Below are 43,255 nucleotides of genomic sequence, written 5' to 3'. Positions count from 1 at the left end.
GGGTGACTGGTAGACCCTTGCTCGACGCCGAGGCCCGCGCGCGCATCGAGCGCGCGGTCGGCCACGCCGAGGCCGGCACCGCCGGCGAGATCGTCGTGATGGTGGCGGCGCGCGCCGGGCAATACCGATCGTTCGCGACCGTGGCGGCGCTCGTCGGCGGCTTGATCCTGCCCTGGCCCCTGCTCGCCCTGACCGCCTGGAGCACCGGGACCATCCTGCTGGCGCAGGCCGCCCTGGTGGCGGCCATCCTCGCGGCGGGACTGTCGGAGCGGCTACGCCTCGGCCTGACGCCGCGTCGCGTCCGCCGGGCGCGCGCCCGCGACGCCGCGCGCCGCGCGTTCCGGGCGCGGGGGCTGGGGCGCACCCGCGGGCGGACCGGCATCCTGCTCCACCTGTCGCTCGCCGAGCAGCATGCCGAGATCGTCGCCGACACGGGCATCCTGGAGCGGGTCGGCGACGCGCGATGGACCACGACGCTGGCCGACCTCACGGCCGCGCTCCGCGCGGGCGAGGCGGAAGCCGGGCTCCTGCGCGCGATCGAACGCATCGGCGCGGAGCTGGCGCGTCACGTCCCGGCCGGTCCCGAAAACCCCGACGAACTGCCGAACCACGTCATCGTCGTCGAGTGAGGCCGAGGATCGGATCGGGCCTTCGTCCAACCAAGTGATTCCGAAAACCGAGGGCTACCGGCTTCGGGCATCCGTACTCCTGCCGGTCGTACACTTGGCTGCTCGCCGCACGCGCATCACCTCGCCCCGCGTGCGGGGAGAGGGCTTTGTCGACCTCGTCGTCGGCAAAGCGAGGCGGCAGCCGACGGTGAGGGGGCTGAGCCGGAGGAGCCTCGTCCGTTGGCGCCCCCTCACCGTCGCTTCGGCTCCGCCTTCGCTTCCCGCACGGACGACGAGGTCCGTGCGGGCCTCTCCCCGCCTGCGGGAAGAGGGGGACCCGCGCGTGATCCGAGACCGTAACGCAATGGGGCGATATCGGTGGACCCGAGGAAGAATCACCGGCGTAAAAGCGCCGGGCGGGTCTCAGCCGCCGGTCACGCTCATGTGGCGGGGCACCGCGGCGGGGCGCTGGCGCTCGATGACGAAATCGTGGCCCTTCGGCTTGCGCGAGATCGCCTCAACCACGGCCGCGGTGACGAGCGCGTCGTCCGGCGAGGCGCGCAGCGCCGAGCGGAGGTCGGCGGCGTCCTCCTGGCCGAGGCACATGTAGAGCTTGCCGGTACAGGTCAGGCGGACGCGGTTGCAGCTCTCGCAGAAATTGTGGGTCAGCGGCGTGATGAAGCCGAGGCGCCCGCCGGTCTCCTCGACGCGGACGTAGCGGGCCGGGCCGCCGGTGTGGTCTGGAAGCGGCGTCATCGTGTAACGATGCTCCAGGCGGGCGCGGGCGACCGAGAGCGGCAGGAACTGGTCGGTGCGGTCGCCGTCGACCTCACCCAGCGGCATCACCTCGATCAGCGTCATGTCCATGCCGAGGCCGTGGGCCCAGGCGATCATGTCGGCGATCTCGTCCTCGTTCACGCCCTTCAGCGCCACGGCGTTGATCTTGACCTTGATGCCGGCGGCGCGCGCGGCTGCGATGCCGTCGAGTACCACCGGCAGGTCGCCGCGGCGGGTGATCGCGCGGAACTTGTCGGGGTCGAGGGTGTCGAGCGAGACGTTGACGCGGCGGATCCCGAGCTCGGCCAGCTCGGCCGCGAAGCGCCCGAGCTGGGTGCCGTTGGTGGTAAGCGTCAGCTCGTCCAGCGCGCCGGTGCCGAGATGGCGCGACAGGCGGCGGAACAGGTGCATGATGTCGCGCCGCACCAGCGGCTCGCCGCCGGTGATGCGGAGCTTGCGCACGCCGCGGTCGATGAACACCCCACAGAGCCGGTCCAGCTCCTCCAGCGTGAGCAGGTCGCGCTTGGGCAGGAAGTTCATCTCCTCGGACATGCAGTACACGCAGCGCAGGTCGCAGCGATCGGTCACGGAGATGCGCAGGTACGTGATCGCCCGCTGGAACGGATCGATCAGCGGTGCCGGCTGAGGGTGGCTCTGATGACCCATGCGGGACTCTGAACGCGACGACGCGGTTTCCGCGCGGGGATCGGATGACGAACCTAGCATGGATGCGCATATGATGGGACGCAGGCCCGCGGGCAAGCGCGTGCAGGGCCGCAGAGGCGCCGCCCGCCTCAGAAGTTGCAAGAGACGTCGCAAGAGACGTTACAAGGGAGTCCGACCGTGACCGAGGAACGCTGGCCGACCGAGATCCGGCTGTCGGGGGACAAGCGCGTGCTCAACGTCGCCTTCGACGACGGCGGGCGCTACGCGCTGCCGGCCGAATATCTCCGGGTGTCGAGCCCGTCGGCGGAGGTGCAGGGCCACTCGCCGGCCGAGCGCAAGGTGATCGGCGGCAAGCGCGCGGTGGCGATCCTGGAGATCCAGCCGGTCGGCAACTACGCGGTGAAGCTCGGCTTCGACGACATGCACGACACCGGCATCTTCGGCTGGAACTACCTGCACGAGCTCGGCCGCGAATACGATTCTCGCTGGGCGACCTACCTCGACGAACTCGCCGAGCGCGGGCTGGACCGCGAGACCGCGAAGGTCGCCCCGATCAAGGGCGGAACCGCGGCGAAGGGCGGATGCGGGAGCGGAGGCGGCGGGTGCGGCTGCCACTGAGGGCAGGCGGGGCAGCAAAAAAGGCCGGCGTCTCGGCCGGCCTTCTTTGCTCGTGGTCCGGGATCGACGCGATCAGCGCTGGACGATGACCTTCGTGCCGACCTTGGCGCGGGTGTAGAGGTCGATCACGTCCTCGTTGGCCATGCGGATGCAGCCCGAGGAGACGGCGGTACCGATGGTCTCCGGCTCGTTCGAGCCGTGGATGCGGTAGATCGAGCCGCCGAGATACATGGCGCGGGCGCCGAGCGGGTTCTCGATGCCGCCCTTCATGAAGCGCGGCAGGTCGGGGCGGCGGCGCAGCATGGTCGACGGCGGGCGCCAATCCGGCCATTCCTTCTTCATGGTGATGTTCTGGACGCCGCCCCAGGTGAAGCCGGGACGGCCGACGCCGACGCCGTAGCGCAGGGCCTCGCCGTTGCCGAGAATGTAGTACAGGCGGCGCTCGGCGGTGGAGACCACGATCGTGCCGGCCGAGTACGGGCCGCTATAGGCCACGGTCTCGCGCGGCACCGCCGACATCTGCGGGACGGTGGAGGCCATCGGGTCGGCGGCGTTCAGCGAGGCGTTGGCCGTCGGGACCGCGACGACCTGGACCGCCTGCGGGCGCACGCGCACGGACAGGGCGTTGTCCAGCGGCTGACGGGTCAGCGGGTCGATCTCGTAGGCGAGTGCGGGAGCCGCCCAGGCGGCAGCCGCGCAGACGAGCCCGATCAGGGCGAAGTTACGACGCATCAAGGCCTCTCAGAAGGCAGGCGAAAGCTGTGGAGAACGCGGTGGACGACGCTTCGGCACGTTGGCGTACCAAGTCTCGCCAAGGGGTAAACGAGCGCGGCCCAAAGCCAAGCCTGAAACCGCGCCGCACCATGGTTGGCGCCGCGCCGTGACACGGTGGCAACACTGTGGCAGCGTTGCCGTATCGTGGCGAAATCGCGCTCTGGCGGCGCCGTTCGAACGGGGATCGATCCGCCATTGTTTGCCGGCAGCGATCGAATACCGCGACGCCGCATCGAAGCCGGGATTTCCATGTCCTCGCGTCCCGCCGGGGACGGAACATCGCGCTGCCTTTGTAGTCTATTCGGCTCTGAACCCCGGTACGGATGCTGCGGCGGCAAGCTAGGAGAACTGCGCCCGTATCCTGAGACCACGGGCCACCTTCGGAAGCGCGTTCCTCATGATCGAGGACGCGCTTTTTCCTTGTCCGGTCCTGCGCTCGGGATCAGCGCGGCTCGACCAGGACGGGCAGGCCGCCCTTCGGCTGCAGGCTGATGGCACCGAACGGCACCACGGGCGCATCCGAGGCGAGGCGGAACCGGAAGCGGCGTCCGAGCACGGCGATCACCACCAGCATCTGCGTCATCGCGAAGGACGCCCCGACGCAGACCCGCGGGCCGGTCGCGAAGGGCAGGTACGCGAGCCGCGGCCGGCCGACGCCGTTGGCTTCTGTGAAGCGTTCGGGATCGAACAGGTCGGGGTCGCGCCACAGCTTCCGGTGCCGGTGCACGATCCACGGCATGACCGCGATGATCGCGCCGCGGCGAACCCGGTGGCCGGCGACCACGTCGCGCGCCGAGGCCTGCCGCAGGATGGCGGGGATCGGCGGATAGAGCCGCATCACCTCCTCGAGCACGCGGCGGGTGTAGGGGAGCCGGTCGAGGGCCTCGGGCGTCGCCACGCCGTCGGGCATGGCCGCATCGAGCTCGGCATGGAACCGCGCCTCGACAGCGGGATGCAGGGCGAGCAGATACCAGATCCAGGTCAGCGCCCGGACGGAGGCCGCGCCGCCGGCGATCAGGCTCGCCGCCTCGTCCCGGACCTCCGAATCCGGGAGTTCCTGCCCGGTCTGCCGGTCGCGGCCGTGGGCGAGGCGCCAGAGCAGGTCGTGCGCCCCGGCATAGTCCGGCTGGCGCCTGGCGGCGATCATCGCGTGCAGCTCGGCGTCGAGGAGCGGCAGCGCCGGGTCGCGGCGGTGGTGGACGAGGCGGTCCGCGAGCCAGGTCGGCTTCGGGATCAGGTCGATCATCCGCGGCTTGTGCGGCACCTTCGAGAGCCAGCGCAGGATCGGCAGGCCCGCCGGGTCGCCGCCGGTCACCACCTGGTTCCACAGCAGGGTCGAGAGACTTCCGACCGACCGCTCGATGTCCACCGGCGCAGTCGAGCCCGCCGACGCGACCTCGTCGGCGATGCGCCCGGCGAGGTCGAGCATCGCCGGCACGTCGGGGCGGATCGAGCGCGGATCGATCGTCGGCGTCGCGACGCGGCGGTGCCGGCGCCAGACCTCGCCCTCGCTCGCCAGCGTCCCCGTCCGCAGGTCGGTCTCGAACAGGCGGCGGATCGAGGTCACGCGCGGGTAGTTGTCGAACCGGTCGATCAGCACGTGCCGGATCGCCTCAGGATCGCTGACGAACAGGACCTGCTGGCTCCAGTAGTTGCGCGGGACCACAAGGGTCTCGAACAGCTCGGCGTCGCAGGCCGCCAGCGAGTTGGTGGCGGCGGTCTTGAGGAAGGTCCAGGTCGGCAGCCGGCGGGCCGGGCGCGGCGGCATTCCGGGAATCGGCGGCTGTTCGGGCGTAGCCGCCCCCTCCGTCACGTCGTCCTCCACGCCGACCGCCATGAGACCCCGTCCCGACATCCGCCCGGGCCGAAGGATGCCGGACCGCTTCGCCTCGCGCCCGAGGCGACGGAGCCATGCGGCGTCGGAGGCCTCGGCACAAGGCCGTCGCCGCGAGGGCCCGGCCCGCCGCGGATGCGATCAGGCGGCGTCGAGGCCGAGATCGATGATCGCGGCGCTGTGCGTGATCCAGCCGCAGGAGATCAGGTCGACCCCGGAGGCCGCCACGGCGCCGACCGTGGACGCGTTGATCCGGCCGGAGGCCTCCGACAGCGCGCGCCCGTCGATCATCGCGACCGCGCGGGCGAGCTGCTCAGGGCTCATGTTGTCGAGGAGCACGGCGTCGGCGCCGACCGACAACGCCTCCTGCAGCTGGTCGAGGGTGTCGACCTCGACCTCGATCTTGACGAGGTGCCCGGCCCTGGCGCGCGCCCGCTCGATCGCCGGGACGATGCCGCCGGCGACCGCCACGTGGTTGTCCTTGATCAGCACCGCGTCGTCGAGGCCGAAGCGGTGGTTGGAGCCGCCGCCGGCGCGCACCGCGTGCTTCTCCAGGGCGCGCAGGCCCGGCGTGGTCTTGCGGGTGCAGACGATCGAGGCCTTGCCGTGCGGCCGCGCCGCCTCGACGAGGCCGGACGTGGCGGTGGCGACGCCCGACATCCGGCAGAGCAGGTTCAGCGCCACGCGCTCGGCGGTGAGGATCGCGCGCGCCGGCCCCGACAGGCGGATCACCACGTCGCCGGGGGCGACCCGCGCCCCGTCGCCGCGCTCGATCACCGCCTGGACGGCCGGGTCGACCAGCGCGAAGGCGATCACCGCGGCGTCGACGCCGGAGATCACGCCGTGCTGGCGCGCGGCGATGACGCCGTCGAGGCGGGCATCCGCCGGCACGATCGCGTCGGTGGTGATGTCGCCGGCGCGGCCGAGGTCCTCCAGCAGGGCTGCGCGGACGATCGGCTCCACGAGGAGCCGCGGCAGGGGCAGGATATCGCTCATCGGGCCATCGCCTCGTCGGTGCGCTCGGGTTCGGGCATCACGGCGTGCAACGTCGTCTCGCTGTGCCGTGCCGGCGCGGCGTGGGGGAAGTCGCTGCGCCAGTGGCCGCCGCGGCTCTCGCGCCGGTCGAGGGCGGCCTGCGCGATCATCACGGCGGTGAGCGCGGCATCGCAGCCCGCCTCCGCCAGCGGCGTCAGGGCGTCGACGGCGGCCCGAAGCCCGGCCTCGTCGCGCACCACGCCGACGTGGCGCTCCATGGTCTGCCGGATCGCCGGCAGGTCGCCCGCCGGGCGCTCGGTGCGGATGTCCGGCACGGCCGGCCCCGGCGGCATCGCGTCCAAGGCGTCGGCGATGAAGCCCGAATAGGCCAGCGCCTCGAGGAGCGAGTTGCTGGCGAGGCGGTTGGCGCCGTGAAGGCCGGTGGAGGCGACCTCCCCGTTCGCGTAGAGGCCAGGGACGCTCGACGCGCCCGCGCCGTCCACGCGGATGCCGCCCATGTGGTAGTGCGCGGCCGGCCGCACCGGGATCGCCTGCCGCGCCGGGTCGATGCCGGCTTGGGCGCACAGGCCGGCGACCGTCGGAAACCGCGTCGCCATCGCAGCGCCGAGCGCCCCGCGCGTGTCGAGGGAGACGGTTCGGCCGCGCGCCAGCGCCTGGAAGATGCCGCGGGCGACGACGTCGCGCGGGGCGAGGTCGCCGCCGGCGATGCCCGCCATCACGGCGGCGCCGGTCTCGTCGACGAGGCGCGCGCCCTCCCCCCGCAGCGCCTCGGTGGCGAGGGGCATCGGGTCGGCCCCGACGGCGATCGCCGTCGGGTGGAACTGCACGAACTCGAGGTCGCGCATCACCGCGCCGGCGCGTGCCGCCAGCGCCAGGCCCTGACCCGTGGCGCCGCGCGGGTTCGTGGTCGAGGCGTAGAGCGCGCCGACGCCGCCGGTGGCGAGCACCACCGCCCGGGCGGGGATGCGGAAGCGGGCGCCGTCGCGCTCGCACACCACGCCGGCCACCGCCCCGTGCTCGTCGCGCAGCAGGTCGTGGACCGAGGCCGTCACCAGCTCGATCGAGGGCGTGGCGAACACCGCCCGGACCAGAGTCTCGAGGACGCGGGCCCCGGTGGAATCGCCGCCGGCCCGCACGATCCGGCGGCGGCCGTGGGCCGCCTCCAGGCCGAGGGCCAGCGCGCCGGCGGCGTCGCGGTCGAACGGCGCGCCGAGGGAGACCAGCCAGTCGATCAGCCGCGGGCCTTCCGCGGCGACCCGCAGGGCGACCGCGGGATCGGTGAGGCCTGCGCCGGCGGCCTCGGTGTCGGCGGCATGAAGCGACGGCGCGTCGTCGGCGCCGATCGCGGCGGCGATGCCGCCCTGGGCCCAGCCGGTGGCGGTGCCGAGCCCGAGCGGCGCGGCGCTGACGAGCGTCACCGGTCGCGGCGCGAGCCGCAGGGCGACGCTCAAGCCGGCGACGCCGGCGCCGACGACGACGACGCGGTCGGCGGGGTTGCGCGAGAACGCGTTCATCGCGCACCCACCGCGAGCATGCGCTCCACGGCGGCCCGCGCCCGGTCGGCCAGCGCGGGATCGACGACGACCTCGTGGGTCATGGTCTCCAGGGCGTGCCGGATGTTCGACAGGCTCATGCGCTTCATGTGCGGGCACATGTTGCAGGGCTTGATGAACTCGATGTCCGGGTTGGCGGCGGCGATGTTGTCGGCCATCGAACACTCGGTGACGAGCACGACCTGGGCCGGGCGCTTCTCCAGGACGAAGTTCATCATCATCGCGGTCGAGCCCGAGAAGTCGGATTCGGCCACCACGTCCGGCGGGCATTCGGGGTGAGCGATGACGGTGACGCCGGGATAGCTCTCGCGCACGTCGCGGATGTCGGCGGGCGTGAAGCGCTCGTGCACCTCGCAGTGGCCGGCCCAGGTCAGGATCTCGATCTCGGGCAGCACCGCCTGGACGTTCTGCGCCAGGAACTCGTCCGGGATCATCAGCACGCGCTTCACGCCGAGCGAGCGGATCACCTCCACCGCGTTGCCAGAGGTGCAGCACAGGTCGGACTCGGCCTTCACCGCGGCCGAGGTGTTGACGTAGGTCACGATCGGCACGCCGGGGTACTTCGCGCGCAGGCCGCGCACGTCCGCGGCGGTGATCGAGTCGGCGAGCGAGCAGCCGGCGGCGAGGTCCGGGATCAGCACGGTCTTGCCCGGATTGAGGAGCTTGGCGGTCTCGGCCATGAAGTGCACGCCGGCGAGCACGATCACGTCGGCCTTCACCGTCACCGCCTCGCGGGCGAGCGCCAGGCTGTCGCCGACGATGTCGGCCACCGTGTGGAAGATTTCCGGCGCCTGGTAGTTGTGCGCCAGGATCACGGCGTTGCGCTCGCGCTTGAGGCGGAGGATCGCCTCGATGTCGGGCACGAGGGCCGGCCACTCGATCGCCGGGATGTGCCGGCTGACGCGGGCGTAGATGTCGGGCAGCGGCATCCCGGCGGGGACGGCGCGGGGGGCGGAGACAGGAAACGCGGTCGACGCCATGGCGCCCTCCATTATGCTCAGTTTGAGCATTGTGCCGCCTAAGTTAGGCGCGCCGCATCGCCCTGTCTAGATATGCTGAGACTGAGCATAACGGTTTTGCGACGCACCCGCCCGCATGCGTCGCGACACGCCGCCCGTCCACACGAGCCGCGTCGGCGCCGACCCAGATCGCCGCAGGCCGAAATCGCTCGAAGATAACCTATGTTGCTGCGGTGCCCGAACGATTGCGCGAAATCCCGATTGGGTGCCGAGGCGCCATCGGAACTCCAGCTGCGCGGGGCACGATGCTCATCACCACGGAAGACTGTAACGGCACCTCGGAATCCCTGTCCGTCGAGGCGCCGAAACTGTCCGATGCTATCCGCATCCACCTGGGTGAGCATCTAAGAACCACCTATGCCGCCTCGATGCAGGCCTCGCCGCCGCCGCATCTCGGCGACCTGCTGGCGCGGCTCGAGGCCCTGCTCGCCGACGCGAAGGGGCGCGACGACTCGGCGTTCCGCGCCGGCCTCCTCGAAGCGGCGACCAGCCTGCACAGCTTCGCCATCTCGCTGACGCGCAACCCGTCGGCAGCCGACGACCTGGTGCAGGACACGATGCTGCGCGCCTGGCGCAGCCGCGGCAGCTTCAAGGTCGGCACCAACCTCGGTGCGTGGCTGTTCACGATCATGCGGAACGCTTTCTACAGCGTGCACCGCAAGCACGCCCGCGAGGTCGCCGACAGCGACGGCGACCACGCCGCACGCCTGACGAGCCTGCCCGAGCAGGGCGGCCATCTCGACCTGCAGGACGTGCAGGCCGCGCTCGGGCGGCTGTCGCCGCCGATGCGCGAGGCGCTGATCCTGGTGGCGGTCGAGAACGTGTCCTACGAGGAGGCGGCCGCGATCCTCAAATGCCGGATCGGCACGGTGAAGAGCCGGGTCTGGCGCGCCCGCGACCAGCTCGCCCACATGCTCGGCTACACCGGTGCCGAGGTCGGGGCGGACCACCTCACCCTGTCGGCGATCGGCGAAAGCGCCGTCGGCGTCGGAGCCTGACCGAAGCGGCGGCGCGCCTGCGAGCCTCCACGACGCCGCCTGCGCGACGCCCGGTTGCTTTCTGCCGATCGCATTCTTCATCCAGTTGCGCCGATACGGCGCAGTTTGGAACGGATCGAATCAATCCGTCTGGCGTTCCCGTTGCGACACCGCCCTGCGGGCACGCCCTTCGCCCGCACCACAGCGCCCGGCATGCCGGCCGCACGGGACAGCGAGCATGACGGACAAGACACGAGACGGCGCCTTCGCGCTGACCCGGCGGACGCTGGTGGAAAGCTGTGCGGCCGCCGCGGCGGCCACGGGCTTCGGCGTTTCGGCAAGGCCTGCCTTCGCCACGGAGCCCGGCGACCCGGCCCCGCAGATGCTGCCGGTCCGCCTGACCGTGAACGGCACGGCGCACGACCTCACCCTCGACACCCGCACGACGCTCCTCGACGCGTTGCGCGAGCATCTCGACCTCAACGGCTCGAAGAAGGGTTGCGACCACGGCCAGTGCGGCGCCTGCACGGTTCTGATCGACGGGCGCCGGATCAATTCCTGCCTGACGCTGGCCGCGATGCACGAGGGCGACGCGATCACCACCATCGAGGGCCTCGGCACCGAAGAGCAGCTTCACCCGCTTCAGGCCGCCTTCCTCCACCATGACGGCTTCCAGTGCGGATACTGCACGCCGGGCCAGATCTGCTCCAGTGTCGGCATGCTGTCGGAGGCCAAGGCCGGCTGGCCGAGCCACGTCACCGAGGACCTCGTCGGCAAGGCCGACTTCACCGATGCCGAGATCCGCGAGCGGATGAGCGGCAACCTCTGTCGCTGCAGCGCCTACCCGAACATCGTCGCCGCGATCCGCGAAGTGGCGGATTCCTCCGCCGGCACCGAACTCTAAAGGGCGCGCGCGATGAAAGCCTTCACCTACGAGCGCCCCGCCACCGTGCGCGACGCCGCCCGCCTCGCGGCCGAGCGGCCGAACGCCAAGTTCATCGCCGGCGGCACCAACCTGCTCGACCTGATGAAGCTGCAGGTCGAGACGCCGACGACCTTGATCGACATCAACCGCCTACCGCTCGACAAGGTGGAAGCCACCGCCGACGGCGGCCTGCGCATCGGCGCACTTGTGCGCAACTCGGACCTCGCCGCCGACCCTCGGGTGCGCAAGGATTACGCGGTGCTGGCCAAGGCCCTGCTCGCGGGCGCCTCAGGGCAGCTGCGCAATAAGGCGACCACCGCTGGAAACCTGCTTCAGCGCACCCGATGCTACTACTTCTACGACACGTCGAAACCCTGCAACAAACGCGAGCCCGGCTCGGGCTGCTCAGCGATCGGCGGGTTCAACCGCATCATGGCGGTGCTCGACACCAGCGACGCCTGCATCGCCACCAACCCGTCCGACATGAACGTCGCGATGCGCGTCCTCGATGCCGGCGTCGAGACCCTGTCGCCGAACGGCGCGACCCGCACGATCCCGATGGCGCAGTTCCACCGCCTGCCGGGCGACACCCCGCAGATCGAGACCGCTCTGCAACCCGGCGAGATCATCACCGCGGTGACGCTGCCGAAGCCGGTCGAGGGCCTGCACGTCTACCGCAAGGTCCGCGACCGCGCCTCCTACGCCTTCGCTACCGTCTCGATCGCCGCGGTGATCGGGAAGGCGGACGGCAAGATCACCCAGGCGCGGATGGCGTTCGGCGGGCTCGCGCACAAGCCGTGGCGGGTCGAGGCGGCCGAGGCCACGCTCGCGAAGGGCGGCAGCGCGGACGACGCCGCCGACGCGGTGCTCGCCGGCGCCCGCGGCTACGGCACCAACGACTTCAAGATCCCGCTGACCCGGCGGACGCTCCGCGCGGTGGTGACCGACGCCACCCGGACCTGACCGTCCCAAGCTTCCAGGATGAACGCCATGGAGATGAACCAGCCGGTCGGCAAGACGCCGCTCGACGACAAGGCCGACGGCCTCGTCGGGCGGCCGATCGACCGCATCGACGGCCGCCTCAAGGTGATGGGGCGCGCGCCCTACGCCTACGAGACCCGCGAGGTGAAGAACCCGGCCTATGGCTTCATCGTCGGCGCGACGATCGCCGCCGGCACGATCCGCTCGATCGACACGGCCGCAGCCGTGAAGGCGCCGGGCGTCATCCATGTGATGACCCACGAGAACGTGCCCGCGCAGGGCGAGAAGAAGGAGCAGGTCTGGCCCCAGCTCACCGGGACGAATGTCGCGTTCTTCGACCAGCCGGTGGCCTTCGTCGTCGCCGAGACCTTCGAGCAGGCCCGTGCCGCGGCCAAGCTCGTCAAGGTCGCCTACGACGTCCGGACGCCCAAGGCATCGCTTCGGGCGGCCCTGCCGCAGGCGATCGAGCCGAAGAAGGTCCAGACCGACCCGGACTCGAAGCTCGGCGACTTCGACGGCGCGTTCGCGTCCGCCCCGGTCAAGCTCGATGTCGAGTACACCACCCCGACGCAGATCCACGCCCAGATGGAGCCGCATGCCACCATCGCCTCCTGGGAGGGCGACAAGGTCGTGCTCTATACGGCGAACCAGATGCTCAACCGAGGGCAGAAGTCGTTGGCCTCGGTGCTGAAGCTGCCGGTCGAGAACGTCCGGCTGGTGAGCCACTACATCGGCGGCGGCTTCGGTTCGAAGCTCCAGCCGATGCCGGAGGCGACGCTGGCGGCGCTGGCCTCCAAGGCGACCGGGCGCCCGGTGAAGGTCGCGCTGACCCGGCAGCAGGAATTCCACGTCGCGACCCACCGCACCGACACGATCCAGCGCATTCGGCTGGCCTCGGATCGCGATGGCAAGCTGACGGCTCTGTCGCACGAATCGTGGTCCGACACCGCGCAGGGCGACGAGTTCTACGAAACCTCGGCCAACGTCACGCGCTCGCTCTACGCCGCGCCGAACCGCATCACCCGCCACCGCCTGGCCAAGCTCGACCTACCGATCGCCTCGTCGATGCGCGCGCCCGGCGAGGCCGTCGGCATGTTGGCCTTCGAGTGCGCCATGGACGAGCTGGCCGAGCAGATCGGCCTCGATCCGATCGAGTTGCGCGTCCGCAACGAGCCGACGCAGGACCCCGAGAAGCAGGTGCCGTTCACGGTGCGCCAGCTCGTACCGTGCATGCGGGAAGGGGCCAAGCTCTTCGGCTGGGACCGGCGTAAGCCCGCCGGCACGACGCATGACGGCAACTGGATGGTCGGCATGGGCATGTCGGCGGCGGCCCGCCTCAACCCGCTGATGCCCTCTTCGGCTTCGGTGAAGCTCGGTGCCGACGGATACCTCACCGTGCGGATGGCGATGACCGACATCGGGACGGGCACCTACACCATCCTCGCTCAGATCGCCGGGGAGATGATGGGCCTACCAATCGAGCGCATCCGCGTCGAGATCGGCGACACCGCCTACCCGGCGGCCTCCGGCTCCGGCGGATCGTTCGGGGCGGGCTCGGCCGGCTCAGCGCTCTACGTCGCCTGCGCGGCTTTGCGCGACAAGCTCGTGGCGGCGACCGACCTGCACCCGGATGGCGTCGTCTTCGCCGACGGGCGCGTCACCTCCGGCAACCGCTCGGAGGCGCTGGTGGACCTCGCCGGCGCCGACGGCGTCTCGGCGGAGGGCGAGATCAAGCCGGGCGCCTTGAAGGAGAAGTACTCGCACTACTCGTTCGGCGCGCACTTCGCCGAGGTCGGCGTCGATCGCGACACCGGCGAGATCCGGCTCCGCCGGATGCTCGGCGTCTTCACCGGTGGGCGCATCCTCAATGCGAAGACCGCCCGAAGCCAGGCGATCGGCGGGATGACCTTCGGCGTCGGCGCAGCATTGATGGAGGATGCGGTGATCGACGAACGCACCGCCACCTACGTCAACCACGACCTCGCCGAGTACCATGTCCCGGTGCACGCCGACATTCCGGCGATGGATGCGGTGTTCCTCCCCGAGGTCGACGACAAGGCCAACCCGCTCAAGAGCAAGGGCCTCGGCGAGCTGGGCATCTGCGGCGCCGGCGCGGCTCTGGCCAACGCCGTCTACAACGCCACCGGCATCCGCATCCGCGACTACCCGCTGACGCTGGACAAGGTGCTGAAGGGTTTCGAGGAGCAGGACGGACGGGCCCCGCGCCGGGCATGATCGACACCGCAGGTTGACGGCGGCACGTTCGGTGGACATCCCGCGATGAGCCAACATCCGGGAGCCACACCATGGTGTCCGCCGACCGCCATCCCCCGCCCCGCTTCAACGCGACGCGCTACTGCCTCGGGGTGAACGCCGAGGCGCGGTCGGAGAAGACTGCGCTGATCCTGGTCGGCGCGGACGACGCGGTCGAGAGCCTGACCTTCGCCGAGGCCGACCGGGCCGTGCGCGGAATCGCGGCCGGGCTCCTCGCCCGTGGGCTGCGCCGCGGCGACCGGGTGATGATCCGGATGGGCAACGAGGCCGACTACGTCCTCGTCTACTTCGCTGCGCTCGCCGCCGGGCTCGTCGCCCTGCCCTCCTCGCCGCAGCTGACGCCGGCCGAGGCGGCGTTCCTCATGGAGAATTCCGGCGCGGCCGCGGTCGCCGTCGGCGGAGGCTGCGTGATCGAGCCGGCCGACCTCGGCGACCGCATCCTCCTCGACGGCGCCGCGATCGCCGCGATGAAGGCCGGAGACCCGATCCCCGACTACGCCGACACGGCCGCCGACGACCCGGCGACCCTGGTCTACACCTCCGGCACCACGAGCCGGCCGAAGGGCGTGCTGCACGCCCACCGCACGATCTACGGGCGGCGCCCGATGCTCGACCACTGGCTCGGACTGTCGGAAGCCGACACGATGCTGCATGCCGGCACGATGAACTGGACCTATACGCTCGGCGTCGGCATCACCGATCCGTGGTCGGTCGGGGCGACGGCGGTGCTCTACAACGGCCCGCGCGACCCGGTCGTCTGGCCGCGGCTGATCGCGCGCCATCGCGCCACGATCTTCGCCGCCGTCCCGAGCCTCTACCGCCAGATCCTCAAATACGGCGACCCGGCCGCCTTCGACCTGTCGAGCCTGCGCCACGGCTGCACCGCGGGCGAGGCGCTCCCCGGGGACGTGCTCGACGCCTGGACCCAAGCCACGGGAAAGCCGCTCTACGAGGCGCTGGGCATGAGCGAGATCTCGACCTACGTCTCGACCGGGCCGACGATCCCGCAGCGCCGCGGCTCGCCCGGCAAGCCGCAGCCGGGCCGTCACGTGGCGATCCTCCCCGTCGCCGGACCGCCCGAGCCGCTGCCGCCCGGCGAGACCGGCCTCCTCGCCGTCCACCGCTCGGAGCCTGGCCTGATGCTCGGCTACTGGAACCGCCCCGACGAGGAGGCGCAGGTGATGCGCGGCGACTGGTTCGCCGGGGGCGACCTCGCCTGCCTCGATGCGGAGGGCTACCTCTGGTTCGAGGGCCGCAACGACGACCTGATGAATGCGATGGGCTACCGCGTCTCGCCCAACGAGGTCGAGGGCGCGCTGATCGCCCATCCGAGCGTCGCCGAGGCCGGTGTCGCCGAGTTGCCGGTGCGGGCCGACGTGTCGGTGATCTGCGGCTTCGTTGTGCTGCAGCCGGGCGCGGAGCCGGATGCCGACGCGCTGATCGCGTGGTGTGCCGAGCGGCTGGCCGCCTACAAGCGCCCGCGCGAGATCCGCTTCCTCGACGCCCTCCCCCGCACCGCCAACGGCAAGGTGCAGCGCAAGCGGCTCGCCGCCGCGGCCGGAGCTCGTAGCACGTGACCGCGAACCCGCCGAACGGCACGATCGCCCTGCCGATCTCCGTCTTCATCATCGCCCGCAACGAGGCGGACCGCATCGGCGCGACGATCCGCGCGGTGCGAGACCTCACCGACGACCTCGTCGTGGTCGATTCCGGCTCGACCGACGGGACTCAGGCGCTGGCCGCCTCGCTCGGCGCCCGGGTGATCCACAACGACTGGCCGGGCTACGGCCCGCAGAAGCGCTTCGCCGAGGACCGGTGCCGCCACGACTGGCTCCTGAACCTCGACGCCGACGAGGTGGTGCCCCCCGACCTCGCGAGTGACATCCGCGCCCTGTTCGCCGAGGGCGAGCCCGGCAAGGCCGCCTGGCGCATCGCCATCGCCGAGGTCTTCCCCGGCGAGAGCCGCCCCCACCGCTGGGCCTACGCGCTGACGCCGGTGCGGCTCTACCGGAAGGACCGCGGGCGCTATTCGCCCTCCCCCGTCCACGACCGCGTGGCGCTCGAGCCCGGCGTCGAGCCCGGGCGGCTGAAGGGGGTGATCCACCATTTCTCGGTGCGCTCGCTCGGCGACCAGCTCGACAAGCTCAACCGCTATTCCGACCAGCAGGCCGACGACCTCGAGGCGCGCGGCGTCGCGATCCCGACCTGGCGAGTGTTCGTCGAGCTGCCCGGCAACTTCCTGAAGGCGTATCTCGGCCGCCGCCACTGCATGCGCGGCGTCTACGGCTTCCTCACCGCGATGAACTACGCGATCTCGCGCCACCTGCGCATCGCGAAACACTACGAGCGCCGAAGGGCCTCCGCGGCCTCTCCGCCCCGAGATTCGCTTGACCGCCCCGGTCCGACCTCTTAGAGCCGACGACGCTGGAGACGTGGCCGAGCGGCTGAAGGCACTCGTTTGCTAAATGAGCATACCCAGAAATGGGTATCGAGGGTTCGAATCCCTCCGTCTCCGCCATCTACGACTGCCCATCATAACTCTTTGTTTTGACTGGGCTTTCGGCTGGCTACAAAACCCATTTGTCCCCGATTTGTCCCCGAACGAGTTGCCTGTGGAAAGCCTGGGCCCATACGTCCGTTCCTGACTGCTCGCTTTGCCCATTGGCGGCCAATGACCGGGGTTCGAAGCAAAGATTTTCGCTCACCAAGCCCCATTGTCAGCCATGACCCAGCCGTCGCGACGCCTAGTCCTGGTCCGGCATGGCCAGAGCGAAGCCAACGCGGACGGCCTTTTCACGGGTAGGCTCGATCCTGCCCTAACCGAACAGGGCCGGCGGGAAGCGTGCGCGGTCGGGACGATCCTGAGAGATGAAGGGCATCGCTTCGAGGCAGCCTTCACGTCGACCATGACGCGGGCCGTCACGACCTCGGCGCTGGCACTCGGTGTCCTTGGACAGGCGGAACTCGTCCCCCATCAGGACGCAGCGCTGGACGAGCGCGATTACGGCGACCTCGGTGGCCTCGACAAGGTGACCGCCTACCGACGTTTCGGGGCTGAACGGGTCGAGGACTGGCGTCGGTCGTACGAGGGGCGGCCGCCGAACGGCGAAAGCCTCAGGGACACCGTCGCACGGATCGTACCGTTCCACCTGAGGCACATCCAGCCGGCGGCGATGCGCGGTCCGACGCTGGTCGTCGGCCACGGCAACGCGCTGCGGGCCCTGGTGATGGCAATCGAAGGCCTTAGCGCGGGCGATGTCGAGTCCCTTGAACTCGCGACGGGGGCGATACGGATCTACGGGTTCGCCCAGGACACCACCATTGTATCGCGAAGGCTCATCGGGTGATGTCGTTCAGTACCCCGCGTAGCGGGGTTCGGCGGCGGACAGAGGCGATCGAACCGTACGAAAATCCGTTCGATCATTGCACGCCCAGATCACAGACTATAATCATTCCAAGGTAAGGAATGCAGCGCGCTGACGGCGACGCCAGCCCCATGGAAGCGATGCCGAGAAAGAGACCGCAACCCATCCTGCAGCTGTGGCGCTACGCCGGCTCCAGGCTGTAAGACCCCGTCAGCAAGGCCTACGTCTCCGCAGAGGACCTGGAACGGTTCAGGAGGGAGGGGCATCGCATTTCCGTCCGGGACGTCGAGACCGGACAGGACGTCACCGAAGCGTGCATGGCCTATCGTATCCACTGACCGGGCATCGACCCCATGCTTCAGGCTTGATGAGCGGGTCTATGGACGCAGCGCTCGGGCGGCCCATCCGACAAAGGTGGCCTATGCCGGAGGGGACTGCCATCGCCGCAGCGCCTCAGAAGGCGACCCGCGCGGTCGCGTGGACCGGCAGCTCCCCCGGCCAAGGCCCCGGGCGCTCAGAACACGGCCAGGAATAACAGCGAGGAACCAAGGTCCACTCAGGCCGGGCTGGGTCTTTCAGTCCGGTCGCCCGTCGCGAGGGAAGGCCGCCCAAAACGCCTGGAGGTCGGCCGCCACATGGCGTCCGACCTCCAGCTTGATCACAACGTTAAATCAGCGACTGCGGCGAACGGGCAATCACATCCGGTGGCCGCGGTGGTGCCCCATCATGTGGCCGCGCATGTGGTGGCGATGCATCATGCGGTGGCCGCGGTGATGGCGCATCATGTGGCCACGCATGTGGTGGTGGCCTATCATGCGGCCATGGCCACGATGACCGTGCATGCCGTCCATCCGGACCTCGGTCACGGCGGTGGGAGTGTCGACCGCGCCGATCATGCCGGGAGCGGCGGAAGCCGGTGCCACGGTGGCGGCGCCCAGGGTGGCCAGGATGGCGGCGGCGAACAGAGACTTCCTCATGGGCTTCCTCGCATCGTTGTTGCCGGCCGGCCGTCGGGGTCGACGTCGTCCGGGAACAGGGAACGGCTCAGCTTCGCTCCCCGTTCCGCGAGGTACGCTGTCCTCCCTGCTCGCCGCAGAGGGGAAATGCCTTTCCCGAAGGTCGGCTACTTCGCCTTGGCGGCGAGACCCTTCAGGCCAGCGTCGTAGACGCCCGCGATGGCCTCCTTGGCTTTGTCGTCAGGAGCGCCCTTCGCCTTGAACGTGCCGGTCCAGGTGACCTTGGAGCCGCCAACGTCCTTCTCGACCATGATCGTGGACTTGTAGTCCTCCACCGGCAGCGGTCCGGAGAGGATGGTGTAGGTGTAGCTCATCTTCTTATCGTCGCGAGCCTGCTCTTGTTCGACGATGGTGCCGCCGCCCTTCAACGACAGTGTCCGCTCCTCCTTGCCCCCCTTCTTCGAGAGGGCGCACTTCTCGATGACGGGGTGCCAATCGCCGATGCCGCAGAACCCTCCGACGGTTTTCCAAACCGCCTCGGGCGACGCGGCGACCATTGTGGTTTTTGTCACTTCCAAAGCGAAGGCAGGCGTAAAGGCGACCGTGGCTAGGGCCACGGCGGGAACGATGATCTTGAACATTTGGCGTTTCCTCAAACAAGTTCTTGAGCGCGTTCAAGCGCGCCATGAAAACAGCTAGAGCGTGATCAAAGCCAAGCCATCCCGCTTGCGTGTCCATCAACCGCTAAATCATCAGGCAAATGGCAAATTGGCAGTTGCCTGCTCGGCCGACGCCCTCTTCGTCCAAGGCAGGGCCAAGAACGTCACTAACGCGGTTCCTCGCAGGCTCGCGCAATGGCAGCGGGGCTCTCCCGGCACGTCGCCCTTATCGCACGCCTCTCGTGCTTCCTTCGCCGGTTAAGACATCGCCTAGTCTTTGGCGTGTGACGGCCTCACCCCGGCGCAACAAGTTCCTCTCGACTAAGGCTGACGACCCTTCGTCCGGTGCCCTCGACGAGCCCTGACCGTCGACACCAGACTCCCGCTCCCTGGTACCCGGACCTCAAACCGGGGCGCTCGTTCTCAAGCGTAGCGGATCAGCCCGGCAAAGCCCTCGTCCATGTGGTCCTGATGGTGGCAGTGGAAGAAAGTCGTGCCGGGCTGATCCGCCACGAAGTCGATCTCCGCCTTCGAGAACCTGGGCATACTGATCGTATCCTTCATCAGACCGGACATGGACTGGTCCCCTACCTTGGTCACCTCGAACGTGTGCCGATGGAGATGCACCGGGTGCTCATCGCCGCTATGGTTGTCCATAACCAGTCGATAGCGTTTCCCCTCCCGGACCGTGAACAGCGGGTTGGTGTCGGGCCAGGACTTGCCGTTGATCACCCAGCGGTTGTACCCCCCGCGCCCCCCGAGGACCTTTTCGAACTTCAGGGCGATGGTCTCATCCGGCGCGGACGCCGCCTCGGTCCGGGCGAACGCGGCATAGCGCCAATCGTCCCTCTGCGGCTGGACCCATTGCGCCTCGCCCTGCCGGTTCGCGTATTCGACGACCACGCCCAGGCCCATCTGGCGTTCGTCATCCTTGGTCGAGCCGAGCACCCAAACGCCCGGGTTGTTCATTTCCACGATGACGTCGGCCCGCTCCGCCACGTCGAGCTTCAGCACCTCGACGGCGGCCTGAACCGGCACAGTGTTGCCGTCGAGGGCGATCACCTGGAAGCGGTGACCGGGCAGCGACAGCGATATGCCCATGCTGGCGTTCGCGTTGAGGATGCGGAAGAGCACCCGCTCGCCCTCTCGGACCCGCACCGGCTCGCCGTATCCCAGCATCCGTTCGCCCAGCGTCGCCGAGCGATACATCGCCTCCAGGCCGTTGTCCGGCGGCGGCCCCTTCTTCATGTCCTGCATGCTGACCCAGTGGCCCTCCCAGGTGTGGGAGGCCAGCAGCACCTCGCGGTCGTATCGTCCCGGGTCGCCCGCAGCCGGCTCGACGATCAGGAAACCGAACTCGCCGGAGTAGGTGCTCTTGGTCAGGTCATCCATGGCCATGGCGTGGCTATGGTACCAGCGGGTGCCCGCCGGCTTCGGCGTGAACGCGTACTCCAACGACTGGCCCGGCTGGATGATGGGCGAGCCCTCCTCGTTCGCACCGTCCTCTTTCGGCGGGATATGCAGCCCGTGCCAATGGACGAGGTTGGGATAGCCGCTGTCATTGACGACGTTGATGCGGACCGACCTGCCCTCCTTCAGGCGCAAAGCCGGCCCGGGCACAGTTCCGTTGTAGGCCGTCGTCCGGATGACCTTGCCAGGCGCGATCTCGTGCGACACCGGCGCGATCCGGATCGTGTGATCGGCCGGAAGTGCGGCGCGGGCGCGAGCGGCCGGGAGTGCGAGTCCAACGGTGGCGGCACCGGCCATCAGCAATTGGCGACGGTCGGGATGGGCGAGCGGGTTCGACATTCGAGCGTCCTGGGTGCTGCGCGGCGGACACTTAAGCTACGTGCGGAAGCAAGCGCCGGTTCGGGTTCGACGGGTCGTTGCGGGTTGAGTGCCGCTCGCGGAACGACGGGACCGCTACCTCGTGGTCAAACCACCTTGCCGACGAGGTGTCCGATGCCCGCGGTCGCGGCCATCGCGAGGGCGCCCCAGAACGCCACTCGGGCTGTCGGTCGTAGGATCTCGGCCCCGCCGACCTTTGCCCCGAGGGCTCCGAGCATGGCCAGGAAGACCAGGGACGCTCCCGAAACGAGGTACACCACAAGGTTGGCCGGCGAGACTGCCGCCACCGCCAGGGGCAGCGCCGCTCCGGACGAGAAGGTCGCCGCGGATGTCAGCGCTGCCTGAACCGGACGCGCGGTCGTGAACTCGGAGATCCCGAGCTCGTCCCGCGCGTGGGCGCCCAGCGCATCCTTCGCCATGAGTTGCTGGGCCACCTTAAGGGCCAGGTCCCGGTCGAGGCCACGGGTGACGTAGATGGCGGCGAGTTCGTCGCGCTCGGCTTCGGGGTCCTGTTCGAGTTCGCGGGTCTCCCGGGCCAGGTCGGCCCGTTCGGTGTCCGATTGGGAGCTGACCGAGACGTATTCGCCCGCCGCCATCGACATCGCGCCGGCCACGAGGCCCGCGCAGCCCGCCACCAGGATCTCCCCGGTGGACGCGGTGGACGCGGCGACGCCCACGATCAGGCTGGCCGTCGAGACGAGCCCATCGTTGGCGCCGAGCACTGCTGCCCGTAGCCATCCGATGCGGTCGATAAGGTGGTTTTCTGCGTGGGGTGCGCGCACTGCGTTCAACGTCTTTCCGAGGTGAGCCGTGCGGCACGGCTCGGAAGGATGCGCCGCAGGATGTTGTCGTGCCAAAGGTAGTGGTGGACCAGCGCGGCGGCGGCATGGAACAGCGCCAGCGCCATCAGGATGTTGGCGGCGACCCCGTGCCAGTGGGTCAACGGCCGGCGCCATTCCGGGTCGCCGATGGCCGGTAACGCCAGCGGCCCAGCGAGGGTGACGCCGCGCACGAGGGCGTTCGCGATGCCGAGCCCTGCGATCATGAAGAGCAGCGTGTACAGGGCGGCATGGGTCGTCTTGGCCAAGATGTGCAGGGCGCCCGGATCCTCTACGGGAAGCCGGCGGCCGCCGAACCATCTCCAGAGCGGCAACGCGACGATGACGGCGGTGAGGACGAAGCCTAGGTCGAAGTGAGCCGACCAGATCCCGGAGCGCACGGCCCCCTTTGGCAGGATGTCTTCGAGGAAGGTGCCGATCAGCCAAAGGACCAACACGAGGCTGGCAGTCAGCCAGTGCAGGGCGATGGTGCCCCGGTCGTAGGCCGACGCGCCTGGATTTCCGGCGACGGTGGCGCGTCTCGTGCTCGAACTCATCGCTGCATGTCCGCTACGGCCGTTGAGGCATGGGATGGGACGACATGGCTCGATGCCAAAGCCGCTTCGGACGACCGGCGCGGCAGGAGGCGACGCCCCTTGGCGCTGAGAGACCAAAGGCCCGGAGCGTTGCCACGGCGCGGTCCCGGCTTGATGAACCCGCGTTCGAACAGGGAGCGCACCGTGCGCATCTCCCACGGTCCGGGGAAACGAAGCGACCCTTCACGCTCCAGGCGACGCAGCATGGTCCGCTGCACCGGAGTGAGGGAACGCCAGATCCGTGATGCGTCGAGGCAACCCATAATCAGATTAGAGCTATTCCAATCTTTAGAGAAAGCGCAAGCGGTCGATGGCCCTGTCCGGAAACGGGCAGGGCCATCGCCACGCCTCAGGGCTTGGTCGAACTACCGCTCGCGTTCGGCGCTTGTTGACCCTGCAGGTCGACCGGCTTGTTGTCGTTGAGGTCCCAGCCCGTGTTCGGGTCGGTCTTGGTGCGCTGGAGTTGGGCGCGCATCTGCCACTGGTACTTGGCAACGCCGTGCTCGACCTCTTGCAGGAGGTTGGAGGTGGTCGGGTCGACCTCTTCCGTCGCCTTGATGGCCGCGTTCACCTCCTCGCCGACCCGCTTGTAGGCGTTGGTGAACCAGACCAGGATCTGGGCGTCGTCGAGGAAGCCACCGGGAATCTCGGGGACACCGGAGGTCTTGGCGATGGTGTTGGCGCGGCCGTCGGCCGAGGACCCGACGGCGAGCAGGCGCTCGGCGATGGTGTCGGCGTACTTGGACAAGCCCTCGTAGTGCTCCTGCAGGAGCAGGTGCAGCGGGTAGTACAGGGTGCCGGAGGCGTTCCAGTGCGCCTGCTTGGTTTGGAGCTGAAGCTGCTGCAACTCGGTCAGGGTCTGCTGGAGGGCGGCGACGTCCTTCTTGATCGCGTCCGCGCCGCCGTCGAGGCCGATGACCGGAAGCGTCGTCATCTCGTTGGTCGGGAAGGCACCGACCGGCTGCGCGCTGGTGGTCTTGGTCTGCGAGGCGCCGCGGACATCGTCGGTGCTCTTGGCGGTCGGCTGGTCGGCCTGGGCGAGGTCGATCCGCGAGAGGACCTTCATCGCGCTCGGGGCCGGCGGCGCGACGGTTGGCGTTCCGTTGGCGAGGACGGGAAGCGGCAGGGCCGTCCCGAGGAGGAGCATGGCTGAGAGGAAACGGGCGTTCTTCATGAGGTGCTGATGGGACCTTGGAGGAGGCACCGCCCTGGGCGGGCGATGAGTAAATGGAAAACGAACGCAGTTTGGAAGCGTTCGAAAATGACACCGAATTTAAGGTCGGCCTGGTCATGGCCTGAGATGCGATGGACGTGGCATCCGGCATGGAAGCCTCGGCCTTCGCTCATCACGCGAGACCTTTGGGGCCAGGCGCTATGAGCGCCGGCTTTCGAAGGCAGGCTGGTCGTTCACCCCATGACCGACGGATGATGCTCCGCCGTCAGGCATGCCATCTCGAAGCGACATCCACCGCGGGGACCGTCACCGACGGTGAGGGGAAATCCGTGCAGCTTGGCGATGGCCGCGACGAGGCCGAGACCGAGGCCGTTACCCTCTGTCTGCCTGGCACGCTCCGCACGATAGAACCGCTTGAAGACATGGGCTCGCTCGCCGGCGGCGATGCCCGGACCCGTGTCCTCCACGGACACCACGGCGACGCCGTCGCGCCAGGCAAGACCGATCCCGACGCGGCCTCCGGTCGGAGTGAACTTTATCGCGTTGTCGAGGAGGTTCGAGACCGCCTCGAAAATGAGGCTGCGGTCGCCCCGAACGGCGGACGCTCCCTCCTGGATGCCGATACCGATGCCGATGACGAGGGTGATGCCCTTCTCGTCGGCCAAAGGTTCGAACAACTCCGCGGCCTCGCTCACCACGAGCCGTAGGTCGACCGGCCCGAAGGCGGCGCAGCGCCGTCCGTGTTCGATCTCGCCGATGCGCAGGACCGCCGTGACCATCTCCAGGGTCTGGTCGATCCAGATGAGCCCTTGGTCCACCGCTTGGCGCAGTTCCTCGATGTCGCGGGCTTGATCGCGACCTCGCTCCAGACGCAGCCTCAGGCGCGTGAGCGGCGTCCGGAGATCGTGGGCGACGGCGTCACCCACTCCGCGCACTTCCTCCATAAGGCGCTCGATCTCGTCGAGCATGCCGTTGACGTCCCGTGCCAAGCGGTCGAATTCGTCCCCGGCTTCGCCGACCGGCAGGCGCTGGCGCAAGTCGCCCCGCATCACCTGCGCGACCGCCGCTTCAGTCGATGCCAAACGTCGCCGGGCGCGTCCGGCTAGCAGGACGCCGCCAAGGATGGAGAAGGCCAGGGTCGGGACGAGGGCGAGGCCCAGCGCCCGGATCACCGTCGCCTTGGCGCGGTCGATCTCGTCGGTGTCGTGGGCCACGACCACCACGCTGCCGTCGTCCAGGGCGAGGGCGGCCGACCAGAGCTCCTCGTGCAGGCGCCGTCCCGCGATGGCCACCTGCGTGCCGATCCGGTGGACCTCGCCGTCGAGGGGCAGCTCCGGTATGCGGACGTCGAGGTTGCCGGCAAGCTTGCGACCATCCGTCCCGAACAGACCGGCAAAATGGACGCTGTGCAGGTCCTCACTGATCCAGGTTTCGATGCGAACGGCTGCCTTGGCCTGATCCCCGGCGGCGTACCGGACCTCGTGGCGCAGGACCTGGGCGAGCTCGTCCTGCATGAACGCTGCGGTCTGCCAGTACACGAAGGCGAAGAGCAGCAGCGAGAGCAGCGTCGACCACAGCGCGATGCCCAGGGCCCACCGGAACGCGAAGGAGCGGACGAGCCTAGACATCCGGGGTCAGGGTGAAGCCCTCTCCCCGGACGTTGTGGATCAGTATCGGCTCGCCTTCGGCCTCAAGCTTTTTGCGCAGGCGTCCGACATGGACGTCGATGACGTTGGACTTGGGCGCGAAGCGGTAGTTCCAGACCTCCTCGAACATCATCGCCCGGGTCACGACCTGCCCCGGCCGCCGCATGAGGTATTCGAGCAGCTTGAGTTCGCGCGGCAGGAGATCGAGGTCGCGCATTCCCCTGCGACCGGTGCCGGCGATGAGATCGAGCTCTAGTGTCCCCACCCTGAGCACCGTCTCGCGGGAGTCCGTCGGCCGCCGCAGCAAGGCCTCGATCCGGGCCGCGAGTTCGGCGAGGACGAAGGGCTTGCCAAGATAATCGTCGCCGCCGGCGCGAAGGCCGCGGATGCGCTCGTCGACGTCGCCGAGTGCGCTCAGGACCAGCGCGGGCGTCCGGTCGCCGGTTCCGCGCAGGTCGCGCAACACAGTGAGCCCGTCCAGGCCCGGAAGCATCCGGTCGAGGACGATGGCGTCCCAAGAGCCCGTCCGTGCGCTGGCGGCGCCCTCCGGCCCGGTGGCGGCCCATTCCACGGCATGCCCGCGCCCGCGCAGGTCGGCGAGGATCTCCTCGGCCGTCGCGGCGTCGTCCTCGATCAGCAGCAGCTTCGCCAACCCGGTTCACTCCCGGGCTCACGCCCCTGTCCCGGTGATTGATGTGGTTCGGGACAGGCCCCGGGACCACGAGTGTGAACGCGAATTTAATGGCGGGTTTGGTCGCCCGCTCTATGTCTTAGAACAACTCTAATCTGATATGTGGACGACACCGTGCTGAGGGAGGCGGAGACCGACATGCCCGGGACCGACGATGCCGAGATCGTCGACCGTGGCGGTGTGCACACGTCGGCGAATGCCAGTGGATCGGGCTCGTCGGGAGCACCCATCAGCTCCGCGGCATCCGGTCCTGCATCCACTAAGTTTGGTCGTCGTTCGCGGTGGGCCCTGGTCGTTTGTCTGGCCGCGCTTGGGCTGGGCGGGTGGTGGTATCGCGACGCTGTCCGGCCTTTTGTCGAACCGCTTCTCCAGACAGTCGGGTTGGCGCCTTCGGCACCCGAGGCCGCGACGACGACCCCTGCCGCCTCCGAGCAGCCGACAGAGGACAACGTCGTCCGGCTCGATGCCGACGGCCAGGGCCGCCTCGGACTGGCCTTCGGGCAATCCGAGACCCGCCGGATCATCCTGCCCGTGCGGACCCCCGGCATGGTCGCCTTCGACGAGCGCCGGGTCACCCGCCTGAAGCCCCGCACCTCGGGTCGGGTCCTGAGCCTGTCCGTGCAGCCGGGCGACCGGGTGAGTGCAGGGCAGACGCTGGCCACCCTCGATGCCTCCGGCGTCCTCGACGCCAGGAACGGCCTCGCCGCCGCCCAGGCCAGCCTTGGCGAGGCCCAGGCCACCGAGAAGGTCGCCGAGATCAATCTCAAGCGCGGCAGCGACCTTGTCCGGATCGGCGGCGTCGCCCAAGCGGAAGTCGACCGTCGGCAGGTCGAGCTCGCCAAGGCGCATGCCGCGACCCTGTCCGCAAAATCGCAGGTCGACCTCTACCGGGCGCAGTACGAGCGCCTCGCCCCGGCCCCCGGAGAGGCTCCGGGCACCAGCGCCATCGTCTCGCCGATCAACGGTGTGGTGACGATGGCGGGGATCACCCTGGGCGAGGTGGTCGACACCAACCGTGACGCCTTCACGGTTGCGGACCCGTCGCAGATCCAGGTGCTGGCCAACCTCTACGGCCACGACATCGCCACCGTGAAGGCCGGCGACCGGGCGACCATCGAAGCCCCGGTGACGGCGCATCCCCATTTCGAGGGCCGAGTCCGGTCGGTCAACGCCGCCATCGACCCGACGACCAATACTGCCCCCGCCCGCATCGAGATCGCGAACCCGGACGGGACGTTGCGCGCCAACATGTTCGTCTCCGTGGAGATAGCCGCCGACCTAGGGCGCGAGGGCGTCACGGTTCCGGCCGCCGCGATCCAGCAGACCGAGGGTGGCCCCATCGCCTTCGTGCGAACCGGCGACGACCGCTTCGAGAAACGGGACCTCAAGCTCGGTATCCAGCGTGCCGACTGGGTTGAGGTGACGTCCGGCGTGGCGGCGGGTGAGACGGTGGCGACGCAGGGAAGCTTCGGCCTCAAGGCCATCCTGATGCGCGCGCTCCTCGGCTCGACGGATTGAGGCCGCCATGAACGCTTGGTTCGCCCTCCTCATCCGCCGCCGCTGGCTCGTCGTGATCCTGGCGCTCGCCGGGGCGGTCGGCGGCATCGTCAACCTCGAAGGCCTGTCCATCGACGCGGTCCCGGATGTGTCGCCCAAGCAGGTGATGGTCCTGACCCTGTCGCCGGGCCTCGGCCCGCTTGAGGTCGAACGCCTCGTGAGCTTCCCCGTCGAGAACGCGATGGCCGGGGCGCCGGGCCTGTCGGGCATCCGCTCGACCTCGCGCTACGGCGTCTCGGCGGTCTACGTCACCTTCGACGACGCCATGTCGATCACCGAGGCGCGCTCGCAGGTGTTCCAGCGTCTGCCATTGGCCAAGACCATGATGCCGGCCGGCGTCGGCGATCCCGAGATGGGGCCGATGGCGACGGGCTTAGGCGAGATCTACCAGTTCGAGGTGCGCGGCCCGGGCTACTCGCCGATGGCCTTGAAGCGCATCCTGCAATGGACCATCGCGCCGAAGCTCAAGCTCACCCCCGGCATCGCCGACGTGAACGTCTACGGCGGACAGATGCCGACCTACGAGGTTCGCATCGCCGCCGAGAACCTGCACCGCTACGGCGTCACGATGGCCCAGGTCTATACGGCGCTTTCCGAGAACAACGCCGCGCGTGGCGGCGCCTACATCGAGCACAACGACCAGCAGGAGGTCATCCGCGGCCTCGGGCTGGCCAAGGATACGAAGGACCTTGCCAACGTCGTCGTGACCACCGGCCCCGGTGGCGTTCCGGTGACTGTTGCGACCCTGGGCGAGGTGGTGGAAGCCCCGAAGGTGCGGCTCGGCGCCGTGACGCACGATGCGGCGGGCGAGACCGTCGTCGGCATCGCCATGATGCAGCAGGGCGAGAACGCCAGCGCCGTGGTCGTGGCCGTGAAGCAGACCATCGAGGCCCTGCGCCCGCAGCTGCCGCCGGGCGTCGACATCGTGCCGTACTACGACCGCAGCACCCTGGTGGCGCGGACCATCCGCACCGTCGAGCACAACCTCATGGAGGGGGCAGTGCTCGTCATCGTCGTGCTGCTCCTGCTGCTGGGCAACCTTCGGGCCGGCCTGATCGTGGCGGCCGCGATCCCCCTGTCGATGCTGATGGCGTTCGCCGGGATGCGGCTGTTCGGGCTGTCGGGCAACCTCATGAGCCTCGGCGCCATCGATTTCGGCCTCATCGTCGACGGCGCCGTGGTGATGATCGAGAACGTCCTGCGCGCCCGAGGAGAGCACCCGGAGCGTCCGGCCGAGGAGGTCATCCGCAAGGCGACCGTGGAGGTGGCGCGCCCGATCCTGTTCGCGGTGGCCATCATCATCATGGTCTACCTGCCCATCCTCGCCCTCGAAGGGGTGGCGGGCAAGATGTTCCGGCCGATGGCGCTCACCGTGATCCTGGCGCTCGCCGGCTCGCTGGTCCTGACGATGACGCTGATGCCGGCGCTGGCCGCCATCGTGCTGGCAGGCCCCGGCATCGGCGAACGCGAGACGCGGCTCGTCCATTGGGTCCGCAGCGCCTACACGCCCGTGCTGAGGCTGGCCGAGCGCCGCACGGGGATCACCGTCCTGGTGACGTTCAGCTTGTTCGCCGGCAGTTGCTGGCTCGCGACGCGCCTGGGCGGCGAGTTCCTGCCCAAGCTCTCGGAAGGCTCCATCGTCATCACGTCGGAGAAGCTGCCCGGCATCAACCTCGACGCCTCGCTCAAGGTCATGCACCGGATCGAGCAGACGCTGAAGAGCTTCCCCGAGGTCAAGCGGGTCGTGTCGCTTACTGGCAGCGCCGAGATCCCCACCGACCCGATGGGCGTCGAGTCCACCGATAGCTTCATCACGCTGGCCGAGCCGTCGACGTGGACGACGGCCGACACCCAGGAAGGCCTCGTCGCCGCCCTCGACAAGCGCCTTCGGGCGGAGGTGCCGGGGGTGTCCTACGCGTTCTCGCAGCCGATCCAGATGCGGATGGACGACCTGCTGGAGGGCGTTCGCGGCGACGTGGCCATCAGCCTCTACGGCGACGACCTCAAGGTGCTCAAGGACAAGGCCGACGCCATCGTGCGCGCGGTCTCCAGCGTCTCGGGGGCGGCCGACGTCAAGGCCGAGGCGCAAGCCGGCATGCCGGCGCTCTCGATCCAGGTCGACCGGGCGGCGGCCGCCCGCTACGGCATCAACGTCAGCGACGTCCTCGACGTGGTGGAGAGCATCGGCGGCCGCACCGCCGGCATGATCTACGGCGACGACAACTCCATCACCGACATCGTGGTCCGGTTGAAGTCCACCGACCGGAGCGACATCGAGCGCATCCGCGACCTGCCCGTGGGGCGCAGCGGAAAGGCGCTGGTGCCGCTCTCGCTGGTCGCCTCGGTCGACGTTGCGACGGGGCCGGCCCAGATCAGCCGGGAGAAGCTCCAGCGCAGGATCTCGGTCCAGGCCAACGTTCGCGGCCGCGACGTCCAGAGCTTCGTGACGGACGCGCAGGCCGCGGTCCAGGCGCAGGTTCCCCTGCCACCGCGCTACTCCCTGCAGTGGAGCGGGCAGTTCCAGAACCTTCAGGAGGCGACGAGCCGGCTCTCCGTCGTGGTCCCGGCCGCCATGGCGGCGATCCTCGTCCTGCTCGTAATGATGTTCGGGGACATCCGGCTGGCCGGGCTGATCTTCCTGAACGTGCCGGTGGCCGCCACCGGCGGCATCGTCGCCCTGTATCTCCGCGGGTTGCCGTTCTCGATCTCGGCGGCGATCGGCTTCATCGCCACCTTCGGCATCGCCATCCTCAACGGCGTGGTGCTGACGAGCTACATCCGCGACCTCGAACGCGTCGGCCTCGATGCCCGCGAGGCGGCGACCCGCGCCGCCGAGATGCGCCTGCGGCCGGTGCTGATGACGGCGCTGGTGGCGGCGCTGGGGTTCCTGCCGATGGCGCTGTCGACGAGTGCCGGCGCCGAGGTGCAGCGTCCGCTCGCCACGGTGGTGATCGGCGGCCTCGTCACGGCGACCCTGCTCACCCTCGTCGTGTTGCCGGCTGTGTATCCCTACCTGGCGCATATCCGGCTTCCGTGGCGACCTCGCGGTGATGGCGAGCCGGAAGTGAAGGCGCATGGCGGTCTTCGGGCGGGCGCCGATGGCTAGGAACCTTCGGGTCGCGCCGGCGACGGCACTCGCTATCGTGATGGTGCTCTTACCGGGCATGCGATCCGCGACCGCCGCCGACTTCGATTGCGTCGGCTTCCTCAGGATGCACGGCATGCTGCGCAGGGCTTCGACGGCTTGTGGCTTCACCGAATACAACCCGGACATCGTGGATCGGGCCCGCATCTGCTTCGATACTCTCGGCAGCCGCCGCGGCACCGAGGAGGTGCAATCGGGGGTTGCGGAGTTCGAACGACTACGGTCCACGCGCCACTACGATGCGGTCTGCGCGATGCTGGCCGCCAAGTTTTCCATGGTCGTCCGGCCGTGAGGCCCCCCATCGTTCGGACAGATGGGCAACGGCAAGCCCAAGCTCTGCATGCGGGCGCTCACGAAGCCCTTACCGATGGCGTTCCCGGCCGCCTGCATCGCAGAGCCGACCGCCCCGCCGCCGTGATGACCATTAGCGGAGAGTGGTACGTATGCCGACGGATGATGACGGCGGCCTCGACGGGGCCGAACGGACGCGAGCGATACTGAAGCGCATCGCGGACTTGCTCGGCTGCGATCCATCAGCGCTTGCCGATGGCGGCCTGCAAGGCCGCGGCCACGAAACGGTCGGAGCGCGGGAATTGGTTCTCGCTTGGCTCGACATCGAAGACCCGGATGACCGACGCCGCGTCGTTGACCTTGCACGTGCGCTCTCGCGGTCGAGTACAAAACCCGGGCCTGATGCCCATTGAAAGGAATGTCGCGCCGGCACCTTCGCCCGCCCATCGGGCAAGAGGAGCTTCAGGTGAGAACTTGGATAACTCCCAGGGCCGAGATCACGGACCATCGGCGCGTCGCGCCCATCGGATGGCTACCGGGCACCGAGCACGGGCAGCCAGAGCGCCAGCGCCGCCAGGGTGACGAACAGCACCGGCGGGGTGATGACCAAGCCGACGCGCATGTACTGGCCCCAGGTGATGCGCTGGCCCTTGGTGTCGAGGACGTGTAGCCAGAGCAGGGTCGCCAGACTCCCGATGGGCGTGAACTTCGGGCCGAGGTCGCAGCCGATGACGTTGGCGTAGACCATAAGCTCGCGCATCAGGGGCGACAGGTCCGGGGCCTGCTGGATCGAGAGCGCGCCCACCAGCACGCTCGGCATGTTGTTCATGACCGAGGACAGGATGGCTGCGGCGACCCCCGTGCCGATGGTGGCCACGAACGGTCCGTGGCCCGAAAGCCAGACGAGGCATTGCGCCAGATAGTCGGTCAGGCCGGCGTTCTTCAGCCCGTAGACGACGAGGTACATGCCGAGGCTGAACAGCACGATCTGCCAGGGGGCACCCGCTAGCACCTTGCGGATGGGAATGACGCGGCTGCGATTGGCCAGCGCCAGCAGCACCACGGCGCCGGCGCAGGTGACCGCCGAAACCGGCACGCCGAACGGCGCCGTTACGAAGTAGGCCACCAGCAGCAGGGCCAGGAGTGGAAAGGCCGCCTTGAACACCAGTGGGTCCTTGATCGCGTGCCGCGGCGCTTCGAGCTCGGCCGCCGGGTACGTGGCCGGCAGGTCACGCCGGTAGAACAGCCACAGCACCACCAGGGTCGCGGCGAGCGAGACCAGGTTCACCGGCACCATCACGGCGGCGTAGCGGCTGAAGGAGATGTCGAAGAAGTTCGCCGAGACGATGTTGACGAGGTTCGAGATCACCAGGGGCAGGCTGGTGGAGTCGGCGACGAACCCGCAGGCGACGATGAAGGCCAGGGCCGCTGCGGGCTTGAAGTCGAGGCGCAGCAGGATGGCCAGAACGATGGGGGTGAGCAGCAGGGCCGCGCCGTCATTGGCGAACACCGCCGCGATGGCGGCCCCGAGGAGGATCACCAGCGGGAACAGCAGGCGCCCCCGCCCCCCGCCCCAGCGGGCGATGTGCAGGGCCGCCCAATGGAAGAAGCCCGCCTCGTCGAGGAGCAGCGAGATGATGATCAGGGCGACGAAGGTGAAGGTGGCGTCCCAGACAATGTGCCAGACCACCGGGATGTCCCCGGGGTGGATGACCCCGGTGGCGAGCGCGACCGCGGCTCCGATCAGGGCGCTCCATCCGATCCCGAACCCCTTCGGCTGCCAGATGACGAAGACGAGGGTGACGACGAAGATGGCGAGCGCGAGCATCGGGACCGTTTCTTATTCTTGATGACGTGTAGCGATCAGGCGGTGGCGACGCGGCGCCCGTGCTCGTCGACCACGCGCTCGCCGTCCTCCTTGACGAACTCGCCCTGCTGGGCCGGCAGGAGGTCGAGGACCGCCTCGGACGGTCGGCAGAGGGCGACGCCCTTCGGGCTCACAACCAGCGGGCGGTTCAACAGGATCGGTTGTGCCTCGATGGCATCGAGAAGCCGGTCGTCCGATAGGGACGTGTCGGCGAGGCCGAACTCGGCGTAGGGCGTCCCCTTCTCCCGCAGGAGGTCTCGGACCGTGACGCCGGCGCGCTCGGCGAGTTGGCGGACCAGGATGCGGTTCGGCGGCGTCTTGAGGTACTCGATCACGTGCGGCTCGATGCCGGCGTTGCGGATTAGGGCCAGGGTGTTGCGGGACGTGCCGCAATCCGGGTTGTGGTAGATCACGACGTCCATCAGGCGGTTCCCTCGCAGCAGGCGGATAGGGCGACGATGGCCGGGCCGCAGACCTCGGGTCGGCCCTGGCAGCAGTCGCTCATCAGGAACTGGATGAGCTCCGACAGGTCCGGGTAGGCGGCGCTGTAGATGATCGACCGGCCCTCGCGCCGAGAGGTGACCAGGCCGGAATGGCTCAGCTCCTTCAGGTGGAACGACAGGTTGGTGCCGGACACCCCGACTGCCTCGGCGAGCATGCCTGCCGCCATCCCGTCAGGTCCGGCGGTGACGAGTTGGCGCACGATCCGCAGGCGGTGCTCCTGCCCGAGGGCCGCGAAGGCAGCGACGGCTTGCCGTTCGTCCATCATGATGTCAATATCTCAACCATCGTTGAAACGTAGAGGAATGAGACGTCTTGGACAAGCCCCGACAGCCCTTCGCCGATGGAATGCCGAACCTGAGCGAGGGGCACTTCGTCGTTCCGACGACGGCCGGCCTGCAAGTCGCGACGCCGTTCACCCACGCCCCTCGCTTCCTGATCCTGTACGGGTCGCTCCGGGAGCGCTCGTTCAGCCGCTTCCTGGCCTACGAGGCCGCGCGCTTGCTGGAGGCGATGGGCGGCGAGGTGCGGGTCTACGACGCGCGCGGCCTGCCGCTGCCCGACGACGTCACGGCCGATCACCCCAAGGTTCAGGAACTCCGGAACCTCTCGATCTGGTCGGAGGGCCACGTCTGGGTCAGCCCGGAGCGGCACGGTGCCATGACCGGGGTCATCAAGAGCCAGATCGACTGGCTCCCCCTGTCGGAAGGATCGGTGCGCCCGACGCAGGGCCGGACCCTGGCCGTGATGCAGGTCTCCGGCGGCTCCCAGTCATTCAATGCGGTCAACGGCCTGCGCGTGCTCGGGCGCTGGATGCGGATGATCACCATCCCCAACCAGTCCTCGGTCCCGATGGCCTACAAGGAGTTCGACGACGCCGGCCGGATGAAGCCGGGGCCGCTCTACGACCGCGTCGTCGACGTCTGCGAGGAGTTGGTGAGGTTCACCCTCCTGACCCGGGAGCGGGCCGACTATCTCGTCGACCGCTACTCCGAGCGGAAGGAGCGCGAGCCCGAGCGCCTGAAGGCCGTGGCGGTCGACATCGGGTTCATCAAACAATCTTCGTGACCCGACCGGAGCTGGCACCGATGCATCGTCAGCATGACGAGGCGATGGCAGGGGACGCCGCCATCCTCGCCATGATCTCCCCCAGCGTCACCGGACGCCAATTCCAGCAATCGACGCCGACGTCGAGGCTCGTCCGGGTGGCCGGGATGCCGCCGTGGGAATGGCCGTAGACGTGAAGGTCGCCGTGCCAGGCATGAGGCCACGTCACGTGCGCATAATGGCTTGCCCACAGCGCCTGGCGTCGGGGCATGCCCGGATCCTGGACGAAGATCCGTTGGACGTCGACGACGGGTCCGGCCCATCGGAGGCGGTCACCAAGACCGTGGTCGTGGTTGCCCCGGATCAAGTGGATGCGACCGTGCAGGCGAACCTGGATGGAGGCGGCATACTCCAAGCTGCACTTGTGGGCGAAGTCACCGAGGTGCCAGACGATATCGTCCGGTCTGACGGCCTTGTTCCAGGCGACGACCAGGGCGTCGTCGTGGGCCTCGATGGTCTCGAAGGGACGGGGTCGAGGCATGCGGGGGCTGAGCATGCTCTTGTGCCCAAAATGGGTGTCAGCCGTCAGCAAGGTTCTTGGCATTTAAGCCTCCAAAATAACGGAGGCCTTTTCGCTTTGCGCGGCGCTCCGAGGTCAGGGGTGAAGGTGCAAGTCCCTGGATTTCATCGGTCGAGCGCTCCTGTCGGGCGGTAGTGATCGCATCGCCGGCGCCCGTCCGACAAGGATGAACCGGACGGGATCCACTGGCAAAGGCCGCCCTTGCACCAGCTCCGTGTGCAGCCTGAGCTCACGGGCCGACGTGGCGCACTTCATCGTCGGCGATATCGACCGGAAGATCTACGAGCGCAGGGGCGTCGTGCTGGTTGGCTGAAGTTGGGGACTGGCCCTGCAGGTGATGCATGTCGGCTCGGACGGGGGGCTTCAGTTGGAAGGCGGAGCCCCGCCACGAAGCCGCACCGTTGCCTGAAGGGCGTGGCACTGGGCAAAACGAAGGTTGCCAACCACCTTCAGGCCATCGGAAAGCGCGAAGGATCGAGCGATGAGCAATGAAAGGGCCGTGCTGGCCGGCGGATGCTTCTGGGGCATGCAGGACTTGATCCGGCGCCAGGAGGGGATCGTAGCGACACGTGTCGGGTACTCCGGCGGCGACGTTCCCAATGCGACCTATCGCAATCATGGCACCCACGCCGAGGCCATCGAGATCACCTTCGATCCGTCACGGACGAGCTTTCGAAGGATGCTGGAGTTCTTCTTCCAGATCCACGATCCTTCGACCCCGAACCGCCAGGGCAACGACCGCGGCTCGGGCTATCGTTCGGCGATCTTCTACGTCGACGATGACCAGCGTCGCGTCGCCGAGGACACCATCGCGGACGTCGACGCGTCCGGGCTCTGGCCCGGGAAGGTGGTCACCGAGGTCGCTCCGGTGGGGCCGTTCTGGGAGGCCGAGCCGGAGCACCAGGATTATCTGGAGCGCCGGCCCGACGGGTACACCTGCCACTTCGTCAGGCCGAATTGGACGCTGCCGGTCCGGGTCGAGGCCTGAGGTCGCCTGAGTTGGTGCTCGGGAGGCCGTGCCATGTTGCATGGCCTCCCTCAATGACGCTGAGCCGCCGGAAAGGCCGACGGCCGCGATACGGCTTGGTCAGAGGATGGGCATTCCACCGGCCACGGTGATCAGGGCCCCCGAGGTGTAGCTGCTCTCGTCGGAGGCCAGCATCACGTAGGCCGAGGCGAGCTCCGCCGGCTGGCCCGGGCGGCCGAACGGCACCTTCGAACCGAACGACTTCACCGAGTCTTGGTCCATGCCGGAGGGGATGAAGGGCGTCCAGATCGGCCCCGGCAGGACGCCGTTCACGCGGATGCCCTTCTCGGACAGCAACTGGGCGAGGCTCAGCACCATGTTGCTCAGGGCACCCTTCGTGGCGCTGTAGGCGAGCAGCGACGGCATCGGGTGCTTCGAGTTCACCGACGAGGTGAAGATCACCGAGGCACCGGGCTTCATGTGGGCCACGGCCGCCTTCGTTACGTAGAACGGGCCGAAGACGTTCGTGCGGAAGTGGTCCTCGAACACCGCGTCCTCGATGCTATCCAACCCCTCGTTCGGCTGCTGGAAGGCGCCGTTGTTCACGAGGAGGTCGAGGCCGCCGAACGCCTCGGCGGTGCGTGCCACGATCTCGCGCCCGTAGTCCGGGTCCTTGAGATCGCCCGGCAGGAGCAGCGCCCGCCGTCCGGCCTTCTCGATCCAGGACTGGACCGCCTCGGCGTCCGCCTGCTCCTCGGGCAGGTAGGAGATGGCCACGTCCGCCCCCTCGCGGGCGAAGGCGATGGCGACCGCCCGTCCGATGCCGCTGTCGCCACCGGTGATCAGCGCCACCTTGCCGGAAAGCCTGCCGGAACCCTTGTAGCTCTCTTCGCCGTGATCTGGCTCGGGGGTCATCTTCCCGGTCTTGCCGGGGAAGCCCTGGGGCTGGGCCTCGAACGGCGGCCGGGGGTACTTATGCAGGGGATCAGTCGTCATGGTGGGTCTCCTAAGGGAATGCCGACCCAACAGGATTTACCCGGTGGTGTTCCTGTGGGCGGCGCATGCCCGTCCCGCCTTTCATCCCGCAGCATGAGCCGGAGCCGGTCTCTCGGGCCGTTCGAAATGGTTAACGGATTCCGTCCAACGAGTAACGATGCCGGGTCACGCCGCATCTTTCTCCAAGGCCCGTCATGGCCCTCGTCGCTGAACGGCGCCCGTCCCGGGCGAATGCGGTCCAGATGTCCGGATGAGATTTCGGTGAACTCACCGAGGACGAGCCGTAGGTTATTCCGTCGGCTTGGATCGCGCGGTCAGCTTGTTTCCGTCCGGATCACGGAGGTAGGCGACGAAGGCACCGTTCGGGCGCTCGGCGGGTGGGCTCTCGACCGCGTTACCCCCGTGCTCGGTGCCTGCCCTATGCCAGGCGAGAACATGGTCCGGGCTCGCAGCGGCGATGCCGATGGTGCCGCCGTTGGCTGAGGTCGCGGCTTGGCCGTTGATCGGCTTGGTGATCATCAGGCGACCGTCCTCGTAGTCGTAGATCAACCTGCCCCTGGTATCCATCTCGCCAGGCTGACCGCCCAACGCGGCGAACGTGGCGTCGTAGAAGACCCTGGCCCGCTCAAGGTCGTTGCTGCCGATCATGACGTGGGTGAACATGCTTTCCCTCCGAAGGTCGACCGACCGCCGCTCCGAAGGTCAACGGAGCGTGCGCTGGTACATCGCCCTCAGCTCGCTCCAGCCACGCTCGGCGGCCTCTCGGTCGTACACGGGAAAGTCCGGCATCATCCAGCCGTGCTCGGCCGGGTAGGTCTCGGTGCGGAACGTCACGCCGGCGCCGGTCAGCGCTTCCTCAAGCTTGGCGGCCATCTCGGGCGGGTAGCTCCGGTCGTTCTCGGCCGCCGCGACGTAGACCTCCGCTTTGATATGCGGTGCCCCCCGGTGTGGGCTGGTCGGCGCATCGGTGGCGAGGTTCCCGCCGTGGAAGCTCGCCACGGCGGCGAAGCGGTCCGGGAATACGGCCGCCGCGGCGAGCGCCATGCCCCCGCCCATGCAGAAGCCAACAGCGCCGACATGACGCCCCACGACGTCGCTGCGCGTATCGAGGTAGGCAATGAGTGCACCCGTATCCTGGGCGGCCTTGTCGTTCCCGGTCGTAGCCATTAGCGGACCGAGGATGGCTCGAAAGTCGCCCTTGAACACCTCCGCAGGCACGAACGGCTCATAGGGCCCGTAGCGGTAGAACAGGTCCGGCAGCAGCACAACGTGGCCGATGTCCGCGAGACGCTGCGCCATCTCGACCATGGCGGGCCGGATACCGCCGGCATCCATGTACATGATCGCTGCCGGCCACGGGCCAGTGCCTCCGGGCGTTAGGACATGCGTGGGGCATGCGCCGTCGTGGGTCCGGACGGTCACTTGTTCGTACGGCATCAAATGGCTCCAGGCGTGCAATGCGGCCGGCGGTTTCGCCGGGAAGCGCACCTTCCTGATGTTTGGAAAGATCAGGAGATGTCTTCCCCAAGGATGTAGGATGCCGACCCCTCAAGACGATGGCCCTGAACCCGTACGGCTGGAGCTTCCAAGACCCCGAGGAAGATAGGCTGCAGGTGTTGCCGGCCAACTGTCGTTACAGACGATGGCGCTCGCATGCTCAACCCCTCAAGAAGCGAGTGCCCTTGCCCACACGGCTTGCAACTGTGCTTCAGTACACCTCAACCTCTCGCCCTCGGTGCGGAATTGGCTCATGGCAAGGAAGACGCGCTGTTCCATCGCGTGGGCCAAAACCGAACTCGACCATCGTTGGCGCAAGCGCAGTTCCCACCGCTCTCCGATCTCCTCGTGAGGTACGTGGCGATTTATATCGTCAAGCCGAGTATCGGTGTCCTGGGCGTGCCCGACCTTCCAGATGTTCCTTCGTCCAAAGCGAAGGGCATAGGTCCAAGCTTCCGCGCTCGCGTCTCGGACGACGGTGCCTTCCCAATCTACCGGGATCGGACCGGTCGTGGGGCGACCTTGCTGGAGCGCCTCTCCCAACTCGGTCAGTCGCTTGATCACTGGATGGGGCGGGAGGGGCACCTCGGTCCTTGGAAGGGCCATCACGGCGCGGGCATCACGCTCGTCGAGTTCGACCGCCCGTACCGTCGCCTCAAAAGTCAATTGCTCCCGGAGGACGTCAAGTAGCTTCAGGCGAGGCTCGTTGAACGCCCATGCCCGAAGGATCGGAAGACCACTGGGCCATACAAGGGTGCCGTCAGGGTGCAGGTCGAAGGACCTGAACGTCGCCGGATCGATGATGTCCCTGGCGTCGACGGCGATCCGCGCGAACTCAGCCATGCCGAGCAACCGACCACGATCACCCTCATCCGTCGGGGCGTCTTGTGTCCCGACGAAAACGATCAGGTCGCCGGGGTCGGAGGCCCTGATCAGGGCATCTCGGTTCCCCGCCTTCCCGAACGTTACGACAGGTCGCGTGACGGGATCGAATCCGAAGAACCGTTTTGCGAAGATCCTCACCGATGACCTCTCAGGCTGCCATGCTCATGTCGAACATGTCCTTGAGGTCGGTGTCCGAGACGGGAGGCATCAGGAGGTTTCTCGACATCTCCCGTTTCCGTTCGAGCATGCCGTGGAGGGTCACGTCGAACGTCCTGTTGCCTAGCGTCGGATGTACGGCCATCGGGATATGGATGGTCACCGCCTTGTCCTGGCCGATGCGGTAGACCCGGTCGTTGCACTGATCCTCTACGGCCGGGTTCCACCAGCGGCTGAGATGAAGGACATGGTTCGCGGCCGTGATGGTGAGACCGACGCCGGCTGCCTTCGGCGACAGGATCATGACATCGAAGCCGCGCCTCCGTCCCTGGAACTCGTCGACCAGCTTCTGGCGGCGGATACCCGGCGTATTCCCATTGATGATCAGCGGCTCGTCCATGCCGAACATCGTCGACATCGCTTCGGCGAGAAGCGCCTGCATGCCGCGCTGCTCGACGAAGATCAGCCCCTTCTCCCCGCTACGCTCAAGGCCGCGGAGGATCTCGAACGATTTCCCGAGCCGGGCGGACTGTTCGATCCACTCCCGGCACCCGCGCACCGTGGATAGGTCGACGTCGCTCGGATCGCCTGGATAGAGCGAGATGCCACGCAGGTTCTGGATCACTTCGAGCATTGCACCCCGAGCCCGGGCGCCATCACCCTCCAATGCCTGCGCCACGATCCGTCCGTAGGCCTCGGCCTGCACGGTCGGCATCATCGTTGGGTAGGTCTCGATCCTTTTCTCGGGAAGACCTTCGAGCTCGTCCTCCTTCATCCTGCGCAGCATGATGGCGGGGGCGCCGCGGACGGATTGCTTCATCTGGTCGGACAGCGCCCTGTAGCGGTCGGGATCGCCGTCACGATAGTCGCGCGAGAACGAGCGCAGGTCTCGCAGGAAGCCCGGGAAAACCCGGTCCATGATGCACCAGAGATCCTCGATCCGGTTCTCGATGGGAGTGCCCGTCAAGCCGAGGACGAAGTCGGCATTCACCGTTTTCGCCGCCCAGGTATTGAGCGTGCCGGGGTCCTTGACCTTCTGCATCTCGTCAAAGAGGGCGACGGAGAAATTGACCCGGGCGAACGACGCATGGTTGTCCGCGAGCGTCTCGTAGGTGGTGAGGACCCAGTCATGATCGGCGAGCTTGCGCCAGTCGAGGGTCTCTCCGCGGAGCCTTGCCGCATCGTCGGGATTCCGGAATTTCTTGATCCCGCCGCCGAAGACCTGGGCCAGATCCTTACCGAGCGCATTCGGCGCGAGGTGCCTGTCAGCCTCCTGCATCCAGTTCTGCAGCAAGGCGGTGGGAGCGACGATCAGGATCGGTCCCTTGTTGACCTCCGTGTTTCCTCTGGAGAGCGCGGTTCGCTTGTTCTCGGTGATCCAGGCGAGGAATGCGAGGCCTTGGAAGGTCTTGCCCAAACCCATGTCATCGGCGAGCAGGACACCGGGCCAGCCGGCAACCCACGCGTTCACGAGCCAGTCGTACCCTTCCTGCTGATGCCGCTTGAAGGTGGTCGCGCCCATGCGTGCCGTCGGCAAGCTTCTCGGTATCACCGGATTGCGTGGACGGCGAAGGACCTCGAAGGTGACCTCCTCGAAGTTGGTCTCGATCTGAGCTGCTACATCGACGTGTCGGCGGTCAGGCGCTTGGCTGAGAGAATCGCCGGAGGTGTTAATCTAGTTGAGGTCCACCTCGCCTTCGAGCTGATGGAAGCGTGGCGTGGTCGAACACCGTCCGACCTGCAACGCGAGCTGGATCAACTCCGGACAGCGTTCGGACCCGACGTGCGTATCTGTTGGTCGCCGTTGCGGCTTGGATCGCTCATGCATGCTAAGGCTTTTGCTGTCGTTCAGGTCACAAAAGACGGCTACGGCGTAGGTTTGGTCTGGATCGGCTCTGGGAATGCGACCCGGCCCGGATTAGGCGGTGTCCCGACTAACAGCAGAATTAACGTCGAGCTGATGAGCCTGACCGTCGAACAAGAGGGCGTTCAGGCCTTTCTCGGACACTGGCAGTGGCTGCTCAATAGGGCAACGTCCCTCGATACAGCCCTGCACCGCCATGACGAACGGAGCTTCACCTACGGCCTCCTCGCGAGCGGCGTCTACCTCCACAAGTGGGAAGGCCGCATAGGCGAGAAGGTCAGCATCCGCTACGCCCTGACCCCTGAAGGGCGTAGTCGGGTGACGGTTGATCCGACCCTGCAGGCATTCGGCGCCGATGTGGATCAGGTGACGATCTCCCGCAATCCGCTCTCGACCGTTATGGAAACGGCTGGGCAGAGATCGTTGCCGAACGGCTTCACCCGCAATTACGCCGTCGACACCTTCCTCGGACTGTGGTGCCCGCGAGACATCTGGGCCTTGGCCGAGGAGTCGGTTCGCCACAGCGGTGAGTTCCAGGCCTTCCACAAGCGGTTCTTGACCGCGACGGAGACCGACCGCCTTGAGCAGCTCGTGGCCGCAGAAGGGCAAGCCGCATCAGGGATGGTGGAGCAAGGGCTGATCGTGGACCAAGAAGACCGTTTTGAGCGGTGGACCGCAAAGATTCAGTTATTACGCAACAACAAGGGTCAGCTCGAACGCTTGTTCCTCCGATACGATGCGTTCGAGTTGCCCTACGATTTTGGAAGTACGGACGAGCTTGAAGGGGTGAAAGCCAGCCTCCTCGAAACGCTCGCTCTGAGAGCGCGACAGTCGTTCGTCGTCTCTAAGCTGCGTGAGGCCGAGGCAACTCGGGACCTCACTGTCCTGGAACTGACGGCGGATGAGAGAGAGGACGTGCAGGATTGGCTCGCAGGACGCCCCCGCAAAACGGGCAGTGGCTCCGAGGCGTTCACCTTTTGAGGCAGTTCGCTTGATGCCTGAATTCATCAGCTATATTCGCAAACAGCGTTGCAATTTGTTTGTTGACTGAGGCGTTGGCATCTCGATAAAATTTCGATTTTCCGTCATATGGATGATGCGTCCGGGCCGATTTGTGACTAACGTAAAGGTCATCAACGCTCGAGCGTGCCCGGGGTCGGGGCGGTTTAGCAATGGTACACCGAGTGATGGGACCATGCTGGCTGAGATCCACTTCGAGTACGTGCGTTCTGCCACTTCTAACGGGAGTGAGGACGCTTACCTAGTGTACCTCGACAAAGTTCTCACCGCGCTACTTGTGCCGGCTGAGACTGGGTGGTTCCTGCAGTTCGGCCTGGGCAGCTGCGAGCGTGAAGGATTAATCTTCACGACCCTTGCCGCTGCCGAGAACTGGGTACGCCTCTGCGTTTGTGCGTCAGTCTAATCGACCATGCTCGATAAATCTAAGAATCGGTGTCTTTCGCCCTTATTTCAGCTGATTGCTCCTCAGACTAGCATGGCGAGACGCCCTAATAGCATTATGAGTTCAGCTTGACGGCCAGTTCCTGTCTTGGCGAAGACATTAGCCAGCTGGGTGCGGATCGTGCCCACGCTAACGCAATTGATTTTCGCTATTTCGACGACTGTTGCGCCGGACGCTAAAGTCGCGGCCAACCGCGCCTCAGCGGGCGTAAGATTGAAGAGTCGCTCCAGCACGGCCGCATTCGGCTTCGGCGCTTGATCGAGGTCGATCAAGATCACCACGGTGTGAGGTTGGTCTTCGCCAAGCAGGGGCACCGGCACCGCGCCAAGGATCAGCGGACGTTTTCCGGGCCGCTCAACCAGGATCCAGTTCTCACCATCGAGGGCCATCCGTGTGCGTGATTTGCTTAACAGCCGCTTGATCAGTTCACGTCCGGCGTCGGCGAGCAAATCGAGGTCGTCGCCGCATTCTCTGAACGTCTCCTGCACCATTCGATGAGCCGTTTCGTTAGCGGCCAGAACCTGGCCACCAGTCGACAGGATCAGGCCGCCGCACCCCATGCGCCCGAACACCTTCAGCAGGGGCATACCAATAGTCATCGTCGCCTGGTCAATCATTAACCGACCGAACGAAGGTAACGTAGCTGAGTTCCCTTTGAATCCCACGTAATTGCCAAATTATATAT

The 43,255-nt window shown here is 67.9% G+C and carries 40 protein-coding genes, 1 tRNA gene and 1 pseudogene; 18 read left to right on the top strand and 24 right to left on the bottom strand.

Annotated elements, in window-relative coordinates; translation table 11 throughout:
• Positions 1 to 2 precede the first annotated feature (2 nt).
• Positions 3 to 629: a TPM domain-containing protein gene (locus tag FV226_RS16040; RefSeq protein ID WP_147763685.1), complete on the top strand. Its 627-nt coding sequence runs from the start codon at positions 3 to 5 to the stop codon at positions 627 to 629.
• Between the two features lie 402 nt (positions 630 to 1,031).
• On the opposite strand, the gene moaA is transcribed toward FV226_RS16040, so the two are convergent.
• The gene (gene moaA, locus FV226_RS16030) at positions 1,032 to 2,051 is read right to left on the bottom strand and encodes a GTP 3',8-cyclase MoaA (protein WP_147754330.1); all 1,020 of its coding nucleotides are present in this window, start codon (positions 2,049 to 2,051) and stop codon (positions 1,032 to 1,034) included.
• Between the two features lie 177 nt (positions 2,052 to 2,228).
• Between moaA and FV226_RS16025 the strand changes: the two genes are divergently transcribed.
• Positions 2,229 to 2,669 (top strand): DUF971 domain-containing protein, encoded by a 441-nt coding sequence (locus FV226_RS16025; RefSeq protein WP_147754329.1) that lies wholly within the window; start codon positions 2,229 to 2,231, stop codon positions 2,667 to 2,669.
• 72 nt (positions 2,670 to 2,741) lie between these two features.
• Here the strand turns inward: FV226_RS16025 and FV226_RS16020 are convergent, their stop codons facing one another.
• From FV226_RS16020 to nadA, 5 genes are all read right to left on the bottom strand, one after another.
• The gene (locus FV226_RS16020) at positions 2,742 to 3,401 is read right to left on the bottom strand and encodes a L,D-transpeptidase (protein ID WP_147754328.1); all 660 of its coding nucleotides are present in this window, start codon (positions 3,399 to 3,401) and stop codon (positions 2,742 to 2,744) included.
• 484 nt (positions 3,402 to 3,885) lie between these two features.
• Positions 3,886 to 5,280 carry a cytochrome P450 gene (locus FV226_RS16015; RefSeq protein ID WP_147754327.1) on the bottom strand — a complete coding sequence of 465 codons (1,395 nt, stop codon included), beginning with the start codon at positions 5,278 to 5,280 and terminating at the stop codon, positions 3,886 to 3,888.
• Between the two features lie 138 nt (positions 5,281 to 5,418).
• Positions 5,419 to 6,273, bottom strand: coding sequence for a carboxylating nicotinate-nucleotide diphosphorylase (nadC, locus tag FV226_RS16010; protein ID WP_147754326.1), 855 nt, complete (start codon positions 6,271 to 6,273; stop codon positions 5,419 to 5,421).
• Positions 6,270 to 7,787: an L-aspartate oxidase gene (locus FV226_RS16005; RefSeq protein ID WP_147763684.1), complete on the bottom strand. Its 1,518-nt coding sequence runs from the start codon at positions 7,785 to 7,787 to the stop codon at positions 6,270 to 6,272. The genes nadC and FV226_RS16005 overlap by 4 nt, the downstream gene beginning before the upstream one ends.
• A complete protein-coding gene (gene nadA, locus FV226_RS16000; RefSeq protein WP_147750061.1) occupies positions 7,784 to 8,806 on the bottom strand; it encodes a quinolinate synthase NadA in 1,023 nt (340 codons plus the stop codon). The genes FV226_RS16005 and nadA overlap by 4 nt, the downstream gene beginning before the upstream one ends.
• A 284-nt stretch (positions 8,807 to 9,090) precedes the next feature.
• Here nadA and FV226_RS15995 point away from each other — a divergent pair, with 284 nt between their 5' ends.
• The 9 genes and pseudogenes from FV226_RS15995 to FV226_RS28640 form a co-directional block, all read left to right on the top strand.
• Entirely contained in the window at positions 9,091 to 9,843 is a 753-nt protein-coding gene (locus FV226_RS15995; RefSeq protein ID WP_147763683.1) for a sigma-70 family RNA polymerase sigma factor, read from the top strand.
• A gap of 217 nt (positions 9,844 to 10,060) precedes the next feature.
• Positions 10,061 to 10,726, top strand: a complete 666-nt coding sequence (gene paoA, locus FV226_RS15990) for an aldehyde dehydrogenase iron-sulfur subunit PaoA (protein ID WP_147750059.1) — start codon at positions 10,061 to 10,063, stop codon at positions 10,724 to 10,726.
• Positions 10,727 to 10,738: 12 nt separating this feature from the next.
• Positions 10,739 to 11,710: a xanthine dehydrogenase family protein subunit M gene (locus FV226_RS15985; protein WP_147750058.1), complete on the top strand. Its 972-nt coding sequence runs from the start codon at positions 10,739 to 10,741 to the stop codon at positions 11,708 to 11,710.
• Between the two features lie 27 nt (positions 11,711 to 11,737).
• Entirely contained in the window at positions 11,738 to 13,963 is a 2,226-nt protein-coding gene (locus FV226_RS15980; RefSeq protein WP_147750057.1) for a xanthine dehydrogenase family protein molybdopterin-binding subunit, read from the top strand.
• A 71-nt stretch (positions 13,964 to 14,034) separates the two neighbouring features.
• Positions 14,035 to 15,579: an AMP-binding protein gene (locus FV226_RS15975; protein ID WP_147750056.1), complete on the top strand. Its 1,545-nt coding sequence runs from the start codon at positions 14,035 to 14,037 to the stop codon at positions 15,577 to 15,579.
• A complete protein-coding gene (locus FV226_RS15970) occupies positions 15,576 to 16,415 on the top strand; it encodes a glycosyltransferase family 2 protein (protein WP_238272700.1) in 840 nt (279 codons plus the stop codon). The genes FV226_RS15975 and FV226_RS15970 overlap by 4 nt, the downstream gene beginning before the upstream one ends.
• Positions 16,416 to 16,428: 13 nt before the next feature.
• A tRNA-Ser gene (locus FV226_RS15965) sits at positions 16,429 to 16,520 on the top strand.
• A 205-nt stretch (positions 16,521 to 16,725) separates the two neighbouring features.
• Positions 16,726 to 17,349 (top strand): 2,3-bisphosphoglycerate-dependent phosphoglycerate mutase, encoded by a 624-nt coding sequence (locus tag FV226_RS15960; protein ID WP_147763682.1) that lies wholly within the window; start codon positions 16,726 to 16,728, stop codon positions 17,347 to 17,349.
• 236 nt (positions 17,350 to 17,585) lie between these two features.
• A pseudogene (locus FV226_RS28640) lies at positions 17,586 to 17,705 on the top strand (polyhydroxyalkanoate synthesis regulator DNA-binding domain-containing protein); the annotation flags it as partial.
• A gap of 357 nt (positions 17,706 to 18,062) precedes the next feature.
• On the opposite strand, the gene FV226_RS15950 reads toward FV226_RS28640, so the two are convergent.
• From FV226_RS15950 to FV226_RS15910, 8 genes are all read right to left on the bottom strand, one after another.
• On the bottom strand, positions 18,063 to 18,344 hold the full coding sequence (locus FV226_RS15950; RefSeq protein WP_147763681.1) for a hypothetical protein: 282 nt from the start codon (positions 18,342 to 18,344) through the stop codon (positions 18,063 to 18,065).
• A 146-nt stretch (positions 18,345 to 18,490) separates the two neighbouring features.
• The gene (locus FV226_RS15945) at positions 18,491 to 18,964 is read right to left on the bottom strand and encodes an SRPBCC family protein (RefSeq protein ID WP_147763680.1); all 474 of its coding nucleotides are present in this window, start codon (positions 18,962 to 18,964) and stop codon (positions 18,491 to 18,493) included.
• A 441-nt stretch (positions 18,965 to 19,405) separates the two neighbouring features.
• Positions 19,406 to 20,791, bottom strand: a complete 1,386-nt coding sequence (locus FV226_RS15940) for a multicopper oxidase family protein (protein ID WP_147763679.1) — start codon at positions 20,789 to 20,791, stop codon at positions 19,406 to 19,408.
• 125 nt (positions 20,792 to 20,916) lie between these two features.
• The gene (locus FV226_RS15935) at positions 20,917 to 21,612 is read right to left on the bottom strand and encodes a VIT family protein (RefSeq protein WP_147763689.1); all 696 of its coding nucleotides are present in this window, start codon (positions 21,610 to 21,612) and stop codon (positions 20,917 to 20,919) included.
• A 5-nt stretch (positions 21,613 to 21,617) separates the two neighbouring features.
• Positions 21,618 to 22,205 (bottom strand): cytochrome b/b6 domain-containing protein, encoded by a 588-nt coding sequence (locus FV226_RS15930; RefSeq protein ID WP_147763678.1) that lies wholly within the window; start codon positions 22,203 to 22,205, stop codon positions 21,618 to 21,620.
• 388 nt (positions 22,206 to 22,593) lie between these two features.
• Positions 22,594 to 23,418, bottom strand: a complete 825-nt coding sequence (locus FV226_RS15920; protein WP_147763676.1) for a DNA starvation/stationary phase protection protein — start codon at positions 23,416 to 23,418, stop codon at positions 22,594 to 22,596.
• A gap of 233 nt (positions 23,419 to 23,651) precedes the next feature.
• Positions 23,652 to 24,932 carry an ATP-binding protein gene (locus FV226_RS15915; protein WP_246691624.1) on the bottom strand — a complete coding sequence of 427 codons (1,281 nt, stop codon included), beginning with the start codon at positions 24,930 to 24,932 and terminating at the stop codon, positions 23,652 to 23,654.
• Between the two features lie 106 nt (positions 24,933 to 25,038).
• Complete coding sequence (locus FV226_RS15910) at positions 25,039 to 25,716, bottom strand: response regulator transcription factor (protein ID WP_147763674.1); 678 nt, start codon at positions 25,714 to 25,716, stop codon at positions 25,039 to 25,041.
• A 141-nt stretch (positions 25,717 to 25,857) separates the two neighbouring features.
• On the opposite strand from FV226_RS15910, the gene FV226_RS15905 reads away from it, so the two are divergent.
• The 4 genes from FV226_RS15905 to FV226_RS15890 all read left to right on the top strand — a co-directional run bounded on the left by FV226_RS15905 (position 25,858) and on the right by FV226_RS15890 (position 31,161).
• Entirely contained in the window at positions 25,858 to 27,273 is a 1,416-nt protein-coding gene (locus FV226_RS15905; protein ID WP_246691623.1) for an efflux RND transporter periplasmic adaptor subunit, read from the top strand.
• A 7-nt stretch (positions 27,274 to 27,280) separates the two neighbouring features.
• On the top strand, positions 27,281 to 30,418 hold the full coding sequence (locus FV226_RS15900; protein WP_147763673.1) for a CusA/CzcA family heavy metal efflux RND transporter: 3,138 nt from the start codon (positions 27,281 to 27,283) through the stop codon (positions 30,416 to 30,418).
• Positions 30,387 to 30,749, top strand: a complete 363-nt coding sequence (locus FV226_RS15895; RefSeq protein ID WP_246691622.1) for a hypothetical protein — start codon at positions 30,387 to 30,389, stop codon at positions 30,747 to 30,749. Before FV226_RS15900 ends, FV226_RS15895 begins: the two co-directional genes overlap by 32 nt.
• Before the next feature lie 151 nt (positions 30,750 to 30,900).
• Positions 30,901 to 31,161, top strand: a complete 261-nt coding sequence (locus tag FV226_RS15890; RefSeq protein WP_147763672.1) for a hypothetical protein — start codon at positions 30,901 to 30,903, stop codon at positions 31,159 to 31,161.
• 119 nt (positions 31,162 to 31,280) lie between these two features.
• Here the strand turns inward: FV226_RS15890 and FV226_RS15885 are convergent, their stop codons facing one another.
• Genes FV226_RS15885 through FV226_RS15875 form a run of 3 tightly spaced genes read right to left on the bottom strand, consistent with a single transcriptional unit; the run spans position 31,281 to position 33,384 of the window.
• Positions 31,281 to 32,576 (bottom strand): arsenic transporter, encoded by a 1,296-nt coding sequence (locus FV226_RS15885; protein ID WP_147763671.1) that lies wholly within the window; start codon positions 32,574 to 32,576, stop codon positions 31,281 to 31,283.
• Positions 32,577 to 32,611: 35 nt separating this feature from the next.
• Entirely contained in the window at positions 32,612 to 33,037 is a 426-nt protein-coding gene (gene arsC / locus FV226_RS15880; protein WP_147763670.1) for an arsenate reductase (glutaredoxin), read from the bottom strand.
• A complete protein-coding gene (locus FV226_RS15875) occupies positions 33,037 to 33,384 on the bottom strand; it encodes a metalloregulator ArsR/SmtB family transcription factor (RefSeq protein ID WP_147749977.1) in 348 nt (115 codons plus the stop codon). Before FV226_RS15875 ends, arsC begins: the two co-directional genes overlap by 1 nt.
• A 47-nt stretch (positions 33,385 to 33,431) precedes the next feature.
• On the opposite strand from FV226_RS15875, the gene arsH reads away from it, so the two are divergent.
• Positions 33,432 to 34,184, top strand: a complete 753-nt coding sequence (gene arsH / locus FV226_RS15870; RefSeq protein WP_147763669.1) for an arsenical resistance protein ArsH — start codon at positions 33,432 to 33,434, stop codon at positions 34,182 to 34,184.
• Positions 34,185 to 34,212: 28 nt separating this feature from the next.
• On the opposite strand, the gene FV226_RS15865 is transcribed toward arsH, so the two are convergent.
• Complete coding sequence (locus FV226_RS15865) at positions 34,213 to 34,755, bottom strand: metallophosphoesterase (protein WP_348644112.1); 543 nt, start codon at positions 34,753 to 34,755, stop codon at positions 34,213 to 34,215.
• A gap of 469 nt (positions 34,756 to 35,224) precedes the next feature.
• Here FV226_RS15865 and msrA point away from each other — a divergent pair, with 469 nt between their 5' ends.
• Positions 35,225 to 35,731, top strand: coding sequence for a peptide-methionine (S)-S-oxide reductase MsrA (gene msrA, locus FV226_RS15855; RefSeq protein WP_147763667.1), 507 nt, complete (start codon positions 35,225 to 35,227; stop codon positions 35,729 to 35,731).
• A 99-nt stretch (positions 35,732 to 35,830) separates the two neighbouring features.
• Here the strand turns inward: msrA and FV226_RS15850 are convergent, their stop codons facing one another.
• The 5 genes from FV226_RS15850 to FV226_RS15830 all read right to left on the bottom strand — a co-directional run bounded on the left by FV226_RS15850 (position 35,831) and on the right by FV226_RS15830 (position 40,766).
• Positions 35,831 to 36,706: an SDR family oxidoreductase gene (locus FV226_RS15850; protein ID WP_147763666.1), complete on the bottom strand. Its 876-nt coding sequence runs from the start codon at positions 36,704 to 36,706 to the stop codon at positions 35,831 to 35,833.
• Between the two features lie 288 nt (positions 36,707 to 36,994).
• The gene (locus FV226_RS15845) at positions 36,995 to 37,369 is read right to left on the bottom strand and encodes a VOC family protein (protein ID WP_147763665.1); all 375 of its coding nucleotides are present in this window, start codon (positions 37,367 to 37,369) and stop codon (positions 36,995 to 36,997) included.
• Between the two features lie 39 nt (positions 37,370 to 37,408).
• Positions 37,409 to 38,143 (bottom strand): dienelactone hydrolase family protein, encoded by a 735-nt coding sequence (locus FV226_RS15840; protein ID WP_147763664.1) that lies wholly within the window; start codon positions 38,141 to 38,143, stop codon positions 37,409 to 37,411.
• A gap of 228 nt (positions 38,144 to 38,371) precedes the next feature.
• Entirely contained in the window at positions 38,372 to 39,226 is an 855-nt protein-coding gene (locus FV226_RS15835; RefSeq protein WP_147763663.1) for a hypothetical protein, read from the bottom strand.
• Between the two features lie 10 nt (positions 39,227 to 39,236).
• A complete protein-coding gene (locus FV226_RS15830) occupies positions 39,237 to 40,766 on the bottom strand; it encodes a DEAD/DEAH box helicase (protein WP_147763662.1) in 1,530 nt (509 codons plus the stop codon).
• Between the two features lie 123 nt (positions 40,767 to 40,889).
• Between FV226_RS15830 and FV226_RS15825 the strand changes: the two genes are divergently transcribed.
• On the top strand, positions 40,890 to 42,089 hold the full coding sequence (locus FV226_RS15825) for a hypothetical protein (protein WP_147763661.1): 1,200 nt from the start codon (positions 40,890 to 40,892) through the stop codon (positions 42,087 to 42,089).
• Positions 42,090 to 42,593: 504 nt separating this feature from the next.
• On the opposite strand, the gene FV226_RS15815 is transcribed toward FV226_RS15825, so the two are convergent.
• Positions 42,594 to 43,187 (bottom strand): helix-turn-helix transcriptional regulator, encoded by a 594-nt coding sequence (locus FV226_RS15815; RefSeq protein ID WP_246691620.1) that lies wholly within the window; start codon positions 43,185 to 43,187, stop codon positions 42,594 to 42,596.
• Positions 43,188 to 43,255: the final 68 nt, after the last annotated feature.

It is taken from the genome of Methylobacterium sp. WL12, assembly GCF_008039475.1.
Taxonomy (GTDB): Bacteria; Pseudomonadota; Alphaproteobacteria; order Rhizobiales; family Beijerinckiaceae; genus Methylobacterium; species Methylobacterium cerastii.
The sequence above is the reverse complement of the archived record's forward strand: the minus strand, read 5'-3'. Positions and strand labels throughout refer to the sequence as shown.

What these genes read in the sequence shown, in the direction of transcription:
- moaA (WP_147754330.1), bottom strand. Translation starts at nt 2,051, where the DNA reads ATGGGTCATCAGAGCCACCCTCAGCCGGCACCGCTGATCGATCCGTTC.
- FV226_RS16020 (WP_147754328.1), bottom strand. Translation starts at nt 3,401, where the DNA reads ATGCGTCGTAACTTCGCCCTGATCGGGCTCGTCTGCGCGGCTGCCGCC.
- FV226_RS16015 (WP_147754327.1), bottom strand. Translation starts at nt 5,280, where the DNA reads ATGGCGGTCGGCGTGGAGGACGACGTGACGGAGGGGGCGGCTACGCCC.
- nadC (WP_147754326.1), bottom strand. Translation starts at nt 6,273, where the DNA reads ATGAGCGATATCCTGCCCCTGCCGCGGCTCCTCGTGGAGCCGATCGTC.
- FV226_RS16005 (WP_147763684.1), bottom strand. Translation starts at nt 7,787, where the DNA reads ATGAACGCGTTCTCGCGCAACCCCGCCGACCGCGTCGTCGTCGTCGGC.
- nadA (WP_147750061.1), bottom strand. Translation starts at nt 8,806, where the DNA reads ATGGCGTCGACCGCGTTTCCTGTCTCCGCCCCCCGCGCCGTCCCCGCC.
- FV226_RS15995 (WP_147763683.1), top strand. Translation starts at nt 9,091, where the DNA reads ATGCTCATCACCACGGAAGACTGTAACGGCACCTCGGAATCCCTGTCC.
- paoA (WP_147750059.1), top strand. Translation starts at nt 10,061, where the DNA reads ATGACGGACAAGACACGAGACGGCGCCTTCGCGCTGACCCGGCGGACG.
- FV226_RS15985 (WP_147750058.1), top strand. Translation starts at nt 10,739, where the DNA reads ATGAAAGCCTTCACCTACGAGCGCCCCGCCACCGTGCGCGACGCCGCC.
- FV226_RS15980 (WP_147750057.1), top strand. Translation starts at nt 11,738, where the DNA reads ATGGAGATGAACCAGCCGGTCGGCAAGACGCCGCTCGACGACAAGGCC.
- FV226_RS15975 (WP_147750056.1), top strand. Translation starts at nt 14,035, where the DNA reads ATGGTGTCCGCCGACCGCCATCCCCCGCCCCGCTTCAACGCGACGCGC.
- FV226_RS15960 (WP_147763682.1), top strand. Translation starts at nt 16,726, where the DNA reads ATGACCCAGCCGTCGCGACGCCTAGTCCTGGTCCGGCATGGCCAGAGC.
- FV226_RS15950 (WP_147763681.1), bottom strand. Translation starts at nt 18,344, where the DNA reads ATGAGGAAGTCTCTGTTCGCCGCCGCCATCCTGGCCACCCTGGGCGCC.
- FV226_RS15945 (WP_147763680.1), bottom strand. Translation starts at nt 18,964, where the DNA reads ATGTTCAAGATCATCGTTCCCGCCGTGGCCCTAGCCACGGTCGCCTTT.
- FV226_RS15940 (WP_147763679.1), bottom strand. Translation starts at nt 20,791, where the DNA reads ATGTCGAACCCGCTCGCCCATCCCGACCGTCGCCAATTGCTGATGGCC.
- FV226_RS15930 (WP_147763678.1), bottom strand. Translation starts at nt 22,205, where the DNA reads ATGAGTTCGAGCACGAGACGCGCCACCGTCGCCGGAAATCCAGGCGCG.
- FV226_RS15920 (WP_147763676.1), bottom strand. Translation starts at nt 23,418, where the DNA reads ATGAAGAACGCCCGTTTCCTCTCAGCCATGCTCCTCCTCGGGACGGCC.
- FV226_RS15915 (WP_246691624.1), bottom strand. Translation starts at nt 24,932, where the DNA reads ATGCAGGACGAGCTCGCCCAGGTCCTGCGCCACGAGGTCCGGTACGCC.
- FV226_RS15900 (WP_147763673.1), top strand. Translation starts at nt 27,281, where the DNA reads ATGAACGCTTGGTTCGCCCTCCTCATCCGCCGCCGCTGGCTCGTCGTG.
- FV226_RS15895 (WP_246691622.1), top strand. Translation starts at nt 30,387, where the DNA reads ATGGCGGTCTTCGGGCGGGCGCCGATGGCTAGGAACCTTCGGGTCGCG.
- FV226_RS15890 (WP_147763672.1), top strand. Translation starts at nt 30,901, where the DNA reads ATGCCGACGGATGATGACGGCGGCCTCGACGGGGCCGAACGGACGCGA.
- FV226_RS15885 (WP_147763671.1), bottom strand. Translation starts at nt 32,576, where the DNA reads ATGCTCGCGCTCGCCATCTTCGTCGTCACCCTCGTCTTCGTCATCTGG.
- arsC (WP_147763670.1), bottom strand. Translation starts at nt 33,037, where the DNA reads ATGGACGTCGTGATCTACCACAACCCGGATTGCGGCACGTCCCGCAAC.
- FV226_RS15875 (WP_147749977.1), bottom strand. Translation starts at nt 33,384, where the DNA reads ATGATGGACGAACGGCAAGCCGTCGCTGCCTTCGCGGCCCTCGGGCAG.
- msrA (WP_147763667.1), top strand. Translation starts at nt 35,225, where the DNA reads ATGAGCAATGAAAGGGCCGTGCTGGCCGGCGGATGCTTCTGGGGCATG.
- FV226_RS15850 (WP_147763666.1), bottom strand. Translation starts at nt 36,706, where the DNA reads ATGACGACTGATCCCCTGCATAAGTACCCCCGGCCGCCGTTCGAGGCC.
- FV226_RS15845 (WP_147763665.1), bottom strand. Translation starts at nt 37,369, where the DNA reads ATGTTCACCCACGTCATGATCGGCAGCAACGACCTTGAGCGGGCCAGG.
- FV226_RS15840 (WP_147763664.1), bottom strand. Translation starts at nt 38,143, where the DNA reads ATGCCGTACGAACAAGTGACCGTCCGGACCCACGACGGCGCATGCCCC.
- FV226_RS15830 (WP_147763662.1), bottom strand. Translation starts at nt 40,766, where the DNA reads ATGGGCGCGACCACCTTCAAGCGGCATCAGCAGGAAGGGTACGACTGG.
- FV226_RS15815 (WP_246691620.1), bottom strand. Translation starts at nt 43,187, where the DNA reads ATGATTGACCAGGCGACGATGACTATTGGTATGCCCCTGCTGAAGGTG.